Source organism: Arthrobacter halodurans (assembly GCF_041877255.1).
Classification (GTDB): Bacteria; Actinomycetota; Actinomycetes; order Actinomycetales; family Micrococcaceae; genus Arthrobacter_N; species Arthrobacter_N halodurans.
The window spans coordinates 172,314-229,815 of the sequence record NZ_JBHDLJ010000001.1 but is presented as its reverse complement, the minus strand read 5'-3'; the positions used below and the strand labels follow the sequence as shown (position 1 = coordinate 229,815).

Annotated in this window: 49 protein-coding genes and 3 tRNA genes (2 of these 52 only partly in view); 41 read left to right on the top strand and 11 right to left on the bottom strand. The window is 72.7% G+C overall.

All coding sequences use genetic code 11. The annotated features are described in order from the left end of the window. From ilvD to metG, 6 genes are all read left to right on the top strand, one after another. Window positions 1–557: the end of a dihydroxy-acid dehydratase gene (ilvD, locus tag ACETWP_RS01055; protein WP_373970332.1), read on the top strand. 1,147 nt of this gene lie to the left of the window's left edge; only the last 557 of its 1,704 coding nucleotides appear in the window; its start codon lies beyond the left edge, outside the window; the stop codon is at window positions 555–557. 255 nt (window positions 558–812) lie between these two features. Then, window positions 813–2,693, top strand: coding sequence for an acetolactate synthase large subunit (locus ACETWP_RS01050; protein ID WP_373970331.1), 1,881 nt, complete (start codon window positions 813–815; stop codon window positions 2,691–2,693). A 3-nt stretch (window positions 2,694–2,696) separates the two neighbouring features. Next, window positions 2,697–3,215 (top strand): acetolactate synthase small subunit, encoded by a 519-nt coding sequence (ilvN, locus tag ACETWP_RS01045; protein ID WP_373970330.1) that lies wholly within the window; start codon window positions 2,697–2,699, stop codon window positions 3,213–3,215. 29 nt (window positions 3,216–3,244) lie between these two features. Then, on the top strand, window positions 3,245–4,270 hold the full coding sequence (ilvC, locus tag ACETWP_RS01040) for a ketol-acid reductoisomerase (protein ID WP_373970329.1): 1,026 nt from the start codon (window positions 3,245–3,247) through the stop codon (window positions 4,268–4,270). A 246-nt stretch (window positions 4,271–4,516) separates the two neighbouring features. Next, window positions 4,517–6,112, top strand: coding sequence for a phosphoglycerate dehydrogenase (gene serA / locus ACETWP_RS01035; protein ID WP_373970328.1), 1,596 nt, complete (start codon window positions 4,517–4,519; stop codon window positions 6,110–6,112). A gap of 75 nt (window positions 6,113–6,187) precedes the next feature. Further along, window positions 6,188–7,759, top strand: coding sequence for a methionine--tRNA ligase (gene metG / locus ACETWP_RS01030; protein WP_373970327.1), 1,572 nt, complete (start codon window positions 6,188–6,190; stop codon window positions 7,757–7,759). A 34-nt stretch (window positions 7,760–7,793) separates the two neighbouring features. On the opposite strand, the gene ACETWP_RS01025 is transcribed toward metG, so the two are convergent. Next, window positions 7,794–9,542, bottom strand: a complete 1,749-nt coding sequence (locus ACETWP_RS01025; protein WP_373970326.1) for a BCCT family transporter — start codon at window positions 9,540–9,542, stop codon at window positions 7,794–7,796. Window positions 9,543–9,640: 98 nt separating this feature from the next. Here ACETWP_RS01025 and ACETWP_RS01020 point away from each other — a divergent pair, with 98 nt between their 5' ends. Further along, window positions 9,641–10,249 carry an ATP:cob(I)alamin adenosyltransferase gene (locus ACETWP_RS01020; protein ID WP_373970325.1) on the top strand — a complete coding sequence of 203 codons (609 nt, stop codon included), beginning with the start codon at window positions 9,641–9,643 and terminating at the stop codon, window positions 10,247–10,249. 34 nt (window positions 10,250–10,283) lie between these two features. On the opposite strand, the gene ACETWP_RS01015 is transcribed toward ACETWP_RS01020, so the two are convergent. From ACETWP_RS01015 to ACETWP_RS01000, 4 genes are all read right to left on the bottom strand, one after another. Then, window positions 10,284–12,875 (bottom strand): FtsX-like permease family protein, encoded by a 2,592-nt coding sequence (locus ACETWP_RS01015; protein ID WP_373970324.1) that lies wholly within the window; start codon window positions 12,873–12,875, stop codon window positions 10,284–10,286. A 2-nt stretch (window positions 12,876–12,877) separates the two neighbouring features. Then, entirely contained in the window at window positions 12,878–13,630 is a 753-nt protein-coding gene (locus ACETWP_RS01010) for an ABC transporter ATP-binding protein (protein ID WP_373970323.1), read from the bottom strand. Between the two features lie 110 nt (window positions 13,631–13,740). Then, window positions 13,741–14,436, bottom strand: coding sequence for a response regulator (locus ACETWP_RS01005; protein WP_373970322.1), 696 nt, complete (start codon window positions 14,434–14,436; stop codon window positions 13,741–13,743). Further along, complete coding sequence (locus ACETWP_RS01000) at window positions 14,436–15,674, bottom strand: sensor histidine kinase (protein WP_373970321.1); 1,239 nt, start codon at window positions 15,672–15,674, stop codon at window positions 14,436–14,438. Before ACETWP_RS01000 ends, ACETWP_RS01005 begins: the two co-directional genes overlap by 1 nt. 217 nt (window positions 15,675–15,891) lie before the next feature. On the opposite strand from ACETWP_RS01000, the gene ACETWP_RS00995 reads away from it, so the two are divergent. From ACETWP_RS00995 to thiL, 13 genes are all read left to right on the top strand, one after another. Further along, a complete protein-coding gene (locus tag ACETWP_RS00995) occupies window positions 15,892–16,950 on the top strand; it encodes a 3-isopropylmalate dehydrogenase (RefSeq protein ID WP_373970320.1) in 1,059 nt (352 codons plus the stop codon). An 84-nt stretch (window positions 16,951–17,034) separates the two neighbouring features. Beyond that, window positions 17,035–18,126, top strand: a complete 1,092-nt coding sequence (locus ACETWP_RS00990) for a branched-chain amino acid aminotransferase (protein ID WP_373970319.1) — start codon at window positions 17,035–17,037, stop codon at window positions 18,124–18,126. A 56-nt stretch (window positions 18,127–18,182) separates the two neighbouring features. After that, a complete protein-coding gene (gene galE, locus ACETWP_RS00985; RefSeq protein WP_373970318.1) occupies window positions 18,183–19,238 on the top strand; it encodes a UDP-glucose 4-epimerase GalE in 1,056 nt (351 codons plus the stop codon). A 3-nt stretch (window positions 19,239–19,241) separates the two neighbouring features. Further along, the gene (locus ACETWP_RS00980; RefSeq protein WP_373970317.1) at window positions 19,242–20,003 is read left to right on the top strand and encodes a fumarylacetoacetate hydrolase family protein; all 762 of its coding nucleotides are present in this window, start codon (window positions 19,242–19,244) and stop codon (window positions 20,001–20,003) included. A gap of 55 nt (window positions 20,004–20,058) precedes the next feature. Then, a complete protein-coding gene (locus tag ACETWP_RS00975; protein WP_373970316.1) occupies window positions 20,059–20,238 on the top strand; it encodes a hypothetical protein in 180 nt (59 codons plus the stop codon). 36 nt (window positions 20,239–20,274) lie between these two features. Continuing rightward, window positions 20,275–21,789 carry a glutamate--tRNA ligase gene (gene gltX, locus ACETWP_RS00970; RefSeq protein ID WP_373970315.1) on the top strand — a complete coding sequence of 505 codons (1,515 nt, stop codon included), beginning with the start codon at window positions 20,275–20,277 and terminating at the stop codon, window positions 21,787–21,789. Then, the gene (locus ACETWP_RS00965; protein WP_373970314.1) at window positions 21,786–22,574 is read left to right on the top strand and encodes an HAD family hydrolase; all 789 of its coding nucleotides are present in this window, start codon (window positions 21,786–21,788) and stop codon (window positions 22,572–22,574) included. The genes gltX and ACETWP_RS00965 overlap by 4 nt, the downstream gene beginning before the upstream one ends. A 50-nt stretch (window positions 22,575–22,624) precedes the next feature. Then, window positions 22,625–22,696: transfer RNA gene (locus ACETWP_RS00960), tRNA-Gln, on the top strand. 65 nt (window positions 22,697–22,761) lie between these two features. After that, window positions 22,762–22,834: transfer RNA gene (locus ACETWP_RS00955), tRNA-Glu, on the top strand. A gap of 50 nt (window positions 22,835–22,884) precedes the next feature. After that, window positions 22,885–22,960 (top strand) — tRNA-Glu (locus ACETWP_RS00950). A 140-nt stretch (window positions 22,961–23,100) separates the two neighbouring features. Further along, the gene (locus ACETWP_RS00945) at window positions 23,101–24,876 is read left to right on the top strand and encodes a dynamin family protein (protein WP_373970313.1); all 1,776 of its coding nucleotides are present in this window, start codon (window positions 23,101–23,103) and stop codon (window positions 24,874–24,876) included. Continuing rightward, window positions 24,873–26,519 carry a GTPase family protein gene (locus tag ACETWP_RS00940; RefSeq protein ID WP_373970312.1) on the top strand — a complete coding sequence of 549 codons (1,647 nt, stop codon included), beginning with the start codon at window positions 24,873–24,875 and terminating at the stop codon, window positions 26,517–26,519. Before ACETWP_RS00945 ends, ACETWP_RS00940 begins: the two co-directional genes overlap by 4 nt. Next, window positions 26,512–27,600, top strand: a complete 1,089-nt coding sequence (gene thiL, locus ACETWP_RS00935; RefSeq protein ID WP_373970311.1) for a thiamine-phosphate kinase — start codon at window positions 26,512–26,514, stop codon at window positions 27,598–27,600. Before ACETWP_RS00940 ends, thiL begins: the two co-directional genes overlap by 8 nt. 41 nt (window positions 27,601–27,641) lie before the next feature. Here thiL and ACETWP_RS00930 read toward each other — a convergent pair whose 3' ends face one another. Beyond that, entirely contained in the window at window positions 27,642–28,361 is a 720-nt protein-coding gene (locus ACETWP_RS00930; protein ID WP_373970310.1) for an IclR family transcriptional regulator, read from the bottom strand. Window positions 28,362–28,473: 112 nt separating this feature from the next. On the opposite strand from ACETWP_RS00930, the gene leuC reads away from it, so the two are divergent. From leuC to ACETWP_RS00900, 6 genes are all read left to right on the top strand, one after another. Beyond that, the gene (gene leuC, locus ACETWP_RS00925) at window positions 28,474–29,946 is read left to right on the top strand and encodes a 3-isopropylmalate dehydratase large subunit (RefSeq protein WP_373970309.1); all 1,473 of its coding nucleotides are present in this window, start codon (window positions 28,474–28,476) and stop codon (window positions 29,944–29,946) included. An 11-nt stretch (window positions 29,947–29,957) separates the two neighbouring features. Further along, complete coding sequence (gene leuD, locus ACETWP_RS00920) at window positions 29,958–30,557, top strand: 3-isopropylmalate dehydratase small subunit (protein WP_373970308.1); 600 nt, start codon at window positions 29,958–29,960, stop codon at window positions 30,555–30,557. 116 nt (window positions 30,558–30,673) lie between these two features. Beyond that, complete coding sequence (gene murA, locus ACETWP_RS00915; RefSeq protein WP_373970307.1) at window positions 30,674–32,011, top strand: UDP-N-acetylglucosamine 1-carboxyvinyltransferase; 1,338 nt, start codon at window positions 30,674–30,676, stop codon at window positions 32,009–32,011. Next, window positions 32,008–32,769 (top strand): lysophospholipid acyltransferase family protein, encoded by a 762-nt coding sequence (locus tag ACETWP_RS00910; protein WP_373970306.1) that lies wholly within the window; start codon window positions 32,008–32,010, stop codon window positions 32,767–32,769. Before murA ends, ACETWP_RS00910 begins: the two co-directional genes overlap by 4 nt. 26 nt (window positions 32,770–32,795) lie before the next feature. Continuing rightward, the gene (locus tag ACETWP_RS00905; RefSeq protein WP_373970305.1) at window positions 32,796–33,797 is read left to right on the top strand and encodes an NAD(P)H-dependent glycerol-3-phosphate dehydrogenase; all 1,002 of its coding nucleotides are present in this window, start codon (window positions 32,796–32,798) and stop codon (window positions 33,795–33,797) included. Next, window positions 33,794–34,921 carry a D-alanine--D-alanine ligase family protein gene (locus tag ACETWP_RS00900; RefSeq protein WP_373970304.1) on the top strand — a complete coding sequence of 376 codons (1,128 nt, stop codon included), beginning with the start codon at window positions 33,794–33,796 and terminating at the stop codon, window positions 34,919–34,921. The genes ACETWP_RS00905 and ACETWP_RS00900 overlap by 4 nt, the downstream gene beginning before the upstream one ends. Window positions 34,922–34,939: 18 nt before the next feature. On the opposite strand, the gene ACETWP_RS00895 is transcribed toward ACETWP_RS00900, so the two are convergent. Then, window positions 34,940–35,437 carry a DUF3515 domain-containing protein gene (locus ACETWP_RS00895; protein ID WP_373970303.1) on the bottom strand — a complete coding sequence of 166 codons (498 nt, stop codon included), beginning with the start codon at window positions 35,435–35,437 and terminating at the stop codon, window positions 34,940–34,942. A gap of 75 nt (window positions 35,438–35,512) precedes the next feature. Here ACETWP_RS00895 and ACETWP_RS00890 point away from each other — a divergent pair, with 75 nt between their 5' ends. From ACETWP_RS00890 to rsmD, 3 genes are read left to right on the top strand one after another with little or no spacing between them, the layout of a single operon-like run. Continuing rightward, window positions 35,513–36,475 (top strand): DAK2 domain-containing protein, encoded by a 963-nt coding sequence (locus ACETWP_RS00890; protein ID WP_373970302.1) that lies wholly within the window; start codon window positions 35,513–35,515, stop codon window positions 36,473–36,475. Then, the gene (locus ACETWP_RS00885) at window positions 36,465–38,735 is read left to right on the top strand and encodes an ATP-dependent DNA helicase RecG (protein ID WP_373970301.1); all 2,271 of its coding nucleotides are present in this window, start codon (window positions 36,465–36,467) and stop codon (window positions 38,733–38,735) included. Before ACETWP_RS00890 ends, ACETWP_RS00885 begins: the two co-directional genes overlap by 11 nt. A gap of 2 nt (window positions 38,736–38,737) precedes the next feature. Further along, a complete protein-coding gene (rsmD, locus tag ACETWP_RS00880) occupies window positions 38,738–39,319 on the top strand; it encodes a 16S rRNA (guanine(966)-N(2))-methyltransferase RsmD (RefSeq protein ID WP_373970300.1) in 582 nt (193 codons plus the stop codon). On the opposite strand, the gene ACETWP_RS00875 is transcribed toward rsmD, so the two are convergent. Together ACETWP_RS00875 and ACETWP_RS00870 are read right to left on the bottom strand one after the other, a co-directional pair. Continuing rightward, window positions 39,284–40,063 carry a spermidine synthase gene (locus ACETWP_RS00875; protein WP_373970299.1) on the bottom strand — a complete coding sequence of 260 codons (780 nt, stop codon included), beginning with the start codon at window positions 40,061–40,063 and terminating at the stop codon, window positions 39,284–39,286. The genes rsmD and ACETWP_RS00875 overlap by 36 nt on opposite strands. Then, window positions 40,060–41,310: an aminotransferase class I/II-fold pyridoxal phosphate-dependent enzyme gene (locus ACETWP_RS00870; RefSeq protein WP_373970298.1), complete on the bottom strand. Its 1,251-nt coding sequence runs from the start codon at window positions 41,308–41,310 to the stop codon at window positions 40,060–40,062. Before ACETWP_RS00870 ends, ACETWP_RS00875 begins: the two co-directional genes overlap by 4 nt. Before the next feature lie 78 nt (window positions 41,311–41,388). Here ACETWP_RS00870 and coaD point away from each other — a divergent pair, with 78 nt between their 5' ends. The 12 genes from coaD (at window position 41,389) to wecC (ending at window position 55,236) form a co-directional block, all read left to right on the top strand. Further along, a complete protein-coding gene (gene coaD, locus ACETWP_RS00865; protein WP_373970297.1) occupies window positions 41,389–41,862 on the top strand; it encodes a pantetheine-phosphate adenylyltransferase in 474 nt (157 codons plus the stop codon). Window positions 41,863–41,935: 73 nt separating this feature from the next. Next, entirely contained in the window at window positions 41,936–42,832 is an 897-nt protein-coding gene (galU, locus tag ACETWP_RS00860) for a UTP--glucose-1-phosphate uridylyltransferase GalU (RefSeq protein WP_373970296.1), read from the top strand. 138 nt (window positions 42,833–42,970) lie between these two features. Then, window positions 42,971–43,531 (top strand): YceD family protein, encoded by a 561-nt coding sequence (locus ACETWP_RS00855; protein WP_373970295.1) that lies wholly within the window; start codon window positions 42,971–42,973, stop codon window positions 43,529–43,531. A 2-nt stretch (window positions 43,532–43,533) separates the two neighbouring features. Then, entirely contained in the window at window positions 43,534–43,737 is a 204-nt protein-coding gene (gene rpmF / locus ACETWP_RS00850; protein WP_373970294.1) for a 50S ribosomal protein L32, read from the top strand. A gap of 9 nt (window positions 43,738–43,746) precedes the next feature. After that, window positions 43,747–44,457: a ribonuclease III gene (gene rnc, locus ACETWP_RS00845; protein WP_373970293.1), complete on the top strand. Its 711-nt coding sequence runs from the start codon at window positions 43,747–43,749 to the stop codon at window positions 44,455–44,457. 5 nt (window positions 44,458–44,462) lie between these two features. After that, window positions 44,463–45,413 (top strand): bifunctional DNA-formamidopyrimidine glycosylase/DNA-(apurinic or apyrimidinic site) lyase, encoded by a 951-nt coding sequence (mutM, locus tag ACETWP_RS00840; RefSeq protein ID WP_373970292.1) that lies wholly within the window; start codon window positions 44,463–44,465, stop codon window positions 45,411–45,413. Between the two features lie 66 nt (window positions 45,414–45,479). Next, a complete protein-coding gene (locus ACETWP_RS00835) occupies window positions 45,480–46,652 on the top strand; it encodes an LCP family protein (protein WP_373970291.1) in 1,173 nt (390 codons plus the stop codon). 6 nt (window positions 46,653–46,658) lie between these two features. Beyond that, the gene (locus tag ACETWP_RS00830) at window positions 46,659–47,870 is read left to right on the top strand and encodes a glycosyltransferase family 4 protein (RefSeq protein WP_373970290.1); all 1,212 of its coding nucleotides are present in this window, start codon (window positions 46,659–46,661) and stop codon (window positions 47,868–47,870) included. After that, window positions 47,854–49,968: an acyltransferase family protein gene (locus tag ACETWP_RS00825; protein ID WP_373970289.1), complete on the top strand. Its 2,115-nt coding sequence runs from the start codon at window positions 47,854–47,856 to the stop codon at window positions 49,966–49,968. The genes ACETWP_RS00830 and ACETWP_RS00825 overlap by 17 nt, the downstream gene beginning before the upstream one ends. Beyond that, the gene (locus ACETWP_RS00820; protein WP_373970288.1) at window positions 49,965–51,737 is read left to right on the top strand and encodes a glycosyltransferase family 4 protein; all 1,773 of its coding nucleotides are present in this window, start codon (window positions 49,965–49,967) and stop codon (window positions 51,735–51,737) included. Before ACETWP_RS00825 ends, ACETWP_RS00820 begins: the two co-directional genes overlap by 4 nt. 59 nt (window positions 51,738–51,796) lie before the next feature. Beyond that, window positions 51,797–53,911, top strand: a complete 2,115-nt coding sequence (locus tag ACETWP_RS00815) for an acyltransferase family protein (RefSeq protein WP_373970287.1) — start codon at window positions 51,797–51,799, stop codon at window positions 53,909–53,911. A gap of 77 nt (window positions 53,912–53,988) precedes the next feature. Next, on the top strand, window positions 53,989–55,236 hold the full coding sequence (gene wecC, locus ACETWP_RS00810) for a UDP-N-acetyl-D-mannosamine dehydrogenase (RefSeq protein ID WP_373970286.1): 1,248 nt from the start codon (window positions 53,989–53,991) through the stop codon (window positions 55,234–55,236). A 111-nt stretch (window positions 55,237–55,347) separates the two neighbouring features. On the opposite strand, the gene ACETWP_RS00805 is transcribed toward wecC, so the two are convergent. Both ACETWP_RS00805 and wecB read right to left on the bottom strand, forming a co-directional pair. Continuing rightward, complete coding sequence (locus ACETWP_RS00805) at window positions 55,348–56,667, bottom strand: UDP-glucose dehydrogenase family protein (protein WP_373970285.1); 1,320 nt, start codon at window positions 56,665–56,667, stop codon at window positions 55,348–55,350. Between the two features lie 46 nt (window positions 56,668–56,713). Then, a protein-coding gene (gene wecB, locus ACETWP_RS00800) for a non-hydrolyzing UDP-N-acetylglucosamine 2-epimerase (protein WP_373970284.1) crosses the window boundary here: on the bottom strand, window positions 56,714–57,502 show its 3' portion. The gene runs 372 nt beyond the window's last position; 789 of the gene's 1,161 nt are visible here — the last part of the coding sequence; its start codon lies beyond the right edge, outside the window; it ends in the stop codon at window positions 56,714–56,716.

Here is a 57,502-nt window from a genome sequence, read left to right as displayed (position 1 = left end):
CGATCCACAAGACCGGCGGCATCACCGTGCTCCACGGCTCCCTGGCGCCCGAGGGCGCCGTCGTGAAGAGCGCGGGGTTCGACGCCGACGTCTTCGAGGGCTCGGCCCGCGTGTTCGAGCGCGAACAGGGCGCCCTCGACGCGCTGGACCGCGGCGAGATCCACGCGGGCGACGTCGTGGTCATCCGCTACGAGGGGCCCAAGGGCGGCCCCGGCATGCGGGAGATGCTGGCCATCACCGGGGCCATCAAGGGCGCCGGTCTGGGCCGGGACGTGCTGCTGCTCACCGACGGCCGCTTCTCCGGCGGCACCACGGGGCTGTGCATCGGCCACGTCGCCCCGGAAGCGGTCGACGGCGGTCCGATCGCGTTCGTCCGGGACGGCGACCGGATCCGCGTGGACATCGCGGCCCGCACCTTCGACCTGCTGGTCGACGCCGGGGAGCTCGAGGAGCGCAAGGCCGGCTGGTCCCCGCTCCCGGGCAAGTTCACCACGGGCGTGCTGGGCAAGTACGCGAAGCTGGTCCACTCGGCCAGCACCGGCGCGTACTGCGGCTAGGGGCGCGTCCGGTGGGGGCCTGTCCACCCACCGGACACCCCGTCCACCATATGAGACAGGCAGTGGGTTTGTTGACAGTGATCGCGGACACCGTGGAGACTGACAGCATGCAGATTCGCACCGACGTCCTACGAGTTACCAAGCGCGTGGCCTAGTCCATCGTTGGTAGGACAGGTGACGCGCAAACCCCACTGACGCCGCAAGGCCGGAGGGGTTTTTTTATGCGCCGAACACCAGAAGAGAAGGAAGAATCCTATGAGTAACGGAACACCCATCAGCCCTTCGCTGGTGGCCAAGGCCGCTGGCCGTGCCAAGGATGCAGCCCCCGTCTCTTCGGCCGTGGACGCATCGAGCCGGGTCCAGGGCCCGAACAACATCGTTCCACCCACGGAGATGACCGGCTCGCAGGCCATCGTCCGCGCGCTGGAGGAACTGGGCGTCACGGACGTCTTCGGGCTTCCGGGCGGGGCCATCCTCCCCACCTACGACCCGCTCATGGACTCCACGAAGATCAAGCACGTCCTGGTGCGCCACGAGCAGGGAGCCGGCCACGCGGCCCAGGGGTACGCCATGGTGACCGGGCAGGTCGGCGTGTGCATCGCGACCTCCGGCCCGGGCGCCACCAACCTCGTCACCGCCATCGCGGACGCCCACATGGACTCGGTCCCGATGGTCGCCATCACGGGCCAGGTCAACAGCGCGTTCATCGGAACCGACGCGTTCCAGGAGGCGGACATCGTCGGCATCACCATGCCGATCACCAAGCACTCCTTCCTGGTCACGGACGCCGCGGACATCCCGCGGGTCATGGCCGAGGCCTTCCACATCGCCGGAACCGGCCGGCCCGGTCCGGTCCTGGTGGACATCACCAAGGACGCCCAGACGTCCACCGCGCCGTTCTCCTGGCCGCCGCGGATCGACCTGCCCGGCTACCGCACGGTCGTCCGCGGCCACGCCAAGCAGGTCCGCGAGGCCGCGAAGCTGATCGCCGCGTCGTCGCGTCCCGTCTTCTACGTCGGCGGCGGCGTCATCAAGGGGCATGCCTCGCGCGAGCTGCTCGAGCTGGCCGAGTACGTCGGCGCCCCCGTGGTGACCACCCTCCAGGCCCGCGGGGCGTTCCCCGACTCCCACCGGCAGCACGTGGGCATGCCGGGCATGCACGGGTCCGTCTCGGCGGTCACCGCGCTGCAGCAGTCGGACCTGCTGATCACGCTCGGCGCCCGGTTCGACGACCGTGTCACCGGCGTCCTCAGCTCCTTCGCCCCGAACGCGCTCGTCATCCACGCGGACATCGACCCGGCGGAGATCTCCAAGAACCGCACGGCGGACGTCCCGATCGTCGGGTCCGTCAAGGAGATCATCCCGGAGCTGCTCGACGCCTGCCGCGCGCGTTTCGCGGAGGAGGGCGCCCCGGGCCTCGAGGCCTGGTGGTCCACCCTGAACCGGCTCCGCGACACCTACCCGATCGGCTACACGGACACCGCCGACGGGCTCACCGCGCCGCAGAAGGTGATCCAGCGCATCGGAGAGCTGACCGGCCCGGAGGGCGTCTACGTCGCCGGCGTCGGCCAGCACCAGATGTGGGCGGCGCAGTTCGTCAAGTACGAGCGGCCCCACCAGTGGCTGAACTCCGGCGGGCTGGGCACCATGGGCTACTCGGTGCCGGCGGCCATGGGTGCGAAGGTCGGCAACCCCGACCGCGTGGTCTGGTCGATCGACGGCGACGGCTGCTTCCAGATGACCAACCAGGAACTGGCGACCTGCGTCATCAACAAGATCCCCATCAAGGTGGCGGTGATCAACAACTCCTCGCTCGGCATGGTGCGCCAGTGGCAGACGCTGTTCTACGAGTCCCGCTACTCCAACACGGACCTGAACACCGGCCACGGCTCGGTCCGCGTGCCGGACTTCGTGAAGCTCGCGGACGCCTACGGCTGCGTCGGGTTGCGCTGCGAACGCGACGAGGACATCGACGCGACCATCGCCGAAGCACTGGCCATCAACGACCGGCCCGTGGTCATCGACTTCGTGGTCAGCGCCGACGCCATGGTGTGGCCGATGGTGCCCTCCGGCGTCGGCAACGACGCCATCCAGATCGCCCGGGGCATGACCCCGGATTGGGAAGAGGAGGACTAGGACATGGCACGCCACACCCTTTCCGTGCTCGTGGAGGACGTCCCCGGCGTCCTGACGCGCGTTGCCGGGCTCTTCGCCCGGCGCGCGTTCAACATCCACTCGCTCGCGGTGGGTCCGACGGAGGTGCCCGGCATGTCCCGGGTCACCGTCGTCGTCGACGCCGAGGGCCACCTGCTGGAACAGGTGACCAAGCAGCTGAACAAGCTGATCAACGTCATCAAGATCGTCGAACTCACCCCCGAATCGTCAGTGCAGCGCGACCACATCCTGGTCAAGGTGCGCGCGGACGCCGCAACCAGGCTGCAGGTAACCCAGGCAGCCGACCTCTTCCGTGCCTCGGTGGTGGACGTCTCCACCGAATCCGTCATCATCGAGGCCACCGGAACCGCCGAGAAGCTCAACGCCCTCCTGGCGGTCCTCGAGCCCTTCGGCGTCCGGGAAATCGTCCAGTCCGGAACCCTGGCCGTCGGCCGCGGCTCCAAATCGATGTCGGACCGCGCCCTGCGGTCCGTCTCCGCCTGACCCACAGCCCCACCCAAGGAGTAACCACAGTGACCGACATGTACTACGACGACGACGCCGACCTGTCCATCATCCAGGGCCGCACCGTCGCCATCATCGGCTACGGGTCCCAGGGCCACGCCCACGCGCTGAGCCTGCGCGATTCCGGCGTCGACGTCCGCGTCGGCCTCAAGGACGGCTCCGCCTCCCGCGCGAAGGCCGAGTCCGAGGGCCTGCGCGTCCTCTCCGTCTCCGCGGCGGCGGCCGAGGCGGACGTCATCATGATCCTGACCCCGGACCAGGTCCAGGCCGAGGTCTACAAGAACGAGATCGCGCAGAACCTGCAGGCCGGCGACGCGCTGTTCTTCGGGCACGGCTTCAACATCCGCTACGGCTTCATCCAGCCGCCGGCGGACGTCGACGTGGCGCTCGTCGCCCCCAAGGGGCCGGGCCACATCGTGCGCCGCGAGTTCGAGGCCGGCCGCGGCGTGCCGGACCTGATTGCCGTCGAGCAGAACGCGTCCGGCAAGGCCAAGGAGCTGGCCCTGTCCTACGCCAAGGCCATCGGCGGCACCCGCGCGGGCGTCATCGAGACCACGTTCAAGGAAGAGACCGAGACGGACCTCTTCGGCGAGCAGGCCGTCCTCTGCGGCGGCGCCTCCCAGCTGGTGCAGTACGGCTTCGAGGTGCTCACCGAAGCCGGCTACAAGCCGGAGATCGCGTACTTCGAGGTCCTGCACGAGCTGAAGCTGATCGTGGACCTCATGGTCGAGGGCGGGATCGCCAAGCAGCGCTGGTCGGTCTCCGACACCGCGGAGTACGGCGACTACGTCTCCGGCCCGCGCGTGATCACCCCGGTCGTGAAGGAGAACATGAAGGCCGTGCTCGCCGACATCCAGGACGGGACCTTCGCCCAGCGCTTCATGGACGACCAGGCCAACGGCGCGCCCGAGTTCCTCGAGCTGCGCCGGAAGGGCGAGGACCACCCCATCGAGGCCACCGGCCGCGAGCTGCGCAAGCTGTTCTCCTGGATCAAGTCCGAGGACGACTACACCGAGGGCGTCGCGGCGCGCTAGGCGCCCGCCCATTCGCCGAGGCCGCGCGGCTTCCGCGGAACACCACGACGGCGGCGCCCGTCCGGCAGACACCGGACGGGCGCCGCCGTCGCGTCGCGGGCCCGGGGCATGCCGCACCTCACACGTGATCCGTCCGTAACATGGGCGCCCCGACGCCGCGCGGGGGAGGCGCGGCCGATAATCTGGGGGCAGGCCGGGTCCGCCCGGAGCAGCATCAGCCCCCTCCACAGCAAAGGTGCCACACCCGTGTCAGACACGAAACCCGTCGTCCTGCTCGCCGAAGAGCTCTCGCCCGCCACCGTCGCGGCACTCGGCCCCGACTTCGAGATCCGGCAGACCGACGGGGCGGACCGGGCGCAGCTGCTGGCGGCCATCGCCGACGTCGACGCGATCCTGGTCCGCTCGGCCACGAAGGTCGACGCCGAGGCGATCGCCGCCGCCACGCGGCTGAAGGTCATCGCCCGCGCCGGCGTCGGGCTGGACAACGTCGACATCAAGGCGGCCACGCAGGCCGGGGTCATGGTCGTCAACGCCCCGACCTCCAACATCGTCTCCGCGGCCGAGCTGACCGTCGGGCACATCGTCTCGCTGGCCCGCCGCATCCCCGCCGCCAGCGCCTCGCTCAAGGCGGGGGAGTGGAAGCGCTCCAAGTACACCGGCGTCGAGCTGTACGAGAAGACGGCCGGCATCATCGGCCTCGGACGGATCGGCGCCCTCGTCGCCGCCCGCCTGCAGGGCTTCGGCATGGACGTGGCCGCCTACGACCCCTACGTCACGTCGGCGCGCGCGCAGCAGCTGGGGGTCCGCCTCCTGGAGCTCGACGAGCTGCTCGCCGAGTCCGACTTCATCACCATCCACATGCCCAAGACGCCGGAGACGGTGGGCATGCTCGGGGCCGAGGCCTTCGCCAAGATGAAGGACACCGCCTACGTCGTCAACGTCGCCCGCGGCGGCCTCGTCGACGAGGAGGCGCTCCACGACGCCCTCGTCTCCGGCGCGATCGCCGGCGCCGGGATCGACGTCTTCGTCAGCGAGCCCAGCACCGACCTGCCGTTCTTCGGCCTGGAGAACGTCGTGGTCACCCCGCACCTCGGTGCGTCCACGGACGAGGCCCAGGAGAAGGCCGGGGTCTCGGTCGCCAAGTCCGTGCGGCTGGCGCTGGCCGGGGACCTCGTCCCCGACGCCGTAAACGTCGCCGGCGGCGTGATCGACCCGAGCGTCCGCCCGGGCATCCCGCTGATGGAGAAGCTCGGCCGCATCTTCACCGCCCTGGCGGAGGACTCGGTCACGGCCCTTGAGATCGAGGTCGCCGGCGAGATCGCGTCGCTGGACGTCAAGGCGCTGGAGCTGGCCGCCCTCAAGGGCGTGTTCATGGACGTCGTCTCCGAGCAGGTCTCCTACGTGAACGCCCCGGTCCTGGCCGAGCAGCGCGGCGTGGGCACCCGGCTCGTCACGACCTCCGAGTCCGAGGAGTACCGCAACGTCCTGACGATCCGTGGCGCGCTGTCCGACGGCCGCCAGCTCTCCGTCGCGGGCACGTTGACCGGCCCGAAGCAGATCGAGAAGCTCGTCGCCGTCAACGGCTACGAGCTGGAGATCCCCATCAACGACCACCTGCTGGTGCTGATCTACCACGACCGCCCGGGCGTGATCGGTTCGCTCGGCAGCTCGCTGGGGCAGCACGGCGTCAACATCGCCGCCATGCAGGTGGCGCGCGACGAGGCGGCCGGCGACGCGCTGGCCGTCCTCGCGATCGACTCCGCGCTCCCGGCGGGCGTGCTGGACGAGGTCCGCGACACCGTCGGGGCAACGATCGCCCGCGAGGTGAACCTGGCCGAGTAGGGCCCGCGGACGACGGCGGCGGCGGGCGGCTTCACATCGAAGCCGCCCGCCGCCGTCGTACGGTAGATTTCTCAGGTGACTTCGACCCAGGACCAGACCCCGTTCTACATCACCACCGCGATCTCCTACCCCAACGGCGTGCCGCACATCGGGCACGCGTACGAGGTGATCGCGACGGACGCGATGGCGCGCTTCAAGCGCCTGGACGGCTACGACGTGTTCTTCCTCACCGGCACCGACGAGCACGGGCAGAAGATGCTCCAGACCGCCGAGAAGGAGGGCATCACGCCCCGCGAGCTGGCGCAGCGCAACTCGGACGCGTTCCAGGAGATGAACGACGAGCTGGGCATCAGCTACGACCGCTTCATCCGCACCACCGACGCCGACCACTACGAGGCCGCCCAGGCCATCTGGCGGCGCATGGAGCGCAACGGCGACATCTACCTGGACAAGTACTCCGGCTGGTACTCGGTGCGCGACGAGTCCTACTACCCGGAGGAGGACACCGAGGTCCGCGGGGACGGCGTGCGGTACTCCAAGGAGACCGACACAGAGGTCGTGTGGACCGAGGAGGAGTCGTACTTCTTCCGCCTGTCCGCCTACCAGGACAAGCTCCTGGAGCTCTACCGCGAACGCCCGGCGTTCGGCGCGCCGCAGTCCCGCTTCAACGAGGTGATCCGCTTCGTGGAGCGCGGCCTGGAGGACCTGTCCATCTCCCGCACCACGTTCGACTGGGGCGTCCCCGTGCCCGGCAACCCGAAGCACGTGATGTACGTGTGGGTGGACGCGCTGACGAACTACCTCACGGCGGCGGGATTCCCCGACACCGAGTCGGCCGCCTTCCGGAAGTACTGGCCGGCGGACGTCCACGTGATCGGCAAGGACATCTCCCGCTTCCACGCGATCTACTGGCCGGCGTTCCTGATGTCGGCCCGGCTGGAGCTGCCGCGCCGGGTCATGATCCACGGACACCTGCACAACCAGGGCGTGAAGATGTCCAAGTCGCTGGGCAACGTCGTCGCACCCACCGACTGGATCCGGACCTACGGGCTGGACCAGGTGCGCTTCTTCCTTCTGCGGGAGGTCCCCTTCGGCGCCGATGGCAACTACAGCCACGACGCGATCGTGGGGCGGATGAACTCCGACCTCGCCAACAACCTGGGCAACCTGGCCCAGCGCTCGCTGTCGATGGTCGGCAAGAACTGCGGCGCGGCGGTGCCCGCGCCGGGGGAGCTCACCCGCGAGGACGCCGAGCTGCTGGACGCCGCCGACGCGCTGCTCGGATCCTCGCGCGACGCGTACTCGCGGCAGGAGTTCAGCCGGTCCCTGGAATCCCTCTGGACCGTCCTCGGCGACACCAACGCCTACTTCGCCGAGCAGCAGCCGTGGGTCCTGCGCAAGACGGACCCCGCCCGCATGGAGACTGTCCTCTACGTGACGCTGGAGGTGCTGCGCAAGGTCGCGCTGCTCGCCCAGCCGGTCATGCCGACCTCCGCCGGCGCGCTGCTGGACGCCCTGGGCCAGCACGACGGCGCGGCGCGCACGTTCGCGGCGTTCGGTACGCCGATCGCGCCGGGCACCGCGCTGCCGGCCCCCGCGCCGATCTTCCCGAAGTACGAGGAGCCGGCCGAGGAACCGGTCCGGTAGCCGGCGGGGCCCAGCGTCCCGGCGGGCCTAGCTGTCAGGGACCCGCCGCGGGCGGGACGCCGCGCGGCCCGGCCGCGCCGGTGCCGGGTCCCGGCGGGCTCGCGTGCGATCCGGCCGCGTCGGTGTCCGGCTCCGGTGCGCCGGGCGGCCGAACGGCCGCGAAGGGCGCGGTGTCCGGGACCGCCACGGCGCCGCGGACCGGCCCCATCCTGCGCTGGCGCAGGGGGTCCCGCCGCAGATCGGCGTAGAGCGAGACGCACAGCCCGATGATGATCACCACGAACGGCGTGGAGGCGAGGATCGTGAAGGTCTGCAGCGCCGGCAGCCCGCCGACGTAGAGCAGGACGGCGGCGACGGCGCCCGTCAGCACCGCCCACAGGATCACCAGCGGCGTCCAGGGGTCCTGCCTGCCGCGCGAGGACAGGGTGCCGAGGACCAGGGCGCCGGCGTCGGCGCCGCTGACGAAGAAGACCGCGGTGAGCACCATGACCACCAGCGCGGCCCCGAGGAAGAACGGGTACTGCTGCAGGACGGCGAAGAATCCGGCTGCCTCGTCGCCCGTCCCCGCGATGTCGTTGCCGCCGAGCTGCTGCTCGATGCCGGCGCCGCCGAACACCGTGAACCAGACCACGCTGACCGCCGTGGGCACCAGCAGGACGCTGAGCACGAACTCCCGGATGGTGCGTCCGCGCGAGATCTTCGCGATGAAGGTGCCCACGAAAGGCGTCCACGAGATCCACCACGCCCAGTAGAAGATGGTCCAGCTGGCGAGCCACTCGGAGCCGCCGAAGACGGCCGAGTTGAAGCTCATGTGCACCAGTTCGCCGAAGTACGCGCCGATCGAGGACGGGACGAGGTCGAGGATGAAGACGGTCGGTCCCACGACGAACACGAAGAGGAGCAGGACCGACGCGAGGACCATGTTGGTGTTGCTCAGCCACTTGATGCCCCGCGAGACCCCGCTGGCCGCGGACACCACCACGCCGACGGTGAGCACGCAGATGATGACGATCGGTGCCGCGGTGCCGGGGTCCTCGGCGAACTCGCCCGTTCTCAGCAGCGCCAGCCCGGCCGCGATCTGCAACGCACCGAGGCCCAGCGACGTCGCCGAGCCGAACTTGGTGCAGATGATCGCCAGGATGTCGATGGGCTTTCCCCACCCGCGGTCCTCGATGCGCTCCTTGCCGAAGAGCGCCTGGAACGGCGAGCTCATCAGGTTGCCGCGGCCCATCCGGTAGGTGGAGTAGGCCAGGGCCAGGCCCACGACGGAGTAGATGGCCCAGGGGTGGAGCCCCCAGTGGAAGAGGGTATACGCCATCGCCGTGCTGGCGGCGTCCGGGGAGCCGGGCTCCACGTCGACGAACGGCGGCGGCGACGCGAGGTGCGTGACCGGCTCGTAGACGCCGAAGAACATCAGGCCGATCCCCATGCCGGCGCTGAACATCATGGCCACCCAGGAGACCGTGGAGAACTCGGCGGGCTCGCCCTCCCGGGAGAGCGGGATGTTCCCGTAGCGGCCGAAGGCCAGCACCAGGGAGAAGACGACGAAGCCGCTGGCGCCCAGGATGAACAGCCAGCCGAACGTCCCGGTGACCCACCCGAGGGCGGCCGCCGCGGCGTCGCCGACCGGTTCGGTGTAGAGGACCCCGGCCACGCAGACCAGGACGATGATGCCGAAGGAGACCCCGAACACCGTCCGGTCCACGGTCGCCCAGCCCCGCGCGGGCGGGTCCGCGGAAGGTCGGCGGGTCGGGGAGGTGCTGCCGGGGTCTCGACGGTCCATGGTTTCCACGCTGCTCGCTCGGTGCGGTGCCGGGATCCGGGGCGTCTGCGGCACGCCCTTCGCCCGCCGGGAATGTTGGGTTCAGTATAGTTTGGGCCATGACGGACAACACCGGAACGGCCAGCGGAAATCAGCCGGCGGACCAGGGGGGCGGCGCTGGCCGGATCGCCCTCGGCGGACACGGCGACGTCTCCAAGAACGACGTCAGGGCGGTGGCGGTCGAGGAGTGCGACGCCGCCAACGCCGCCATCGCCGTGGCCATGGCGGGCGGCGGGCTGCCCGCGGACATCCTGTCGATGCTCCTGAGCACGCAGAACGACCTCTTCGACCTCAACGCCGACCTGTCGGTCCCGACATCCGGGCCGGGCGGGCCGCCTGCCCGGATCCTGCCCGGACACACCGAGCGCTTGGACCGGGCGATCGGGCACTACCGGGAGCAGGCGAACGCCCCCGAGGGCCTCGTGCTGCCCGGCGGCACGATCGCGGCCGCGCTGCTCTACCAGGCCCGGGCCGCGGTGCGCCGCGCCGAGCGGGCGGCCTGGGCCGCGGTCGAACGGCATCCGGACGCCGTCAATCCCGAGACGGCCCGCTACCTGAACCGGCTGTCCACCCTCCTCTTCACGCTCGCCCGCGGCGCCAACGCCGAGCACGGCGACGTGGTGTGGGTCCCGGGGTCCTCCGTCCGCGCACTGCCGGACGACCAGTAGCGGCGGCGGCTCCGGGCCGCCGCCGCCCGGCGGGCTACTCCGCGGCCAAACCCTCCACGGGGGAGAGGCGCGCCGCCCGGCGGGCCGGCATGACCGACGCCGCCAGGGCCGCCAGGACGGCGACCAGCACGACGCCGGCCAACTGCGCCCAGGGCAGCGACACGGCCAGCGCGGCGAAGGAACCCAACGCGGACTGCGCGCCGAGGATCCCGTAGGCCGCGCCGAGCACGCAGCCGAGCAGCGCGGCGACCCCGGCGACCAGCGTCGCCTCCAGCGCGAGCATGCCCCGCAACTGGCGGCGCGTCAGCCCGAGCGCCCGCAGCAGGGACGACTCGCGGGTGCGCTCCAGCACCGACAGACTCAGCGTGTTGGCCACCCCGATCAGCGCGATCAGCACCGCGACGGCGAGCAGGCCGGTCACCACCAGCAGCAGGGTGTCGATGACCTCGCCGTACAGCTGCTTCTCCAGCAGGCCCCCGCCCACGGCGTACTCCTGCGTGCCCAACGCGGCCGCGAGCCCGCGTCCGAGGTCGCGGGCGGCCGCCGCGCCCAGATTCGCGTCCGCCTTGATCCAGAGCACCGGTGAGGTCTCCGGCGCGTCCTCCGGACCACCCCGCACTGCGCCGACCGAGCCGTCCGCGGGGGCCGGCGACGCCGGGGCGTCCGGCATCAGCGCGGCGGCGGTGCCGGTCGTGGTCACCGTGCGGAGCGTGTTGCTGCCGGTCCGCACCGCGGACCAGGTCGCCGAACCGTTCGGGCCCTCGACGTCGACCTCCGCCCCGTCGTGGTCCTGGGCGACGAGCGCCTGGCCGGGTCCCGGCAGGCGGGACGCGTCGTTCAGCACCGCGGCGAGGTCGCCGGAGCCGGCGGCGTACACCGGCAGCCCCCCGGCGTCGGTGCCGACGGGGGTCAGCAGGGCGGCCGCGGCCACGCCGTCGACCCGCAGGACCTCCTCGGCGTCGCCGGAGTCCAGCGGCGTGTCCCGGCCGTAGCCCTCCACCGTCACGTCGACCAGGTACTCCGAGGCCAGCGCGCCGTCCAGGCTGGCCTTCGCAGTCTGGGCGCCGACCATCATCATCGAGACCAGCGTGACCCCGATCAGCAGGGCCGAGGCGGTCGCGGTGGTGCGGCCCGGGTTGCGGACGGCGTTGAGTGCCGCGAGGCGGCCCGGTACGCCCGCCGGCCGGGCCAGCCTGCCCGCGGCCGACACGGCCGGCGGAAGGAACAGCGACCCGAGCAGCAGGACGCCGGGGAAGGACAGCGCGCCGCCGGCGAAGGCGATGAGCAGGTTCGCGCCTGCCGCCCCGATCCCCAGCAGCGCGGCGCCGACGACTGTGAGGAGGGCGCCGGCCGCCAGCCGCACCCGGCCGCGGCGGTTGCCCGCGCCGGCGGGGTCCGCGGGGCGCAGGGCCGCCAGCGGTGCCACGCGGGTGGCGTTGCGGGCCGGAACCCAGGCGGCGACGAGCGTCATCGCCGTTCCGGCGGCCATGCCGGCGGCGACGGCGCCGCCCGGCACCGCCAGCACGGCGAAGCCGCTGCCGGGCAGCGTGGCGACGACGGCGACGAGGGCGGCCATGACGCCCGTGGCCAGCAGCACGCCCAACGCCGAGGACGCCAGGCCGACCAGCAGCGCCTCGGCGAGCACGGCCCGGCGCAGCTGCGCGCGCCGGGCGCCGATGGCGCGCAGCAGCGCCAGTTCCCGGGTGCGCTGCGCCACGAGGACGGAGAACGTGTTGGTGACGACCAGCCCGGTGACCACCAGGGCGACCAGCGCGAAGACCAGCAGCACCACGGTCAGCTGGTCCTGCCCGCCGGAGAGCGAGGCGACGTCCTCGAGGGTCTGCTCCCGGGCGGTCCGCACGGCCGGATGGGCGACGCCGGCCGCGGTGAGGGCGTCGGCCACGGCCGGCACCACGATGGCGGGGTCGGCGCCGTCGTCGAGCAGGAGCTGCAGCTGGCCGTAGTCGGGGAAGCCGCCGAGGATGCGCTCGAGGAGCGGATCCGCGGCCGTGACCTGCATGTAGGTGCCCGCTCCGGGATCGTCGCTCGGGGCGGTCAGGCCCGTGATGCGCACCGGGAGCCCGACCTCCCCGTCCGCGGTCGGGGCGGCGAGGGTCACGGAGTCCCCGAGCCCGAGGCCGCTGGCCGCCGCGTGCCGCGTATCGAGGGCGATGCCCCGCGCGTCGTCGGGCAGGACGCCTGCGGTCACCACGACCGAGCGCAGGGCCTCCGCCGCGGCGTAGCCGCCCACCAGCGCCGTCTCGCCGTCATCGCCGGAGAGTACGCGCGCGCTGGTCTGGATCCTGCCGTAGCCCGCCGCGACGCCGGGCACCGCGGACGCGGCCTCCAGGGCCCGCGCGCCGAGCACGGTGGCGTCGGCGGACGGTCCGTCGCCGTCGGCCGTGGTGTCCCCGGTCGCCGCCGCGTCGGCGGCGGCCCAGTCCACCGTGGCCACGAGGTCGGCGTTCTGGTAGGAGGCCCCGACGCTGCGCTGCAGCGACGCCGTCGCGCTGGCCCCGACCATCAGGGTGGCGGAGAGGAAGGCGGTGCCGATCATCACGGCGAGGCAGACGGCGACGAAGCGCCGCCCGTAGGTCCGGAGGTTGGCCAGGGCCAGGGACAGCATCGCTACGCCCCCAGACCGGTCAGCGCGGCCGCGACCGATTCGACGGTCGGGTCGGTGAGGGCCCCGACGAGCGCGCCGTCGCTCATGAGGAGCACCTCGTCCGCGTACGTCGCGGCGACGGGATCGTGGGTGACCATGATGATGGTCTGGCCCATCTCGCGGCAGGAGCGGCGGAGGAGGGACAGGACCTCGGCGCCCGTCCGCGAGTCCAGGTTGCCCGTGGGCTCGTCGCCGAAGACGACGTCGGGGCGGGTCAGGAGGGCGCGGGCTACCGCCACGCGCTGTTGCTGTCCGCCGGAGAGCTCGTGCGGCTTGTGCCGGAGCCGGTCCCCGAGGCCCAGCACGTCGACGACGTGCCCCATCCAGGCGGCTTCGGGCGTGCGGCCGGCCAGCTGGAGCGGCAGCACGATGTTCTGTTCGGCGGTCAGGGTGGGGACGAGGTTGAAGGACTGGAAGACGAAGCCGATCTGGTCCCGGCGCAGGCGGGTCAGCTCGTTGTCGTCGAGCGTGGTGATCTCGCGGCCGCCGACCCGGATGGAGCCCGCGGTGGCGGTATCGAGTCCCGCGAGGCAGTGCATCAGCGTCGACTTGCCGGAGCCGGAGGGGCCCATGATGGCGGTGAAGCGCCCGGCCTCGAACCCGACGTCGACCCCGCGGAGGGCCTCCACGCGGGTGCCCCCGCTTCCGTAGGTCTTGGTCAGGCCGGCGGCCGCGACGGCGAGCGTGCGCGTGGAAGGGTGTTGGGTGATGGTCATGGGCACCACGCTACGGACGGCACCCGCGCGCGGGCATCAGCCGAACGGGGGCTCTTCCGCCGCGCGGGGTCATCCCGCGGTATGACCCCGCGGTATGGCCCCGCTCGGCGTCAGGGCGCGACGACGCCGGTGGAATAGGCGATCAGCACGGCCTGGACGCGGTCGCGCGCCCCGAGCTTGGACAGGATCCGCCCGACGTGCGTCTTGACGGTCGCCTCGGACAGGTACAGGCCCGCGGCGATCTCCGGGTTGGACCGGCCGCGGGCGATCAGCTCAAACACCTCGCGCTCGCGCGGCGTGAGCGAGGCGACGCGAACGGCGTGGACGGAGGACTCGGGCGTCGGGCGGCGCAGCATCGGCGCCACGTGCTCCAGCAGCCGCCGCGTCGTGGACGGGGCGATCACGGCGTCTCCGCGGTGCACCGTGCGGATCGCCTCGAGGAGCTCGTCCGGCGGCGCATCCTTGAGCAGGAAGCCGCTGGCGCCGGCCTGGATCGCGGACAGCGCGTACTCGTCGAGGTCGAAGGTCGTGAGCACGATGACGCGCGGGCCCGCCGGGCCCGCGCCGAGCAGGCGCTCGGTGGTGGCGATGCCGTCGAGTTCGGGCATGCGCACGTCCATCAGCACGACGTCGGCCCCCCGCAGCGCGGCCGATCCCAAGGCCTCCCGGCCGTTGGCGGCCTCGGCGACGACCTCGAGGTCCGCCTGCGAGTTCACCAGCATGCGGAAGCCGCTGCGCACGAGCAGCTGGTCGTCGACGAGGCCGACGCGGATCGGGGCGGGGGCGGGAGCGCCGGTGGTGTCCATTAGTCCTCCGTGTAGGGGATGAAGATGCGTGCGGCGAAGCCCCCGCCAGCGAGGGGTCCGCTGCTGGCGGCGCCGTCGTACAGCGCCACCCGCTCCGCCATGCCGCGCAGCCCCTGGCCGCCGGCGTGGGCGGAGGGGGGTCCGCCGTCGTACGCGCCGGGGCGTCCGGCAGCCCGGCCCCGCGGGCCGTCGGCGGCCGCCCCGCGCCCGTCGTCGGTGACGGAGGCCTCGAGGCCCGCCCCGGTCCAATTGAGGGCGACGGTGGCGCGCGCCGCGGGGCCCGCGTGCTTGACGACGTTCGTGAGGCCCTCCTGCACCGCCCGGTAGGCGGTGAGCTCCGCGCCGGCGGGCAGCGGACGGCGGGGCCGCCCGCCCAGCGTGGCGCGCACGTCGAGCCCGGTGCGTCGCGTGGACTCCAGCAGGTCCGGCAGGTCGGCGAGCGTGGGCAGGGGCCGGGTGGACGCGGCCTCGTCGCCGCGGAGGACCCCGAGCAGCCGCCGCATCTCGCGCAGCGACCCCCGCCCGGCCTCGGAGATGGTGGCCAAGGTGTGCCGGGCCACCTCGGGGTCACGGGCGCTGGCGTAGCGCGCGCCGTCGGCCTGGGTGATGATGACGGACAGGGAGTGCGCCACGATGTCGTGCATCTCGCGGGCGATGTGGCTGCGCTCGTCGGCCGCGGCGAGGTCGCGCTCCTGCTGGCGTTCCACCTCGAGCCGGCGCGCGCGGTCCTCGAGGGCCCGCAGGGCCAGGCGGCGGGTGCGCGCCAGATCGCCGAGGGTCCAGGCCACCACGACGATCAGGCTGAGGCCCAGGAAGCTGAGCGCGAGCGATTGCGCGGTGGCCGAGCCGCCGACCGTGCCGTAGCGGGCCGTGGCCAGGACGGCCCCCGCCAGTCCCAGGCCGAGGCCCGCGAAGGACTCGCGGCGCCGCCCGTGGGTGGCCAGCGCGTGGACCACGAGCGGCACCGCCACCTGCGACGGGAGGTACGTGTCCACCACGGCCAGCTGCCCCAGGGAGCCGGCCGCGACGAGGGCCGCCGCGAGCGCCGGGCGCGACCGGCGCCAGGCGAGCGGGAGCGTCTGCAGCGAGGTCACCAGCAGGAACGCCGCGGGGTGGGGAAACAGGCCGACGACGAAGGGGACGAGCGCCGCGACGACGAAAAGCGCACCGGCGACCGCGCGGTCGACCGCCGCCGGGTTCGCCCGCAGCCAACGGTCCAGGTCGCGGTGCGGGGTCATGCGCTCCATCGTACGTTCGCCCGCCCGCCGGACGCGTCATGCCGTGGGATGACCGCGTGCGGCGACGCCGAGCGCGATGTTCCGCCGCCGCGTCTCGTCGGTGGACCGGCCTCGTTGGGCGCCACCGGGCGCTCGCACAACACCTGCCCCTCCGGAAACCCTTCTCATATGGTGAGACGGTTTGTTCATGATGTGGACGGCGGCCTACCGTGGAGGCATGAGCGCAACCATCGACCTCGCCATCATCCCCGGAGACGGAATCGGACCGGAGGTGATCGCCGAGGCCGTCAAGGTCCTCAAGCGCGCCACCGAGGACGAGGACGTGCGCCTGATCCTCACGGAGTACCGGCTCGGCGCGGCGCACTGGCTCGAGACGGGGGAGACGCTGCCCGACGAGACGCTGGCGGCGCTGCGCCGGCACGACGCCATCCTCTTCGGAGCCGTCGGGGCCGCGCCCGGGGACACCCGCGTGCCGTCGGGGCTCATCGAGCGCGAGATGCTGCTCAAACTGCGCTTCGCGCTCGACCACTTCGTGAACCTGCGTCCCTCGCGGCTCTTCCCGGGCGTCCCGAGCCCGCTCGCCGCGCCGGGGGAGGTCGACTTCGTCGTCGTCCGCGAGGGGACCGAGGGTCCCTACGTCGGCAACGGGGGGGCGCTGCGCGTGGGCACGGTCCACGAGATCGCGACGGAGGTCTCCGTGAACACGGCGCACGGTGTCGAGCGCGTGGTGCGCGACGCGTTCGCGCGGGCCGCCGCGCGGCCGCGCCGGAAGCTGACGCTGGTCCACAAGCACAACGTGCTGGTCCACGCCGGACACCTCTGGCGCCGCACCGTCGAGGCGGTGGCCGCCGAGTTCCCGGGCGTCGAGCACGACTACATGCACGTGGACGCGGCGACGATCCACCTGGTGACCGACCCGTCGCGCTTCGACGTGATCGTCACGGACAACCTCTTCGGCGACATCCTCACCGACCTGGCCGGCGCCGTCACCGGCGGAATCGGGCTGGCGGCCTCCGGCAACCTCAACATGGACCGCACCGCGCCGTCGATGTTCGAACCGGTGCACGGCTCGGCCCCGGACATCGCCGGCCAGCAGAAGGCCGACCCGACGGCCGCCATCCTCTCCGCGGCGCTGCTGCTGGAGCACGTGGGGCTCCCCGCGGCCGCGCGCCGCATCGAGGCCGCGGTCGAGGCCGATCTGGCCTCCCGCGCGGAACTGACCGACGCCCGCGCCACCGCCGAGATCGGCGATGCAATAGCGTTGGGCGTGTCATAAGCTGAACTGGCCCCGCGGGGCCGCCTCGGGGGCGCGCACACGGCGCGCCACCGCCGTACGTCGAAGAGGAAGTGCGCCGGCACCATGGAATTCTCCCAGCAGCTCTCCACCCACCCCAAGAGCGCGGAACAGCGCGCCGAGATCCTGGCGAACCCGGGATTCGGCGACCATTTCACCGACCACACCGCCGTCATCGACTGGACGCAGGACGCCGAGGGGAAGGGCGGCTGGCACGACGCCCGCGTCGAGCCCTACGGGCCGATCGCCATGGACCCCGCCTCCGCCGTCCTGCACTACGGCCAGGAGATCTTCGAGGGACTCAAGGCCTACCGCCACGCCGACGGATCCGTGTGGACGTTCCGTCCGGAGGCCAACGCGGAGCGCTTCAACAAGTCCGCCGTCCGCCTGGCCCTGCCCGAGCTGCCCGAGGCGGACTTCATCGAGTCTCTGCGCCGGCTGGTCTCCGTCGACAAGGCATGGGTGCCGTCCGGCGACGGCGAGGCGCTGTACCTGCGTCCCTTCATGATCGCCACCGAGGCCTTCCTCGGCGTGCGGCCCTCCCGGGAGGTCTCCTACCGCGTCATCGCGTCCCCGGCCGGCAACTACTTCGGCGGCGAGCTCAAGCCGGTCTCGATCTGGCTCTCCACGACGTACGCCCGCGCGGGCCGCGGCGGCACCGGCGAGGCGAAGTGCGGCGGCAACTACGCGGCCTCGCTGGCCGCGCAGATCGAGGCGGAGTCCCACGGCTGCAAGCAGGTCCTCTTCCTGGACCCCTTCAACGACAACGCCGTCGAGGAGCTCGGCGGCATGAACGTCTTCTTCGTCTTCGCCGACGGCACCCTGGTCACGCCCGCCCTGAACGGCACCATCCTGCATGGTGTGACCCGGTCCTCCGTCCTGCAGCTGGCCCGGGACCGCGGGCTGACGGTGCAGGAACGCAAGATCACCATCGACGAGTGGCGCGACGCGGCGGCCGACGGCACGCTCACCGAGGTGTTCGCCTGCGGCACCGCCGCCGTCATCACCCCGATCGGCGAGCTGAAGACCGCCGAGGGTTCCATCGCGTGCCCCGCCCCGGGACCGGACTCCGTCGCCATGGGCATCCGCGCCGAGCTCTTGGGCATCCAGACCGGCACGGTCGAGGACACTCACGGCTGGCTCACCCGCCTGGCCTAGCACCGCGCGCACCGGCATCCGCGGCGCATGGCCCCCCGTCTCCTAGACTGGGGGCCATGCGCATTCTCGTCACCGGCGGCGCCGGCTACATCGGGTCCCACACCGTCCTCCAGCTGCTGGAGGAGGGGCACGACGTCCACGTGCTGGACAACCTCAGCAACTCGTCGCCCGAGGCGCTGCGCCGGGTGGCGGAGCTGGCCGGGCGGTCCGCGACGCTGCACGAGGCCGACCTCCTGGACACCGACGCACTCCGCGGCGTCGTGGAGCTGAGCGCCCCCGACGCGGTGATCCACTTCGCCGGCCTCAAGGCGGTCGGGGAGTCCTCCGCCGAACCGCTGCGGTACTACCGCAACAACGTGGTCGGCACACTGAACCTCTTGGAGGCCATGGGGGTCGCGGACGTGCGCACGATCGTGTTCAGCTCCTCCGCGACGGTCTACGGGGAGGCCGGCGGGGTCGTGGAGTACACCGAGGATCTCCCGCTGGACGCCGTCAATCCCTACGGCCGGACGAAGATGCACATCGAGCACATGCTCGACGACCTCGCCGCCGCCGACCCCCGCTGGTCCATCGCCAAGCTCCGCTACTTCAACCCGGTCGGTGCCCACGCCTCCGGCAGGATCGGCGAGGATCCCCGGGGCGTCCCCAACAACCTGATGCCGTTCGTCGCGCAGGTGGCCGTCGGGCGCCGGGAGCGCCTCACCGTCTACGGCGACGACTACCCGACGGCGGACGGGACCGGCGTGCGGGACTACATCCACGTCGTCGACCTCGCCGCCGGCCACCTCGCCGCGCTCGAGTACCTCGCGGGCCACGGGGGACTGCACGCGTGGAACCTCGGCAGCGGCACCGGATCGTCCGTGCTGGACGTCGTCCGGGCGTTCGGACGCGCCGCCGGGCGGGAGATCCCCTACGAGGTCGCCGCGCGCCGGCCGGGGGACCTGCCCGCCTACTGGGCCGACCCCACGCTGGCCCGCGAGGAGCTGGGCTGGAAGTCGGAGCGCGGACTGGAGGACATGGTCGTGGACGTCTGGCGCTGGCAGTCCGAGAACCCCGAGGGCTATCCCCGACCGCGCGGCGACGCCGGGGGGCCCGCCTCCACTAGGCTGTAGACCATGCGTATTGCTCGGTTTGTTCTTGACGGTGACCCCCTGTACGGCGTGGTGGAGGGCGACGAGGTGGCGGTGATCGCCGGCGACCCGTTCTTCCAGGGCGTCAAGCCCACGGGTGCGCGCCATCCGCTGGAGGACGTGCGGCTGCTGGCGCCGATCATCCCGCGCTCGAAGGTCGTCGGCTTCGGCCGCACGTACGCCGAGCACGCCCGCGAGCTGGGCAACGAGGTCCCGGCCTCCCCGCTGATGTTCCTCAAGCCCAACACCTCGGTGGTCGGGCCCGGCGACCCCGTCACCCTGCCGGCGTTCTCCGACGAGGTCTCCTACGAGGCCGAGCTGGCGGTGGTCATCGGCCGCATCTGCAAGGACGTCCCCGCGGACAAGGCGGCCGAGGTGATCTTCGGCTACACCTGCGCGAACGACCTCACGGCGCGCGACGCGCAGCGGACGGACGGGCAGTGGGCGCGCGCCAAGGGCTGGGACGGGTCCTGCCCGATCGGCCCGTGGATCGAGACCGACCTCGACGTCGAGGACCTGCGGATCACCGGACGGCTCGACGGCGCCACAGTCCAGGACGGGAGCACCGACCTGATGATCTGGAGCGTCGCGGACCTCGTGGCCTACGCGTCGCAGGCCTTCACGCTGCTGCCGGGCGACGTCCTCCTGACCGGGACCCCCGCCGGCGTCGGCCTGGTCCGCGAGGGCCAGCGCTTCGAGGTCGAGATAGAGGGCATCGGGACGCTCTCCAACACGTTCCGGTCCTAGGCCCGCGATGCGGCGCCCGGGGGGACCGCCCGGCCCCCGGGTGCGCCGCCGTGCCGTGGGACTGGTTCTCGCGACCGTCGTCCTGGCCGCGGCCGCGCGAATCTCCGGGCGCGCGGACTGGCCGGCCCCGGTGACGGCCGTGCTGCTGGCCGCGGCCATCGCCTGCGCCCTCGCGCTCTTCGTGCGCCTCGTCCTGGCGGCCTCACGCGGACGCCGCGGCACCGGCCGCGGGTGAGGCGGCCCGCGCGCCCCGTACTAGAATCGGGGCATCATGACTGACGCATCCCAGATCCCCACTGTCACCGCCGAGACGCCCGTCCGCGTGCGCTTCTGCCCGTCGCCGACCGGCACCCCGCACGTCGGCCTCGTCCGCACGGCCCTCTTCAACTGGGCCTACGCCCGGCACACCGGGGGCAAGCTGGTGTTCCGCATCGAGGACACGGACGCCGCGCGCGACAGCGAGGAAAGCTACCACCAGCTCCTGGAGGCCCTCGGCTGGCTCGGCATCGACTGGGACGAGGGCATCAACGTCGGCGGACCCCACGAGCCCTACCGGCAGTCGCAGCGCGCGGACCTGTACCAGGACGCGATCGACCGGCTGAAGGGCGCGGGACACCTCTACGAGTCGTTCTCCACGCCCGAGGAGGTCGAGGCCCGCCACCGGGCCGCCGGCCGGGACCCGAAGCTGGGTTACGACAACCACGACCGCGGGCTCTCCGCGGAGGAGGCCGCCGCGTTCCGCTCGGAGGGCCGCGAGCCCGTCCTGCGCCTGCGCATGCCCGACGAGGACATCGCCTTCACGGACCTGGTCCGCGGGGAGATCACGTTCCGCGCCGGGTCGGTCCCCGACTTCGCGGTGGTCCGCGCCAACGGCAAGCCGCTGTACACGCTGGTGAATCCGGTCGACGACGCCCTCATGGGCATCACGCACGTCCTGCGCGGCGAGGACCTGCTGTCCTCGACACCGCGCCAGATCGCGCTGTACCGCGCGCTGATCGACGTCGGGGTCGCGGCCCACATGCCGCTGTTCGGGCACCTGCCGTACGTCATGGGGCAGGGCAACAAGAAGCTCTCCAAGCGCGACCCGGAGTCCAGCCTCTTCCTCCACCGCGACCGCGGGTTCATCCCCGAGGGCCTGCTGAACTACCTGTCCCTGCTGGGGTGGAGCCTCTCCGCCGACGAGGACGTCTTCACCCGGGAGCAGCTCGTCGAGGCGTTCGACGTGCGGCACGTCCTGTCCAATCCGGCGCGCTTCGACCTCAAGAAGGCCGAGGCCATCAACGGATCCCACGTGCGCATGCTGGACCCGGCGGACTTCCGCGACCGTCTGGTCCCGTACCTGCGCCACGCGCACCTGGTGGGGGAGACCCTCACGCCGGAGCAGGAGCGCATCCTGACCGAGGCCGCCCCGCTGGTCCACGAGCGGATCACGCTGCTCGGCGAGGCGCCGGACATGCTCGAGTTCCTGTTCCGCCCCGACGCCGACATCGTCGTCCAGCAGGACGCGCTCAAGGGACTGCCGGGCAACACCGACGAGGTCCTGGACGCCTCCATCGCCGTCCTGACGGAACTCGGGCAGTGGGACGCGGAGGCGATCCAGGCCGCGCTGCGGGCGGCGCTGATCGAGGGCATGGGCATCAAGCCGCGCCTCGCCTTCGGTCCCCTCCGCACGGGGATCTCCGGGAAGCGCATCTCCCCGCCGCTCTTCGAATCGATGGTCATCCTGGGCCGCGAGTCCACGCTGGCCCGCCTGAAGGCCTTCCGGCTCGACATCGACACGCTGTGACCGCCGGCGGGCGTGGGCCGGTCGCGGGTGTCCTCTTCGACATCGACGACACGCTGATCGACCTGGCGACCGCCGCGCGCAACGGGTTCCTGCGGCTCGCGGGCGGGCACTTGGCGGGAGTTCCCGACGCCGACCGGCGGCGCGCCGCGGACGGCTTCGCCGAGGACGCCCCGGGCCTCTACGAGCGGTACATGACCGGCGAACTTTCGTTCCGCGAGCAGCGGCTCGGCAGGCTCCGGCACGCGTACGCCCAGGTCGGTGGTCCTGTGCTGGACGAGGCGGAACTCGCCGCGTGGAACGACGGCTACGAGTCGGCCATGCGGGCCGCGTGGAGGCCGTTCGACGACGTCCACCCCTGTCTCGACGAGCTGGACCGCATCGGCTTGCCCTACGGGGCCGTGACGAACAACGTCCACGACTACCAGCGGGCCAAGCTGGACCTCTCCGGCTTGGGGCGCATCGCAGTGCTGGTCGGCTCCGACACCGCGGGGGCGCCCAAGCCGGACCCGCGGCCGTTCCGGGCGGGCGCGCGGATGCTGGGCACGAAGCCCGAGCACACGGCCTACGTGGGCGACAACCCGGTCAACGACGTCCGCGGGGCGCGCGACGCCGGCCTGATCGCCGTGCTCCTGGACCGGAGGGCGGCGCACCCGTCCCCCACCGCCGCGGAGGCCCACCACGCAATCTCGACGCTGGCCGAGCTGTCCGGAATCGTGCGGGGTCCCGCGCGAACCGCCGATTTTGGAATTGCGCGGGGGGTCGGGTACAGTAATTACTCGTGCTGAGGCGCCGGGAAGCGGTCCGCAAGGATTCCGACCGGGACGCCGAAGACCATTGGGATATGGTGTAATTGGCAACACAACGGTTTCTGGTACCGTCATTCTAGGTTCGAGTCCTGGTATCCCAGCGCTACGGTTGACGCGGAATCCGCGGAAACCGGCATTGCCGTCGGAGCCATCCGCGGCAAGCTACGGCCCCATCGTATAGCGGCCTAGTACGCTGCCCTCTCACGGCGGTAACGCGGGTTCGAATCCCGCTGGGGTCACTGTTCGCGAGAACGAGGCGGCATCAGCCTGAAAACGGTGCAAGCTATGCGGCCCCATCGTATAGCGGCCTAGTACGCTGCCCTCTCACGGCGGTAACGCGGGTTCGAATCCCGCTGGGGTCACCACGTGCGAATGGCCCCGGACTTCGGTCCGGGGCCTTTTCCGCATTAACCCGCGGCCTTGCGCCAATGCCCCGGCACCGCGCCAACCCCGCGTTCCGTGCGCGGCGCCGGTCCGGCGTGTCTTCTTTGGCATGATGGAGGGGATGAGACACCACGACGAGAACCCGCCGCCGGAATCCGCACCCGCCGCCGTCGGCGTGTTGGAGGACGCCCGGGCGGCCCTGCTGGGGACCGCACTGCCGCTCGAGGTCCCGGGCGCGGCCGAGGGGCGGGAGGCCGTCCGCGCGGCCGCCGCCCAGCTCGACGACTATGTCCTGCCGCGATACCGCAGCCTCGAGGCCCCCCTGCTCGCCGTCGTCGGAGGGTCCACCGGCGCGGGCAAGTCCACGCTCGTGAACGCCCTGGTCGGCCACCCCGTCACGCGGGCCGGCGCGATCCGCCCCACCACGCGCCAGCCGATCCTGCTGCACCACCCCTCGGAGGCCGGATGGTTCGCCGACCAGCGGATCCTCCCGGGCATGACCCGCGTCACCGGTCGCCGGGCCGATCCCGCCCGGACCCCCGCCAACGCGGGGGGCACCGAGCCGGAGGCCGGGGCCGTGACCTCGCTGGTCATGCTCGCCGAGGACGCGGTCCCGCCCGGAATCTCGCTGCTCGACGCGCCGGACATCGACTCCGTCTCGGACGACAACCGGCGCCTCGCGCGGCAGCTGCTCGCCGCCGCCGACCTGTGGCTGTTCGTCACCACGGCGAACCGCTACGCCGACGCCGTGCCGTGGAAGCTGCTCCGCGAGGCGGCCGCCCGGGAGATCACGGTGGCCGTGGTGCTGGACCGCGTCCCCGCCGGCGTCGAGGACGAGGTCTCGGCGGACCTCCGGTCCATGCTCGGGCGCCAGGGACTCGGCGGGGCCGAGCTCTTCGTCGTCCCGGAGACGGGACTGGACGCCGCCGGGATGCTGCCGCCCGCCGCCGTCGAACCCCTGCGCGGGTGGCTCGAGCGGCTGGCCGGCGACGCGGCGGCGCGCGCGGCCCTGGCCCGCCGCACGCTCCACGGCGTGGTGCGCCAGCTCGGTGCGACGATCGAGCGCGTCGCCGACGCCGAGGAGGACCAGCACGACGCCGGCGACCGGTTGCGCGGCGACGTCGCCGCGGCGTATGCCCAGGCCGCGGAGCGCATCGGCTCCGCGACGCGCGATGGGACGCTGCTGCGCGGCGAGGTGCTGGCCCGATGGCAGGACTTCGTGGGCACCGGCGAGTTCTTCCGGTCCCTCGAGTCCGGGATCGGGCGGCTGCGCGACCGGGTCGGCGCCTTCTTCTCCGGCCGACCGCAGCCCGTGGAGACGGTCGAGGAGGCCATCGAGACCGGGCTCCACGCCGTCGTCGTGGACGAGACCGCGCGCGCGGCCGAGGAGTCGGATGCCCGCTGGCGCGCCGATCCCGCGGGCCGCGGGCTTCTGGCGACGGACGATCTCGCCGCCCCCGGGGAGGGCTTCTCCGAGCGCGCCGCGTCCGAGATCCGCGCCTGGCAGGGGGACCTCATGGAGCTGATCCGCACCGAGGGCGAGGGCAAGCGCTTCACCGCGCGCATGGTGTCCTTCGGGGTCAACGGCGTGGCCGTCGCGCTGATGGTGGTGGTGTTCGCGTCGACCGCCGGGCTCACGGGGCTCGAGGTCGGCATCGCCGGCGGATCGGCGATCGTGGGCCAGAAGGTCCTGGAGGCGATCTTCGGCGAGGACGCGGTGCGCCGGCTGGCCCAGCGGGCCCGGGAGCTGCTGGACGAGCGGTGCCGCGACCTGCTGGCGGAGGACAGCCGCAGGTATCTGGACCGGCTCGGGGGACCCGGCGACCGCGCGCACCCGGACCTCCTGCGCCGCCACGCCCGCGACCTCGCCCGGCTCGCCGCCGGGGACGCCGCGTGAGCCGGCGCGCCGCGGCCACGGCGGCCTCGCCGATCGTCGCCCGGTTGGAGGCGCTGGAGAGGGCGCGCGAATTGGGCGAGGGGCGGGTCCCCGAGGCGGCCCACGCGCGTGCGCTGGCCGTGCTCGAGCGCGCCTCGGCCCGCCGCTCGCTGAGCGCCGAGCACACCGTCGTCGGCTTCTTCGGGGCGACCGGCAGCGGCAAGTCGACCCTTTTCAACGCCGTCACCGGGGAGCGGTGGGCCCGCGCGGCGGCGACCCGCCCCACGACGGCCGCGCCGCTCGCCGCGGTGTGGGGCCCGGCGGGCAGCGCGGAGCTGCTCGACTGGCTCGAGGTCGCCGAGCGCCACGAGCTCGGAGGCCCCCTGTCCGCGGGGCGCAAGACCGGGTGGCTGCGCGGCGGCCGCGAGGAGCCCGGCGGCCTGATCCTCCTGGATCTCCCCGACTTCGACTCCACCGCGCTGGAGCACCGCGACATCGTCCGGCGCCTCTCCGGGCAGGTCGACGTCCTGGTATGGGTCCTGGATCCCCAAAAGTACGCCGACGCCGCCGTGCACGACGACTTCATCCGGCCGTTGTCCTCCCACGGCGCCGTCACCCTGGTGGTCCTCAACCAGATCGACCGGTTGCCCGCCGACAGCGTGGAGCCGGTGGTGGACTCCCTGCGCCGGATCCTCGCGGACGACGGGCTGGGGGAGGTCCGCATCCTGCCCGCCTCCGCCGCGACCGGCAGCGGCGTGGACGAGGTGCGGGCGGCCATCGCCGGCATCGCCGGGGAGCGTTCGGCCGCCACCCGGCGGCTCGCCGCCGACGTCGCCGACGCGGCCGGGCAGCTGGCCGCGGGCACGGGCACGACGGCGCTGGCGCCCCCCGGGCGCGACGCCGAACGGAGGCTCGCGACACACCTCGCCCAGGCGGCGGGGGTGGACACGGTGGCCTCCGCCGTCGAACGGTCCTACCGGATCGGCGCCCGCGGTCGCACGGGCTGGCCCGTGACGCGCTGGCTCGGACGCCTGCGCCCCGACCCGCTGCGGCGGCTCAACCTGCGCAGCCGCGACGTGAACCCGGCGGTCAACCGGACGTCGCTGCCGCCCCCGGGGGCGGCGCAACGGGCGCAGTCCGACGGCGCCGTGCGGGCCTTCGCCGACGAGGCGAGCGCGGGTGCACCCGAGGCGTGGCGCGGGTCCATCCGCCGCGCGGCCCGGGGTTCCGCGGACACGCTCCCGGACGACCTGGACCAGGCCATCGCCCGGACGGACATCGGCGCGGGCCGGGGCTCGTGGTGGTGGCCCGTCGTCGGCGTGGTCCAGTGGATCGCCCTGGCATGCGCGCTGGTCGGCGCCGGCTGGCTGGGCTTCCTCTTCGTCCTGGGCTACCTCCAGCTGGGCGTCCCGGCGGTTCCCCTCGTCGAGGGTGTGCCGGTGCCGACCCTCATGCTGGCCGGGGGCGTCCTGCTGGGAATGGTGCTGGGGCTGGCGACGGGGCTCCTCGCCCGGCTGGCGGCGAAGGCACGCGCGGCGGCGGCCCGGCGGCGGCTGACGTCGGCGGTGGCTGCCGTGGCGCGCCGGCGGATCGTCGAACCCGTCGCCGCCGAGATCGGGCGCCACAACGACTTCGTCCGCGCGCTGGCCGCCGCCCGTGGCTGAGGCCGGGCGCGGACCGGGCTCGCCCCGGGGGAACGGTGGTCCCACCGTCGGCGCCCTCGGCGAGGCCGGCGTGCTGGCGCGGATCCTGCCGCGCCTCGCCGGGGCCCCCGCGCTGCTGGGACCGGGGGACGATGCCGCCCTCGTGGCGGCGCCGGACGGGTGCTTCGCGATCACGGTGGACACGCTGGTCCAGGACCAGGATTTCCGCCTCGAGTGGGCGAGCGGCCACCCGGCGTCGGGATTCGACGTCGGCTGGAAGGCCGCCGCCCAGAACCTGTCCGACGTCAACGCCATGGGCGCGGTCGCGACGTCCGCCGTCATCAGCCTGACGCTGCCCGCCGCGACGCCGGTGAGTTGGGTCGAGGACTTCGCCGACGGTTTCGCCGCGGCGGTCCGCGGCCTCGGCGCGCACCGTTGCGCGGTGGCCGGCGGCGACCTCGGGCGCGGACGGGAGATCTCGGCCACGACGGCCGTGACCGGCGACCTCGAGGGGCGGGCGCCGGTCCTGCGTTCCGGCGCCCGGCCGGGGGACGCCGTCGCCGTCTGCGGCCGCCTGGGCGCCGCGGCGGCCGGGCTCGCGCTGCTGGAGTCGTCCGTCGCGCTGGACGGGCCGGACCTGCCGGACGGGCTGGACCTGCCGGACGGGCCGGATCTGCCGGTCGGGCCGGACGCGGCGCTGCGGGAACTGGTGCGGGCGCAGTGCCGCCCGCATCCGCCGCTCGACGCCGGCCCGCGGGCGGCCGCCGCGGGGGCCACGGCGATGATGGACCTCTCGGACGGGCTCGCGCGGGACGTGCCGCGCCTGGCCCGCGCCAGCGGCGTCGACGTGGAACTGGACCCCGCCGCGCTGGAGACGGCGGCGCGGCGGCTGGCTCCCGCGGCCGAGGCGCTCGGCGCGGATCCGCTGGAGTGGGTCGTGACCGGGGGAGAGGATTTCGGCCTGCTGGCCTGCTTCGACGCCGCGGCGACCGTGCCCGACGGCTTCGCGGTCATCGGGTCGTGCGTCGCGGGCACGGGGACGCTGCGGCTCGGTGGCCGCCCCGTCCTCGAGGCCGGCTGGGACCACTTCGAAGAATCCTGAGCCGGCGGTCCCGAAGGCGCGGGTCCCGGCCCGGCCGGGTTCTAGTCGCCGCCCTTCTTCAGCGCCTCGGTCAGCGCGGCGGCGGTGCGGCAGACGACCTCCGAGTGCACGCGGCCCGGCTGGCGCGTCAGGCGCTCGATCGGCCCGGAGATGGACACGGCGGCGATGACGCGTCCGGAGGGCCCGCGGACGGGCGCCGAGACCGACGCCACCCCGGGCTCGCGCTCGCCCAGGCTCTGCGCCCAGCCCCGGCGGCGCACGCCCGCCAGGATGGTCGGGGTGAAGCGCGCGTTGCCCAGGCCCTCCAGCAGTCGTTCGTGGTCCTCCCAGGCGAGCAGGACCTGCGCCGCCGAGCCGGCCTTCATGGACAGCTGGGTCCCCACGGGGATCGTGTCGCGCAGTCCCACGGGCCGCTCGGCCGAGGCGACGCAGACCCGGAAGTCGCCCTGGCGCCGGAACACCTGGGAGCTTTCGCCGGTCGCGTCCCGCAACTGGAGCAGCAGCGGACCCGCGGCCGCGATCATCCGGTCCTCCCCGGCCGCGGACGCGAGTTCCACCAGGCGGCTGCCCAGCACGAAGCGTCCGTGCATGTCCTTGCCCACCAGCCGGTGGTGGACCAGCGCCTGCGCCAGCCGGTGCACCGTGGGGCGCGACAGCCCCGTGGCCGCGACGAGCTGGGCCAGGGTGGTGGGGCCGGCCTCGAGGGAATCGAGCACCATGGCCGCCTTGTCGATGACGCCGACGCCGCTAGAAGTGTCCATAGGATGATACTGCCGTCTCATTATATGAGATGCAAGTCGGGAAGCTGGCGGTGGCCGCCCACGCGGTGGTTCAGTGGATGAACCGAGGTTTCGTCGAGGGAGGGAGCCGGACATGTCCGCTCACAAGGCAGCGCAGACGCTGGCCGAGAAGGTCTGGAACGCGCACGTCGTGCGCGAGGGGGAGGGCGAGGGTTCGGCGCGCCAGCCCGATCTGATCTACATCGACCTCCACCTCATCCACGAGGTGACCTCCCCGCAGGCCTTCGAGGGACTGCGGCTGGCCGGGAGGCCGCTGCGCCGCCCGGACCTGACGATCGCCACCGAGGACCACAACACGCCCACGCTGGACATCGACCAGCCGATCGCGGACCTCGTCAGCCGCACGCAGATCGAGACGCTCCGCGCCAACTGCCGGGAGTTCGGGGTCCGCCTCCATCCGCTGGGGGACAAGGAACAGGGCATCGTCCACGTGGTCGGTCCGCAGCTGGGCCTCACCCAGCCCGGGACGACCGTGGTGTGCGGGGACTCCCACACGTCGACCCACGGCGCGTTCGGCGCGCTGGCCTTCGGCATCGGCACGTCCGAGGTCGAGCACGTGATGGCCACGCAGACGCTGTCCCTGAAGCCGTTCAAGACCATGGCCATCAACGTCGAGGGCACGCTGCGCCCCGGCGTCACGTCGAAGGACGTCATCCTGGCCGTGATCGCCAAGATCGGGACCGGCGGCGGGCAGGGCTACGTGCTCGAGTACCGCGGCTCCGCGATCCGCGCGCTGTCCATGGAGGCGCGCATGACCATCTGCAACATGTCGATCGAGGCCGGTGCCCGCGCCGGCATGGTGGCGCCGGACGAGACGACCTTCGAGTACCTGCGCGAGCGTCCGCACGCGCCGCGCGGGGCGGACTGGGACGACGCCGTCGCCTACTGGCGGACGCTGCGCACCGACGACGGCGCGCGGTTCGACGCCGAGGTCTTCATCGACGCCGACGGGCTGGAGCCCTTCGTCACCTGGGGTACCAACCCGGGACAGGGCGTCTCGCTCTCGGAGGCCGTGCCGTCGCCCGAGGACTTCGAGGACGAGAACGCGCGCGCCGCCTGCGAACGGGCGCTGGACTACATGGGCCTCGCGGCCGGCACGCCGATGCGCGAGATCAGGGTGGACACGGTGTTCCTCGGCTCCTGCACCAACAGCCGCATGGAGGACCTGCGGACCGCCGCGGCGGTCGTGCGCGGGCGGGCCAAGGACCCCGACGTGCGCATGATCGTGGTGCCCGGGTCCGCCCGCGTCCGGCTGGAGGCCGAGGCCGAGGGCCTGGACCGGGTGTTCAAGGACTTCGGCGCCGAGTGGCGCTTCGCGGGGTGCTCCATGTGCCTGGGCATGAACCCGGACCAGCTCGCCGAGGGGGAGCGCTGCGCCTCGACGTCGAACCGCAACTTCGAGGGGAGGCAGGGCAAGGGGGGACGGACCCACCTCGTGTCCCCGCTGGTGGCCGCCGCCACCGCCGTGCGCGGCACGCTCAGCTCGCCCTCCGACCTCCCCCCGGCCGAACCGGCCGCCGCCACCGATCCCGCCACCGCGGCCTGAGGAGCCTTCCCATGGAGAAGCTGACCACCCACACGGGCATCGGCGTGCCGCTGCGCCAGAGCAACATCGACACCGACCAGATCATCCCGGCCGTCTACCTCAAGCGGATCACGCGGACCGGCTTCGAGGACGCGCTCTTTGCCGGCTGGCGCAAGGACCCGTCCTTCGTCCTGAACCGCGAGCCGTTCTCGGCCGGCTCCGTGCTGGTCGCCGGGCCCGACTTCGGCACCGGCTCCTCCCGGGAACACGCGGTGTGGGCGCTGAAGGACTACGGCTTCCGGGCGGTGCTGTCCTCCCGCTTCGCGGACATCTTCCGCGGCAACGCCGGCAAGCAGGGCCTGGTCGCGGCAGAGGTCGCGCAGCCGGACATCGAGCTCATCTGGAAGGAGCTCGAGAACCACCCCGGCACCGAGGTGACCGTGGACCTGGTGTCCCGCACCGTGACGTGCGGCTCGTTCAGCGCGCCGTTCGGCATCGACGACTACACGCGCTGGCGGCTCCTGGAGGGGCTGGACGACATCGGCCTGACCCTGCAGCACGAGCCCGAGATCACGGCCTTCGAGGCCCGTCGGCCGGGCTGGAAGCCGAAGACCCTGCCCGCCCGATCCTGACACGCCCACGGGGCCCCGCGGGGTGCCGGATACCGGCTGTCGCCGGCGGGGGGCCTGTATGCTTACGGGGAACCTCCGGCGTTCCGGGGACCAATCAAACGTGAGGTATTTCTTTCATGGGCACAGTCCTGACTATCCACGGCGGCGTGCCGCTTCAGGGGAAAGTAACAGTCAGGGGCGCCAAGAACCTGGTGCCGAAAGCCATGGTCGCGGCCCTGCTCGCGGACAGTCCGTCGGTGCTGCGCAACGTCCCGGAGATCCGGGACGTCGAGATCGTCCGCAGCCTGCTGACCATCCACGGCGTCACCGTGGCCAAGGACGAGGCGACCGGCGACCTGACCCTGGACCCGAAGGGCGCGACCAGCGCCCCGTCCCGTGAAATCGACGCCCACGCGGGCGACTCCCGGATCCCGATCCTCTTCTGCGGCCCGCTCATCCACAGCATCGGCGAGGCCTTCATCCCGGACCTCGGCGGCTGCCGCATCGGCGACCGGCCGATCGACTACCACCTGAACGTCCTGCGCACCTTCGGCGCGGTCGTGGACAAGCGCCCGGGCGGTATCGCCATCTCCGCGCCCCACGGGCTCAAGGGCGCCAAGCTCGAGCTGCCCTACCCGAGCGTCGGGGCCACGGAGCAGGTGCTGCTGACGGCCGTCAAGGCCGAGGGCATCACCGAGCTGAAGAACGCCGCCGTCGAGCCGGAGATCATGGACCTGATCGCGATCCTGCAGAAGATGGGCGCCATCATCTCCGTGCAGACCGACCGGGTGATCCGGATCGAGGGCGTAAGCCACCTCTCCGGCTACAACCACAAGGCCCTCCCGGACCGCAACGAGGCCGCGTCCTGGGCCTCCGCGGCGCTGGTCACCCGCGGCGACATCTACGTCGAGGGCGCCCACCAGAGCGACCTGACCGCGTTCCTCAACATCTACCGCAAGGTCGGGGGGGCGTTCGAGGTCGAGGACGAGGGCATCCGCTTCTACCACCCGGGCGGCGCCCTCAAGCCGCTGGTCCTCGAGACCGACGTGCACCCCGGGTTCATGACCGACTGGCAGCAGCCGCTCGTGGTCGCGCTGACCCAGGCGGAGGGCGTGTCGATCGTGCACGAGACCGTCTACGAGAACCGGTTCGGCTTCACGGACGCGCTGGTGCGCATGGGCGCGACCATCCAGCTGCACCGCGAGTGCCTCGGAGCGGTCCCGTGCCGCTTCGGGCAGCGCAACTTCCGCCACTCGGCCGTGATCACGGGTCCCGCCAAGCTGCACGGCGCAGACATCGACGTTCCCGACCTGCGCGGCGGCTTCTCCCACCTCATCGCGGCGCTCGCGGCCGAGGGCACGAGCCGCGTGACGGGGATCGAGTTGATCAACCGCGGCTACGAGAAGTTCATGGAGAAGCTCCAGGGCCTCGGCGCGCGCGTGGAACTCGCCGAGACCGCGTCGGTCAGCGGATGAGCGAGACGCGCGGCGCGAGGATGATCTTCGCGGGGTTGTCGGTCATCGTCCGGCCCGGGATGAACCTCCTCATGGGCAAGAAGTGGGAGCGCTTCGAGACGCTGCCGGCCGGCGGCTTCATCGCCTGCCCCAACCACGTCACCGAGATCGACCCGCTGGTGGTCGGGCACGTGCTGTACAACCACGGCCACCTCCCGCGCTACATGGCGAAGGGTTCGCTGTTCCAGGTGCCCGGCCTCGGCGCCATCCTGCGCGCGAGCCGGCAGATCCCGGTGGAGCGGTCCTCCGCGGGGGCCAGCCGCTCGCTGCAGCTGGCCCGCGAGCTGATCGCCGAGGGCGGGGCGGTCATCGTGTATCCGGAGGGCACGCTCACGCGCGATCCCGACCAGTGGCCGATGCGCGGGCGTACCGGCGCGGCCCGGCTGGCGCTGCAGACCGGCGCGCCCGTGGTTCCGATCGCCCACTGGGGCGCCCAGGAGGTCTTTCCGCGCTACGGGAAGGGCTTCAAGATCTTCCCCCGGAAGACCGTGCGCGTCCGCGCCTGCGATCCCGTGGACCTCTCCGACCTCGCCGACAAGCCGATGACCCGGACGGTGCTGGACGAGGCGACGGCGCGCATCATGGCCTCGCTGACCGCGGGCGTCGCCGAGCTCCGGGGCGAGACCCCGCCGCCGGCGCCGTGGGACCCCGCCGAGCACGGCCAACCCCTGACCGGCCGCGACGTCGAACGGGGCTCCGGCCCGGGAGACCGGCGTTGAGGAGGCCCCCGGCCAAGATCGCGGTGATGGGAGCGGGAAGCTGGGGCACGACGTTCGCCAAGGTGCTCGCCGACTCCGGGGCGGACGAGGGCACGGCCGTGCAGCTGTGGGCGCGCCGCCGCGAGGCGGCCGACGAGATCAACGGACTCCACCGCAACGCGCGGTACCTCGGCGACGTCCCGCTGCCGCCGAACGTCACGGCCACCACCGATCCCGCCGAGGCCCTGGCCGGCGCGGCGCTGGTCGTCATGGCGGTCCCGGCGCAGACGCTGCGCGAACAGCTTCCGCTGTTCCGGGGGCACATCGAGCCCGGGGCCGTGATCGTGTCCCTGATGAAGGGACTGGAGCGCGGGACCGACGCGCGCATGAGCCAGGTGATCCGCGAGGAGCTGGGCTGGGCCGAGGACGCGGTCGCCGTCGTCTCGGGACCGAACCTGGCCATGGAGATCGCCCGCGAGGAGCCCACGGCCTCGGTCGTGGCCTGCCCCGACCGGGAGACCGCCGCATGGATCGCGGAGGCGTGCACGCCCGACTACTTCCGCCCCTACACGAACACCGACCTGGTCGGCGCCGAGATCGGCGGGATTGTGAAGAACGTGATCGCCCTCGCCGTCGGCATCTGCGACGGCCGTGGCATGGGCGACAACACCAAGGCCTCCGTCATCACGCGCGGCCTGGCCGAGACGACGCGCCTCGCCCTGGCCCTCGGCGGCCAGCTGGAGACCATGTCCGGCCTTGCCGGACTGGGCGACCTCGTCGCGACGTGCTCGTCGCCGCTCTCGCGGAACCGCACCGCGGGCCGCCTCCTGGGACAGGGCCTGACCCTGGCCGAGGTGACCGCCGCAACGACGCAGACGGCCGAAGGCATCAAGTCGGGGCCCGCGGTCCTGGACCTCGCCCGCCGGCTGGGCGTCGACATGCCCATCACCGAGGCCGTCGTCCACGTGCTGGACGGCGAGCTGACGGTCGACGACATGGCGGCCCGGTTGCTGGGCCGCGAACTGAAATCCGAGGGAGAAAAGGCATGAGCGAACCAACGGACCGCAGCAAGCCGCGGATCGCGCTGCTCTTCGGCGGCAGGTCCTCCGAGCACTCGGTGAGCTGCGTGACGGCCGCCGGCGTGCTGCACGCGATCAACCGGGACAAGTACGACGTCGTGCCCATCGGCATCGCGCGGGACGGCCGGTGGTCCCTCCTCGAGGGCGATCCCGAGGCATGGTCCCTCGCCTCGGGCAGCGCCCCCGAGGTCGTGGTCGGCCCCGAGACCATCCGGCTCGCGGCGGACGGGGCGGGGCGCGAGCTCATCGCCCAGCGCGCCGACCGCAGCGTGCACAGCCTGGGCGAGGTCGACCTGGTCTTCCCGCTGCTGCACGGACCCTTCGGCGAGGACGGCACGCTGCAGGGCCTGCTCGAGCTCGCCGACGTCCCCTACGTCGGCTCGGGCGTCGCGGCCAGCGCGATCGGGATGGACAAGCACTTCATGAAGGTCGTCTTCGCCGCCGCGGGATTCCGCGTGGGGCCCTACGTGGTCGTGACGGACAAGCAGTGGGCCCGCGACGAGGACGCCGCGCTCGCTTCGGCCGGGCACCTCGAGTACCCGCTCTTCGTCAAGCCCTCCCGCGCCGGCTCCTCGGTCGGGATCACCCGCGTGGACGTGCCCGACCAGTTGCGCGACGCCGTCGTCGCCGCCCGCGTGCACGACCCCAAGGTCGTGATCGAACAGGGCATCGCCGGCCGCGAGATCGAGTGCGCCGTCCTCGAGGGCCGCGGCTGCGGGACGCCGCGGACCTCGCTGCCCGGCGAGGTCGCGGTGGCGGAGGGGGACCACGCCTTCTACGACTTCGAGGCGAAGTACGTCGAGGGCGGCGCCGCGCGGCTCAGCTGCCCTGCCGACCTCCCCGGGGACGCGATCGCCGAGGTGCGGCGGCTTGCGGCCGAGGCGTTCGACGCCGTCGGCGCCGAGGGGCTCTCGCGCGTCGACTTCTTCTACACCCCCGCGGGGGAGTGGATCGTCAACGAGATCAACACGATGCCCGGCTTCACGCCGATCAGCATGTATCCGCAGATGTGGTCCGCCACGGGCCTGGACTACCCCGACCTGATCGACGAGCTGATCTGGCTGGCGCTCGACCGCCGCATCGGCCTGCGCTAGCGCGCCGCACGGGCGGCCCTACGGGGCGGGCAGCTCGATGGACCGGTCCAGCGTGCTGCACTCGCCCGACGCCGGGATGCGCGCGGCGGCGGACGCGATCTCCGCCAGGACCGTGCTGGACGGGACGGCGTTGGGGTCGAAGAGCAGCTCGGTGGCGGGTTCGCGTCCGTAGGTGGTCAGCGTCCACGCGGGCTCGCCCTCCTTCGCCAGCCAATCGACGCCGTTCGCCCCGACGCACGGATCGGTGGACGGCGGCGGGACGGTCACGCCGCAGCGCAGCACAACCTGTGCCGGATCCCCCCAGGCCGCCGTGGCCTGGCTGTTCGTCGGCCGCAGCGCGTGTCCGGCCAGCTCCTGCGGCAGCGCCACCATCATCTCCGCGCACAGGGGATTGGCGGCGTCGTCGGCCGCCTGCACGGCGACGGGCGGAGCGCACGCGGACAGCGCGAGGGCGGCGGCCGCCGCGACGGCGGCGCCCGCGCGGCGGGGGAAGCGGCGGCGGGTGGGTGAAAGCACGCCTCCACCCTATCGCGGGCCGCCGCGGCTAGGATGGGACGGCAAGGGAGGCGGCCTCGAGAGGGAAACACCGGAATGTCTGTCAAGATCACCACGGGTACGCCCGCCGTCGCCGCCTGGCTCGACGGCATGGTGCGCGGCCTGGCGAACCACAGCGACCGGCTCAACGCCATCAACATCTTCCCCGTGGCCGACGGCGACACGGGCAGCAACCTGTACATGACGGCGCGCACCGCCGCGGACGCCGTCTCGGTCCTGGACACGGACGACCTCGGCGAGCTGCTCGCGGCGGCGGGGCGGGCGGGGATGGAGTCCGCTCGCGGGAACTCCGGCACGCTGCTCGCGGTCTTCCTGCTGGGCTTCTCCGAACCCCTGCGCGGACACTCCCGCCTCACGGGCCGGCTGCTGGCGGCCGGGCTGGAGAGCGGACGGGTCCGCGCGTGGTCCGCGCTCAGCGACCCGGTGCCCGGGACGATGCTCTCCGTCATCGCCGCCGCGGCGGACGCGGCCGCCGACTCCGTGGGCGCCTCGACGGCGGAGCCGTCAAGCCGCGCGGCGGTCGTCGAGGTCCTGCAGGCGGTTTCCGCCGCCGTCCTGGGCGCCGTCGTGAGCACCGAGGAGCAGCTCGGGGCGCTGCGGACCGCGCAGATCGTGGACGCCGGGGCGGTTGGCATGATGCTGGTCCTGGACCAGCTGCGGTCCTCCGTGCTTGGGGAGCCGCTGGACGACGCCCGGTACGCGCCGCTGCACGGGTACGGCATCCAGGATCCCCACGTCTACGTGGGACGCGAGGCCGAGGCCGGCGTCGAGGTGATGTGCACCATCGCGCTCGAGCCGCTCGAGGCCGCGACGCTGCGCGCGAAGCTCGATGCGCTGGGGGACTCGGTCATCATGAGCGCCGCCGGCGAGGCCGGCGACGCGTACCGCTGGCGCGTCCACGTGCACGTCCCCGAGCCGGACGAGGCCCTCGCGGCGCTGCACGGGGCCGGTGAGCCCGTGAACATCACGGTGACGGACCTGTGCACCCATGACGGCTGACCCCACGGCGTTCGGCCCGGAGACGGGGCTCCGCGACGCGGTCGGCGGGACGACCGCGGCGGCGATGAAGAAGGCCTTCGGCTACGAACACTGCGGCGCGATGGTCAGGCACTTCCCCCGGCGCTACCTCGAGGTCGGGGAGCTGACCCGGATCTCCACGCTGCCGGTGGGCGAGGACGTGACGATCGTCGCCGAGGTGGAGTCCGTCGCGCAGCGGCGCATGCAGACACGCAAGGGCGTGCTCGTCGAGGTGGTGGTGCGGGACGCCCTGGGGCCGGAGCAGAGCCTGTTGCGCATGACCTTCTTCAACGGCTACCAGGCCCTGAAGGAGCTCAAGCCGGACACGGTGGCGATGTTCAGCGGCCGCGTGGGCGTCTACCGCAACCACCTGGAGCTGACGCACCCGGACTACTCCCTGCTCGAGGACGCGCAGGACGCCGAGCCGCGGCCCATCCCCGTGTATCCGACGAGCGGCAAGCTGGCCAACCCGAAGATCCGCAAGACCATCGAGACGGTCCTGGCCGGCGTGACCGAGGGATCCTTCCCGGATCCCGTCCCGCCCGCGCTGCTCCGGCGGAGGCGCCTCCCCGGGCTCGTCGCCGCGCTCGAGTCGATTCACCGGCCGCACGAGGTCCCCGAGGCCATGCGGGCCCGCCACCGCTTCCGGTACGACGAGGCGCTGCTGCTCCAGCTGGCCCTCGCCGAGCGGCGGGTGCACCGGCGCGGGTTGGAGGCGGTGTCCCGGCCCGGGGCCGCGGACGGGCTGCTCGCGCGGTTCGACGCGGGCCTGCCGTTCGAGCTGACCGAGGGCCAGCTCGGAACGGGCCGCGAGATCGCCGCGGACCTGGCCGGGAGCAGCCCGATGAACCGGCTGCTGCAGGGAGAGGTCGGCTCGGGCAAGACGCTGGTCGCCCTGCGCGCCATGCTGCAGGTGATCGACTCCGGGGGCCAGGCGGCGCTGCTGGCCCCGACCGAGGTGCTGGCGCAGCAGCACTACCACTCGATCCGGCGCGCCCTGGGTCCGCTGGCCGAGGCCGGCCTCCTCGGCGGCGCGGAGGACGGAACCCGCGTGGACCTGCTGACGGGGTCGATGCCGACGTCGGCGCGCAAGGCGGTCCTGCTGCGCATGGCCTCGGGGGAGGCCGGGATCGTCGTCGGAACGCACGCGCTGCTCTCCGACCACGTGGTCTTCGCGGAGCTCGGCCTGGTGGTGGTGGACGAGCAGCACCGCTTCGGCGTCGAGCAGCGGGACACGCTGCGCGCCAAGGCCGGGAGCATGCCCCACATGCTCGTCATGACCGCCACGCCCATCCCGCGCACGGTCGCCATGACCGTCTTCGGCGACTTGGAGACCAGCGTCCTGCGGGGCCTGCCCGCCGGCAGGGCGCCGATCTCCACGCACGTCGTCCCGCTCGGCGAGGAGCGCTTCCGCTCGCGGATGTTCTCGCTGATGCGCGAGGAGGTGGACCGGGGGCACCAGGTGTACGTGGTCTGCCCGCGCATCACGGAGACGCAGCCCGAGGACGACGACGCGGCCTCCGCCGGCGCCGACGGCCACCCCGACGCGGACAGGACCCCGGACGGGACCCCGGACGGCGCTCCCGGCGGGTCGGGGGGCCCGGCGCCGTCCGGCCCGCCGCGCCCGGCGAAGATGACCGTGGAGAAGATGGTCGCCCTGCTGGCGTCCCTGCCCGAGCTGCGGGGCGTGAGCGTGGGCATGCTGCACGGCCGCATGGCCACCGAGGACAAGGCGCGGTCCATGTCCGACTTCGAGGCCGGCCGCACCGGCATCCTGGTTTCCACGACGGTGATCGAGGTCGGCGTGGACGTGCCGAACGCGACGCTGATGGCGATCGTCGACGCCGACTCGTTCGGCATCTCGCAGCTGCACCAGTTGCGGGGCCGCGTGGGCCGCGGGGGCCTTCCCGGCACCTGCCTCCTGGCCACGTGGCTTCCGCCGGACCACCCGTCGCGGCAGCGGCTCGCGGCCGTCGCCGCGACGACCGACGGGTTCGCCCTGGCGGAGGAGGACCTCAAGGAGCGCCGGGAGGGCGACATCCTGGGGGCGAGCCAGTCGGGGCGGCGGTCGACCCTGAAGCTCCTGCGGGTCATCCAGGACGCCGAGCTCATCGCCCGGGCCCGGGAGGACGCCGAGGAGATCGTGGACGGGCCCGGCGGGCTGGCGGCGCATCCGGCCCTGCAGCGGGCCGTGGGCGACTGGCTGGACGAGGACATGCAGGCGTTTTTGGAGAGGGGCTGACCATGGGGCGGATTATCGCCGGCGTCGCGGGGGGGCTCGCGCTGAAGTCCGTGCCCGGGGACGCGACGCGGCCGACGACGGACCGCGTCAAGGAGGCCCTGTTCTCCCGGCTGGAGACCTACGGCGTCCTCGACGGCGGCCGCGTCCTGGACCTGTACGCCGGCTCCGGCGCGCTGGGCGTCGAGGCGGCGAGCCGCGGAGCCCGCGCCGCCGTGCTGGTGGAGCAGGCGCCGAAGGCCGTCGCGGCCTGCCAGGCCAACGCGGGCCTGGTCAACCGGAAGCTCGGGCGCGACGCCGTGGCGGTGCGGCGCGGAAGCGTCGACGCCTTCCTCGAGGCGGAGGCGGCCACCGGCCGCGGGTGGGACCTGGTCCTCATGGACCCGCCCTACCCGCTGGGAGAGGCCGCGCTCGCGCAGACGCTCGCCCGGCTGGTGCCCGTCTTGGACGCGGGTGCCGTCGTGGTGCTGGAGCGCTCGACGCGTTCGCCCGAGCCGGCCTGGCCCGCGGGCGTGGTCCGCTTCGCCGAGCGCAAGTACGGCGAGACCACCCTATGGTTTGCGGAACCCGTCGAGCCCGGTCCCTGACAGGACGGCGGCCGGATGCGGGCCGGCCGCCCGCAGGGCGTCGAGCCGGGGTGCGTCCCACGCGGCGTCGGTGCCCATCAGGATCATGTTGCCCGGATACCGCCCGCCGAACAGGTCCGCCGGCGCGCTCGCCGAGACGAACCCGAACACGGACTCCATGGCGGCGAGCTGCGACTTCGCGAACGTCAGCGGCGGATCGTCTCCGACGTTGATGAGTGCCGCGCCCCCCGGGGCCAGGTGCGCCGCGAGCTCGCCGTAGAAGTCCGGCCCGGTCAGGTGCGCCGGCGCGTCGGCCCCGCTGAAGACGTCGAGCACGATCGCGTCGTACTCCTGCCCGGCCAGCTCCGCGGAGAGGACGGCGCGGGCGTCCCCCGGGAGGGTCCGCAGCGCGGCGCCCGCGGGCATCGGCAGCGCGTCCAGCACGAAGGCCAGGAGCTCGCGCTCCGAGTCGACGGCCACCTGCGCGCTGCCGGGGCGCGTCGCGTGGACGTAGCGCGCGAGCGTGAGGGCCCCCGCGCCGAGGTGCAGCACGCGCAGCGGAACGCCGGGCTCCCGCAGCAGGTCGAGGTGGTTGGCCAGCCGCCGCAGGTATTCGTAGAAGATCTCGCCGGGGTGCCCCACGTCGACGTGCGACTGCTCGGCCCCGCCGATCGAGAGCACCCACGCCCCGTCCACCCACGTGTCCGGTTCGAGCACCGCGTGCTCGCCGATGCCGGAGAGCCAGCGCCGGCGGGGGGCGGTCACGGATGGCCCCCGTCCCCGGGCCTCCGTGGCCCCGGAACGGGACCGTCCGCCATCCGGGCTATGCCGGCCAGCCGCCGCGACGCCTCGGCCAGCACGTCCCGGCGCTTGCAGAAGGCGAACCTCAGCAGGCTGCGCGTGGCCCGCGCGCCGTCCGCGTGGCAGAACGCGGACACGGGGATGGCGGCGACGCCGAGCTCCGCGGGCATCCGGCGCGCCAGCTCCGCGGCGTCCGCCAGGCCCAGCGGCGCGACGTCGGCGAGGATGAAGTAGGTGCCCGCCGGGCGGTACACGTCAAGCCCGGCCTCCTCGAGGCCCCCGGCGAGGAGGTCCCGCTTCGTCTCCAGGTCCCGGGCCAGCCCCGCGAAGCTCTCCAGCGGCAGGGCCAGCGCCTCGGCCACGGCCGGCTGGAAGGCCGGACCCGAGCTGTAGCTGAGGAACTGCTTCACGGTCCGCAGCGCGGCGACCAGGGGCGCCGGCCCCGAGGCCCAGCCGATCTTCCAGCCCGTGTAGGAGAAGGTCTTGCCCGCCGAGGAGATGGTCAGCGTGCGGTCCCACGCGCCGGGAAGGGACGCCACGGGGACGTGGCGCACCCCGAACGTGAGGTGCTCGTAGACCTCGTCGGAGACGATGATGCAGTCGTGCCGGATGGCCAGTTCGACGATCCGGGCCAGGACCTCCGGTCCGAAGACCGCGCCGGTCGGGTTGTGGGGCGTGTTGAGGATGATCATCCGGGTGCGGTCCGTGACGGCGGCGGCCACCCGGTCCGGATCGGGCTGGAAGTCCGGCGCGCGCAGCGGCACGGTGCGGTGCACGCCACCGGCGAGGGCGATCGTGGCCCCGTAGGAGTCGTAGAACGGCTCGAAGGTCAGGACCTCGTCGCCGGGGGAAACGAACGCGAGCACCGCGGCGGCGATCGCCTCGGTCGCACCGGTGGAGACCACCACCTCCGTCTCCGGGTCCGGTTCCAGTCCGTAGTGGAGGCGCTGGTGCCCGGCGACGGCCTCGCGCAGCTCGGGGATGCCCGCCCCCGGCGCGTACTGGTTCCTGCCCTCGAGGATGGCCCGCCGTGCCGCCTCGGCCATGAACGCCGGCCCGTCGTCGTCGGGGTATCCCTGTCCGAGGTTGATGGCGCCGGTGCGCGCGGCCAGCGCCGTGACCTCCTCGAAGATGGTCGCCGCGAGCCGGCCGTCGTCGCCGAGGAGGTTCGCGCCGGAGGCGACGCGCTGCCAGGGAAAGATGTGGGACATGCCGCCCAGTATGGCAAGGCGCGCCGGGCCGGGGCCACTCGGAGCCCCGGCCGCCCGGCGCTTGGTAGATTGCACGGTATGCGCCGCGCCGTCTGCCCCGGATCGTTCGACCCCATCCATAAGGGCCACATCGAGATCATCGCCCGTGCCAGCAGCCTGTTCGACGAGGTGGTGGTGGCCGTGTCGACGAACTACTCCAAGCGCCACCGCTTCTCCGAGGAGGAGCGGATCGCCATGATCACCGAGACGCTGACCGGGCTGCGCGGCATCAGCGTGCTGCCCATGGGCGACGGGCTGCTGGCGGACTTCTGCCGCGACGCCGGCGCCGACGCCATCGTCAAGGGCCTCCGCTCCACGGCCGACTACCAGTACGAGGTCCCGATGGCCGCCATGAACCGACACCTCACCGGGGTCGAGACGGTGTTCCTCCTGGCCGACAACAAGTACACCCACCTGTCCTCGAGCCTGCTGCGCGAGGTGCAGGCCCTCGGGGGCGACGTGGAGGACTACCTGCCCCGCGCCGTGCTCAACCGCTTCCGCGACGAACCCTGATCGGTGCGGGCGGCGCGCCGTGGTGCCGGTGCCGGGGCCGGAGCGGGGTCGCCCGTCCAGTAAAGTCGGGTTCATGAGCCATTCGAAGCGCGTCACGAAAGCCGTCATCCCCGCCGCCGGCCTGGGCACCAGGTTCCTGCCCGCCACCAAGGCGATGCCCAAGGAAATGCTGCCGGTGGTGGACGAGCCCGCCATCCAGTACGTCGTCGCCGAGGCGGCCCGGGCCGGCCTCAGCGACGTGCTGATGGTGACCGGACGCAGCAAGCGGGCCCTCGAGGACCACTTCGACCGCGTGCCCTCGCTGGAGGCCATGCTGGAGGAGAAGGGCGACTTCGAGAAGCTCCGCCGGATCCGCGAGGCCACGGCCCTCGGCGACATCCACTACATCCGCCAGGGCGATCCCAAGGGCCTGGGCCACGCGGTCCTGTGCGCCCGCCACCACGTGGGCAACGAGCCCTTCGCCGTGCTGCTGGGCGACGACCTGATCGACGAGCGCGACGAGCTGCTCGCGACCATGATCGACGTGCAGGAGAAGACCGGCGGGTCCGTCATCGCGGTCATGGAGGTGGACCCGCAGCAGATCGGCGCCTACGGGTGCGCGGACGTCACCGCCGTGGACGGCGAGGAGTACGTCCGGGTCAACCGCCTGGTGGAGAAGCCCTCCCCGGAGGAGGCCCCGTCCAACCTCGCCGTCATCGGCCGCTACGTGCTGCACCCGGCGGTCTTCGACGTCCTCGAGCACACCGCGCCCGGGCGCGGCGACGAGATCCAGCTCACCGACGCGCTGCAGGAGCTGGCGGCCTCCGACCGGGAGGGCGGCGGCGTCTTCGCCGTGGTCTTCCGCGGCCGCCGCTACGACACGGGCGACAAGCTCAGCTACATCAAGGCCGTCGTGAGCCTGGCCTGCGACCGCGAGGACCTGGGCCCGGAGCTCAAGCCGTGGCTGCGGGAGTACGTCGCGTCGCTCTGACCCGTCCGCGGCCCCCGGTTTGGGTGCGCCGGATGTTCGGGCTAGGATGTACTGTCGGTCTATTGTTCTACAGGAGTTCTCATCAGCGATAAGCGTGCAGATCGTTCGTCGTCACACGGCATCGATCGCAAATCGCCCTTGGCCATCTCGGTCAAGGAACTCGGGCGCAGCCCGGGAAACATGATCACCCTGGAAGAGCGGATCGCGGCCCCGGCCGAGCTGGGCGTCGCGTTGATCGGAGTTCAGGAGGGGTCGCCCGTCGACCTCGACCTGAGGTTCGAGGCCGTGCACGAGGGGATCCTGGTGTCGGGCACCGCGTTCGCCGAGGTAACGGGCGAGTGCGGCCGCTGTCTGGGTCCCATCGCGAACGACCTCGATGTCGAGATCCAGGAGCTTTACTACTACGAGGGCATGGGAATGCCCGAGGACGAGGAAGCTGAGCAGTACCGCGTTGTGGACGACTACGTCGATCTGGAACCGGTGCTGCGGGACGCAGTGGTGACCGCGCTGCCGTTCCAGCCGGTGTGCCGGGAGGACTGCGAAGGCCTCTGTTCCGAATGCGGGATCCGCCTCGAAGAGGATCCGGGGCACCACCACGAGTTGCTAGACCCCCGTTGGGCGGCCCTGACCGGGCTGGCCGACACCGCCGCCGATCCGGCGGCACAACGTACAGATTCAGTCGAGAGAGAAGAGAGTTAGCCGTGGCTGTTCCCAAGCGGAAGATGTCCCGCTCGAATACCCGCGCACGCCGGTCCCAGTGGAAGGCGACTGCGCCCAACCTGGTGAAGACCGTGGAGAACGGCCGCGTCAGCTACAGCCTGCCGCACCAGGCCAAGCTTGTCACCGACTCCGCCGGCACCGCGCTGTTCCTTGAGTACAAGGGTCGCAAGGTAGCAGACGCCTAACAACGTCCAATGCCTTCACACGAAGAGCTTCAGAAGCGTCTCGGGGTCGACATCGACCCCGAGACGCTTCGTCTTGCCCTGACGCACCGTTCCTACGCCTACGAACAGGGCGGCGTCCCCACGAACGAACGCCTCGAGTTCCTCGGCGACTCCGTGCTCGGCTTCTCCGTGACGGACCACCTGTACCGGAACTATCCGGACCTCCCGGAGGGCGACCTCGCGAAGCGGCGCTCCGCCGTCGTGAGCACGCGCGCCCTGGCCGGCATCGCGCGCACGCTGGGGCTCGGGGAGTTCATCCTGCTGGGCCAGGGCGAGATCCTCACCCGCGGCTCCGACAAGTCCTCGATCCTGGCCGACACGATGGAGGCCGTCATCGGGGCGGCCTACCTGAGCCACGGCGTGGAGACCGCGCGCCGGCTGGTCATGCGCCTGGTCGACCCCCTGCTCGCGGAGGTGGACGTGCTCGGCGCCGGCACCGACTGGAAGACCGCCATCCAGGAGATCGCCGCCGCCCGCAAGCTCGGGTCCATCGACTACCTCATCCACGGCTCCGGCCCGGACCACGCGCGCCGCTTCGAGGCGACGCTCACCATCGGCGGAACGCCCTACGGCTCCGGGCGCGGTCCCTCCAAGAAAGAGGCCGAGCAGGAGGCCGCCGCAGCGTCGTGGAAGCTGCTCCACGGCACCGGCGCGGGGTCCGACGCCGCGGCCGCGCGGTAGGCGCGTTGCCTGAACTGCCCGAGGTCGAGGTGGTGCGCCGCGGCCTGGCGTCCTGGGTCGCCGGGCGCTCCGTCGCCTCGGTCCACGTGCACGACCCGCGCTCGGTCCGGCGCCACGCCGAGGGTGCGGAACACTTCGCCGGGACCCTGGCCGGCGCCATCCTCGGGCCGGCGGTGCGCCGCGGCAAGTTCCTCTGGATGCCGCTGGACGGCCCGCCGCGGCCCACCGCCCTCGTGGCGCACCTGGGCATGAGCGGCCAGCTCCTCGTGGAGGAGGAGGACGCCCCGCGCGAGAAGCACCTCAAGGTCCGGTTCGGGCTCTCCCCGGCCGCCGGGATGCCGGGCGAACTGCGGTTCGTCGACCAGCGCATCTTCGGGGGGCTGCACCTGTCGCCGCTGTGTCCGACCCCCGACGGGGGGCCGGGCGGCCGCGGCGACGAGGCGCCCCTGATGCCGGCCTCCGCGCTGCACATCGCGCGCGACGTGCTGGACCCCGCCTTCGGCCCGGCGGAGTTCCACGCCGCGTTGCGGCGCCGGACCACGGGCATCAAGCGCGCGCTCCTGGACCAGGGCGTGGTGTCGGGCGTGGGCAACATCTACGCCGACGAGGCCCTCTGGGCCGCCCGTCTGCACTTCGAGCGGCCGACAGCCGGCATCCGCCGCGCCGAGAGCCTGCGGCTGCACGGTGCCCTGCGCGCGGTCATGGAGAGCGCCCTGCTCGCCGGCGGGACGAGCTTCGACTCGCTGTACGTCAATGTGAACGGGGCCTCGGGCTACTTCGACCGCTCGCTGAACGCCTACGGCAGGGAGGGGCTTCCGTGCGCGCGGTGCCTCGCCGAGGGCCGGGAGGGGACCATCCGCCGCGACCCGTTCATGGGCCGGTCCTCGTTCACCTGTCCGCTGTGCCAGCGCAGGCCGCGCGGTCCGGGCCGACGGGCCGCCGCCCGGCCCGGCTGAGGGTATTCACAGCATCAACGCGTATTATCGAACGGTTATCCGGAAGTGACCCCAAGGAGTCCGAAAGTGCCACGTCCCGACACCGCGACGACTTACGTGCCGCGGCGTCAGACCGCGCCCAAACGCCGCTGGGCCCGGACGGCACTGATCGCGGGCCTCTGCGTCGTGCTGGTCGCGGCGGTCGTCGCGGGCGGCTACATCGCCAACCTGGCCGCCCTCTACAACGACCGCTCCACCACCATCGCCGGGGTCTTCCCCGCGGACGAGGGCCGGCCCGCCAAGCCTGTGGACGACGGCTCGCGGAACATCCTGCTCCTCGGATCGGACTCGCGGGGCGAGGGCCTGGACACGGCCGAGAACAAGGGGGAGTCCGGCGAACGCTCCGACACCATGATGCTGGTGCACATCCCCGAGGACCGCCAGAACATCTACGTCATGTCGATCGTCCGCGACCTCTGGGTCGAGATCCCCGGCCACGGCGAGCGGAAGATCAACGCCGCCCTCAACCTCGGGGGCTACCCGCTCGTGGTGGGCACTGTCGAGCAGCTGCTGGACACGCAGATCGACAACGTCGTGTCCATCGACTTCGAGGGCTTCGGCGCCCTCACGGAGTCCCTGGGCGGCGTCACCGTCGACAACCCCGTGGCCTTCTGTTCCGGGCAGGCCGCGCCGTCCTGCTTCGACGTCGGACCCGTCAACCTCAACGGGACGGCGGCGCTGCGGTACGTGCGCGAACGGAAGGCGTTCGCCGAGGGGGATTTCCAGCGGGTCCAGAACCAGCAGCGGTTCGTCAAGGCCGTCCTGAACCGCTTCCTCACGCCCGAGACCCTCGGCAACCCCGCTCGGCTGCAGCAGGTCATCGCCGACTTCTCGCAGTACGTCAGCGTCGACGAGACCCTGGACGCGGGAACCGCCGCCGGCCTGGCGCTGCAGCTGAGCGGGATCCGCGGCGACGACGTCGAGATGTTCACCCTCCCGACGGGACCCGCGGGAACCGGCCCCGGGGGAGCCTCGATCATCACGCGCGACGAGGAGGCGCTGAGGGCCCTGCGCCTGGCGCTGAAGGATGATTCGCTGCGCGACTTCCTGGCGAACGAGGACCACGGCTCCAACGCCTTCGGCGGATCCATCACCGACGACGAGGCCGCCGGCGAACCCGCCGACGAGTCGACCGCCGGCGAGTCGACCACCGATCCGGGCGCCGCCCCGGCCGTGTCCCCCCGCGGTGCGGGGGAGTAGGGGCGCATGCGAGTCCTGCTTGTCACGCATTCGTACTGGCCCGAGACCACACCGCCGCAGCGGCGCTGGGACGCGTTCGTCAAGGCCTTCCGCCGCGCGGGCTGCGAGGTCGACGTCGTCGCGCCCTCCCCGGATCCCGCCGTTACCCCGGCCCACGCCGGTGCCTCGCCGGCACCGCGGGCCTTCGGCGCCCAGGAGGGACCCCACGGCGAGACCGTCCACCGGCTGCCGGGCCTGCGCCTGAACGAAACGCGGCTGGGCCGCCTCGTCCGACACAGCGGAACCGCGGCACTGACCGTCCCGCGCGCACTGGCCGCGCCGCGGCCCGACGTCGTCATCGTCACCGTCCCCAGCCTGCCCAACATCGTCGCCGGGTGGATGGTGGCCCGGCTGCGCCGGCGCCCCCTGGTCGTCGAGATGCGCGACGCCTGGCCCGACCTCGCCCGGGAATCCGCCGCCGCACCGCGCCGTCGCGTGCGCGCCTTCGAAGCCGTCATGAGCTCACTGCAGCGCCGCGCGGACCTCGTGGTCACGGTCACGGCGGGCTTCCGCGACCTGCTGGTGTCCCGCGGCGTGCGCCGCGCCGCCACGATACCCAACGGCGTGGTGCCGGCGCTGCTGCCCCGCGTGCCGCCGCGGGCCGCGCACGGCGGCCCCCTGCGGGTGCTCTATCTGGGCAACCACGGCGAGAGCCAGGGACTGGAGACCGTGGTCCGCGCGGCCGCGCTGGCCCGCGGCGCCGTCCAGGTCCGTTTTGTGGGCACCGGGACGATGAAGCCGTCGCTGCGCGCCCTGTCCGAGCGGTGCGGAGCGGGGATCGAATTCCTCGACCCCGTGCACGGGCGCGGCGTGGACGAGCAGTACGCGTGGGCGGACACCTGCGTCGTGTCGCTCAGGCCCGACTGGCCCAGCTTCGAGTGGACGGTCCCGTCGAAGTCCTACGAGCTCATGTCGACCGGCCGGCACCTGACCGCGGTCCTGCGCGGGGAGGCGGCGCGCCTGCTCAACGAGTCCGGGAGCGCGGACGTCGTCGCGGCGGAGCCCGAGGCCATCGCGCGGCTCTGGCGCGAGCTTTCCGCCGCCCCGGAGCGACTCACGCGCAACTCGCGGGCGCGGGACTGGGTGACCGAACACGCCAGCCTCGACAACCTGGGCCGCGAGTACGTGCGCCTCGTGGCCGAACTAGTGGAGGAGAAGACCCATGTCCACGGTCGCTGAGGAAACGCGTCCCGGCACGGCGCGCGGCGGCGTCCGCACCGGCGGCTTCCAGGCCGAGATCCAGGGCTTGCGCGCGGTCGCGGTCCTGGTGGTGGTGGTCTACCACCTGTGGCCGAACCGCCTCGGGGGAGGCTACGTCGGGGTCGACGTCTTCTTCGTCGTCTCCGGTTTCCTCATCACGTCGCACCTCTACCGCGACGTGCTCCGGAACGGCCGCATCGACCTGCTGAGGTTCTGGGCCCGCCGCATCCGCCGCCTGCTGCCGCTGTCCTTCGTGGTGCTCGGCGCCAGCCTGGCCCTGACACTGGCGGTCGTGCCCCGGACGCTCTGGGCGGACACCGGGCGCCAGATCATCGCCAGCGCCCTCTACGTCCAGAACTGGGCCCTGGCCGGCGACTCGGTGGCCTACTCGGCGGAGGGCAACCGGCCCACCGTGGCCCAGCACTTCTGGTCGCTGTCCGTCGAGGAACAGTTCTATGTCGTCTGGCCCCTGCTCCTGGCGGGTCTGCTGCTGCTCGCCGGCCGCCGGGCATCCGGCGCCCGCGGGACACGGCGCGTCTTCGTGGTGGGCCTCGTCGTCGTCGGCGTGCTGTCTTTCGCAACGTCGATCCTGATGACGCGGTACAGTCCCGCCGAGGCCTACTTCGCGACGCCCACGCGCATGTGGGAGTTCGTGGCCGGCGCGCTGGTCGCGGTGGGCCTGGCGGACCGCAGGCTCCGGGGCCTCCCCGCGCAGATGGCAGGCTGGGCGGGACTGGCGGCGATTCTCGCCTCCGCCTGGCTGTACGACGAGACGACGGCGTTCCCCGGCCACGCGGCGCTTCTTCCCGTCGCAGGGACCGCGCTGCTGCTGGCCAGCAACGCGGCCGGCGGCCGCGCGGGAAGCCACCACTGGCTGTCCCGCCGGCCGATGATCGTCCTCGGCGACCTGTCCTACGGCATCTACCTGTGGCACTGGCCGCTCATCGTGGCCGCCCCGTTCGTCCTCGGCGACGGCTGGGGGTGGGAGGCCAAGATCGGCGTGTTGCTGCTGAGCGTCGCGCTGGCGTGGGTCTCGAAGATCGCCGTCGAGGACCCGTTCCGGCGCGGGCCCGGCATCGGCACCAATCGCCGCGCCTACGGCTTCATGGCCGCCGGCATCGTGCTGCTCATCGTCGCCGTCGCGCTGGCCCCCCGCCTGTACCGCGCGGCCGACGACCGTCCCGCCGTCGGCGCGGCGGACGCCTGCTACGGCCCCGCCGCCCTCGCCAACCCCGCTGAGTGCGGCGGCGCGACCGGCACGGGCGCCCCGGACCCGGCGCCCGAGGAGCTCGTGTCCGAGGCGGCCGACCACCCGAACATCGAGTGCCAGACACCGGTCACCGAGGAGTCCAACCGGCCGTGTGAGTTGGGCGCGGCAGGCGGCGGGGCCACGGTCGGCCTGATCGGCGACTCCTACGCCACGCGGTGGATCCCCACCCTCGAAGGCGTCGCCAGCGAGCGCGGATGGCGGCTGGAGACCAGCATCCGGGCTCGTTGCACGCCGTCAGTCGCCGAGGTGGCCCCCACGCAGGACGCGAAGCGCAACGAGGAGAACGCGCTCTGCGCGCGGTCCGTGCGCAACACGGTCGACGCGTGGGTCGCGGACGAGGATCTGGAGACGGTGTTCGTCGCGGCCAGCCAGACCAACCGCGACTTCACCGCCGACCCGGGCCGCGGCGTCGTGGACCCCGGAGTGGACGGATTCGCCGTCTGGTGGGAACGGTTGACCGCGGCGGGCAAGCGCGTCGTCGTGATCGCGGAGACGCCGCGGATGGCGGAGGAGGCCCCGACCTGCCTGTCCGTCAACGCGGACGACCCCGCGGCGTGTTCCGTGGCGCGCGCCGACGCCTGGCCCCGTGCGCGAAACCTGACCGAGGCCTACCGCGCCGCCGACCTGGAGGGCGTGTCCTACCTGGATCTCACCGACGAGTTCTGCGACGAGAGCCGGTGCCACGCGCAGATCGGTTCCGTGATCGTCTACTCCGACGCCGGACACGTCAGCGCGGCGTATGCCGAGGCGCTGGCGCCGGCCTTCGGCCGGGCGTGGGACGCGCTGAGCCCGGAGCCACGGCCGTGACCGCGGCCGGGACGGGGGTCCACGTCGCGCGGAACCTCCGTCTCACCGTCTCCACCGCGCTCCAGCACCTCACCGAGGACCCGACGACGTTCGCGCTGCAGACAGCGCGGCGCCTGCCCCGGGGCCTGCGCGACGGGGCCGTGGCCGTCGTCGGCCGCGCGGTCCGCCGCGACGACTCGGTGGCGGGCGCCGTGGCGCGCATCGTGGGCGGCGACTCCGACGCCGCGGCGCAGGCCCTCGAACGGGCCGCGGCGGGCGGCATCGCGCCCCGGCGCGCCGCACGGCTCGCCGACGTGGCCACCGCCGCGGGCGCCGTCGACACGGCCGAGGCCCTGCTGCGACGTGCGCCGGCCGGAGACCCCCGTGCCGACATCGCGCGCGCCCGCCTCGCCTGGCACCTGGGGGACATGAGCGGGGCGCTGCGGTGCCTCGAAGGACACGGCGGCGCCGCCGCGCGGCTGAGGCGGCGGTGGGAGAGCGAGGCCAGGGTCTTCCGCGGCGCGGTTCCCCGCGTGGACCCCCGTCCGGACTACCGTGCCGAGCCGGGGCGGGTTCTCCACTTCGTGACCAATTCCCTTCCGCACACCGGGAGCGGCTACGCGCAGCGCACGCATTCCATTCTGGTCGCGCTCCGCGCGGCGGGGCGCGCGCCGCTGGCGGTCACTCGCCTCGGCTACCCGGTGCAGGTGGGCAAGCCCTTCGCCGCCGCCGAGGACGTGGTGGACGGCATCCGCTACCTGCGGCTGCTGCCGCCGCGGCTGGACGCGGGTTTCGAGTCCGGGCTGCAGCAGCAAACCGCGTTGCTCGCCGCCGCCGTCCTGGAGCACCGTCCGGCCGTCCTGCACACCACCACCCATTTCGTCAACGCCGTGGCGGTCCGCGCCGTCGCCGAGGCCTACGGGATTCCGTGGGTCTACGAGGTGCGCGGCCAGCTGGCGGACACCTGGGCGTCGACCCGCCCCGACGCCGTCCGGGGCAGCGAGCGCTACCGCCTGTTCCGCGAACGCGAGGCGGAGAGCGCCCGCGCCGCCGACGCGGTCGTGACGCTGGGCGAAGCCATGCGGGACCAGCTGGTGGCCCAGGGCGTCGAGGCCGGAAGAATCGTGCTGTGCCCCAACGCGGTCGGCGAGGACTTCCTGAAGGAGCCGCGCGGCGCCGCGGACGCCCGTAAGCTGGCTGGCCTGGACGCGGGCCACCGCTACGTGGGCACGGTGAGCAGCATCGTCGCCTACGAGGGACTCGACGACCTGGTGGCGGCCTTCGCGCTGCTCGCGCCGCGCCACGCGGACCTGCGGCTGCTGCTGGCGGGGGACGGGGTCGCCCTGCCCGCGCTCCGGCGGCAGGCCGAGCGCCTCGGCGTGGCCGACCGCGTCGTTTTCGCCGGACGCGTGCCGCGCGAGCGGGCCAGCATCTACCACCAGGCCCTCGAGGTGTTCGTCGTCCCCCGCAAGGACCTCGACGTCACGAGGTCCGTGACGCCGCTGAAGCCCGTGGAGGCAGCGGCCTCCGGGCGACCCGTGGTCGCCAGCGACCTCCCGGCCCTCGCGGAACTGGTGCGCGACGGGGAGAACGGGCTGCTGGTCGCCCCGGGGGACCCCGCGGCCCTCGCCGCCGGCATCGAGCGGCTGATCTCCGATTCCGCGCTCGCGCGGCGGCTCGGGGCCGCCGGGCGGGCCTGGGCGGTGGCGGAGCGGACCTGGGCTGCCAACGCGCGGAAATACTCCGCACTGTACGATCGTATAGCGGCAGCGAAGGCCCCGCCCCGGTGAAAACGCCTCGCACATCAGGCCCGAACGCACACCTTGAGAAATCCGAGGACCTTGTTTCCGTGTCACAAGCAACGACCAGCCGACCGTCCGCCCCGGCCAAGAACTCCTATCAGCCGGAGATCCAGGGCCTGCGCGCCCTCGCCGTCCTCCTGGTGGTCGTGTACCACTTCTGGCCGCACCGGCTGACCGGCGGATTCGTCGGCGTCGACATCTTCTTCGTCATCTCGGGCTACCTCATCACCGCCCACATCTACCGCGACATCGTCAATAACGGACGGCTGGACCTCGGCGCGTTCTGGGCGCGGAGGATCAGGCGACTCCTGCCGCTCAGCTTCCTCGTGCTGGGCGTGACGGCGGTCGCCGCCGTCGCGGTCCTTCCGTCGACGCAGTGGGCCACCACGTCCCGGCAGATCGTCGCCTCCGCCCTGTATGTGGAGAACTGGGTGCTGGCGGGGGACGCCGTGGACTACTCGGCGATGGACGACGCGGCCACGGCCGTGCAGCACTTCTGGTCGCTGTCGGTCGAGGAGCAGTTCTACGTCGTCTGGCCCCTCTTCCTCTTCGCGGTCGTCTGGCTGGCCGCCCGCCGCGGGGTGCCCACGGCCGGCCGCCTGCGACGGCTGATGATCACGTTCCTCCTGCTCATCGGCGCCGCCTCGCTGGCGTACTCGCTGTGGTTCACCGCCTACGACCAGGCGCAGGCCTACTTCGTGACCCCGACGCGCATCTGGGAGTTCGCGGCCGGCGCCTTGGCCGCGCTGGTGCTCCAGGGCCGGCAGTTCACCGGCCGCGCCGGCAACGTGCTCGGCTGGGCCGGCCTGGCCGCCGTCCTCGCCTCCGCCGTCCTCTACTCCTCGGCGACCCCCTTCCCGGGCTATGCCGCCCTCCTCCCGATCGCCGGCACCGTCGCGCTGCTCGTGGCCGGAGGCCGGTCCCCGGTGTCCGGGGTCTACTGGTGGTTCTCACTCAAGCCGTCGACCGTCCTCGGCGACCTGTCCTATGCGGTCTACCTCTGGCACTGGCCCGTGGTGGTCCTGGCCCCGTTCGTCTGGGTCGGCGCCGAGACCGCGGCCGGGAAGCTGCTCCTGATCGCGATGATCATCCTGCTGTCCTGGCTCTCCAAGATCCATATCGAGGACCGCTACCGCCGCAGCCAGTTCCTCAAGCCGACGCGCCGGTCCCTGGCGATGGCCGGGACCGGCATGGCGGCCGTGGCGGCCCTCGCCGTGGCGCTTCCCTGGTCCGTGGCCCTGGCCACCCAGGGGCCGACCGTGTCCCAGGACGACGACTGCTACGGCTACGCGGCGCTGGCCAACCCCGAGGGGTGCCAGCCCGTGGCGGGATCCGGGGCACCCTCCCCGAGTGTGGCCGAGGTCGCCGAGCAGTCGAAGGACCCGCTGTTCCCGGACTGCCAGGCCGAGTTCGACACCACCGGGGTGCGCGAGTGCCTGCTCGGTGCCCCCGAGGAGTCCTCGGACGGCGCGATCGCGGTCTTCGGCGACTCCCACGCCACGGCCTGGCTGCCCGCCCTCGAGCCGCTGGCGCAGCGCAACAACCTCACCCTGAAGGTCTACTCGCGCAGCGGCTGCACGCCCACGGTCGCCGAGCTCGAGAACCCCGGGACCGGCAGGGACCTGGAGATGAACACGCTGTGCACGGAGGCGAACCGCGAGATCGTCCAGCGCGTGGCGGCCGACGACTCCGTCGGCACCGTGGTGGTCGCGGCCAACCAGGCGGACTCCGACTTCGTTTCCTCGGAGGGTTTCACCTCGGACGACCCCCAGATCGAGGGCTTCACCAGCCCGTGGAGGGACTGGCTGGACAGCGGAAAACGCGTGGTGGCCATGGGCGAGATCCCGCGCCTGCAGTCCGGCGACGGCCCGGACGCGCCGACGTGCCTCGCCGAGCACCCCCGCGACCCTCTGGCGTGCGCGGTGCCCGAGAGCAAGGCCTTCCCGTGGGGACAGAACATCCGGGACGCCGCCGACACGATGGACGACGAGGGTTTCACGTACGTCGAGACCACGGACTTCTTCTGCCGGGACGGCCGCTGCCACGCGCAGATCGGCGGCATCGTCACCTACTATGACAAGAGCCATGTTTCGCACACGTATGCGGCGAACCTCAGCCCCGTGATCGAGGACAGCCTCCGCAAGGCGGGCGCCATCGACTGACGCGTGTAGCTCGGAGCCGTTGCTGGGGCTCGTTCGTGGCAAGTTTCTCGACCAATACTTAGTTAGGTGTCTTCAGAATGACGGAATTCAAGAATGTTGCCGTGATCGGCCTGGGCTACATCGGCCTCCCCACCGCCGCGATCCTCGCGGCGCAGGGCGTGCGCGTGCACGGTGTCGACGTCAGCGACCGGACGGTCGACGCGGTCAACGCCGGAACGGTGCCCTTCGTCGAGCCCGACCTGGCCGGGTTCGTTTCCGAGGCCGTCTCCCGCGGAATGCTCTCGGCGTCCAAGGAGACCCCGGAGGCCGACGCGTTCATCGTGGCCGTCCCCACCCCCTTCCAGGAGGACCACTCGGCGGACCTCAGCTACATCGAGTCGGCCGCGAAGGCGCTGGCGCCCCGCCTGAAGGGCCACGAGCTCGTTGTCCTGGAGTCGACGTCGCCCCCGCACACCACCCGGCACATGGCCGACGTCATCCTCGCCGCGCGCCCCGACCTGCGCGAGGACACCGAGGGAGCCCCGGGCCTGCTCTTCGCCCACTGCCCGGAGCGCGTGCTCCCGGGCCGCGTGATGGTCGAGCTCGTGACCAACGACCGCATCGTCGGCGGGTCCACGCCGCGCGCCGCCGAGGCCGCGCGGTCCCTGTACCAGACCTTCTGCCAGGGCGAGATCCTGCTGACCGACGACGCGACGGCGGAGATGGCCAAGCTGGTCGAGAACTCCTTCCGCGACGTCAACATCGCCTTCGCCAACGAGCTGTCCGTGATCTGCGACCGCCTCGGGATCAACGTGTGGGAGCTCATCAAGCTCGCGAACCACCACCCGCGCGTCAACATCCTGCAGCCCGGTCCGGGCGTGGGCGGGCACTGCATCGCGGTGGACCCGTGGTTCATCGTCGCCAGCGCGCCGGAGGAGTCCCAGCTGATCCGCCAGGCCCGCCTGACCAACGACGCCAAGCCGTCGTGGGTCATGGACAAGGTCGGCGAGACCGTCGCCTCCGCCGCCGCGGACGCCCCGATCGCGGCCCTGGGCCTGGCGTTCAAGGCGAACATCGACGACCTGCGCGAGTCGCCGGCCGTGGACATCGTCGCGCGCCTGGCCGCGCGGTACCCGGACCGCCGGATCCTCACGGTCGAGCCCCACGTGGACGAGCTCCCGAAGCAGCTGGCCGGCCTGGAGAACGTGGTGCTCTCCACGATGGACGAGGCGCTGGAGGCCGCGCCAGTGGTTGTGCTGCTGGTGGATCACCAGCAGTTCCGCGCCGTGGACCGGGATCGGCTGTCCGGCAAGGGCATCGTCGACACCCGCGGCATCTGGAACTAGGGTCCCGTCGCCCCCCGGTGGGGGCAGACCACGAAGGGCGTTGCCGCAGTCGCGGCAACGCCCTTTTCGGTCCTGCGGCTGCGCCGGCGGGATCCCGCCGGCGCCGAGGGGCTACGGGTAGCGCTGCCCCAGGGCCGCGAAGTCCCACCCGGCGTCCCGGAACCGGTCGCCGTCCACCACGTTGCGCGCGTCGATGAGGCGGCGGTGCGCGACCAGGGGAGCCAGATCCTCCGGGGTGAGCGCCTTGAACTCGTCCCACTCCGTCAGCAGCAGCACGAGGTCGGCATCCGCGGCCGCCTCGGTGAGCGAGCCGACGTAGTTGAGCCGCGGGAAGCGGCGGGCGGCGTTGGCGTTGGCCTCCGGGTCGTAGACGTTGACCGCCGCGCCCATCTCGTACAGGCGCGCCGCGACGTCGAGCGCGGGCGAATCGCGCACGTCGTCGCTCTCCGGCTTGAACGCGACGCCGAGGACGCAGATGCGCAGGTCGGCGACCTCGCCGCCCAGCATGCTGCTCGCCAGGTACACGGCCCGTTCGCGGCGGCGCAGGTTGATCTCGTCCACCTCGGAGAGGAAGCGCATGCTCCGGTCCAGGCCCAGCTCGGAGACGCGCGCCTGCAGGGCGCGGATGTCCTTGGGCAGGCAGCCGCCGCCGAAGCCGATGCCCGCGTTCAGGAAGCGGCGCCCGATGCGCGTGTCGTGCCCGATGGCGTCGGCGAGCGTGCGGATGTCGCCACCCACCGCCTCGGTGACCTCGGAGAAGGCGTTGATGAACGAGATCTTGGTGGCGAGGAACGCGTTGGCGGCCACCTTGACCAGTTCGGCGGTCTCGAAGTCGGTGACGATCAGCGGGGTGCCGGTCGCGAGGATCTTGGCGTAGACCGCCCGCAACGTCGGCTCGGCGTCGGGGCTGTTGACGCCGAAGACCAGGCGGTCCGGCTCCAGCGTGTCCTTGACGGCGAAGCCCTCGCGGAGGAACTCCGGGTTCCAGGCCAGCGAGATGTCGACGCCGTCGCGGGCCTTCTCGCGCAGCAGGCCCTGCAGCCGGCGGGCCGTGCCGACGGGAACCGTCGACTTGCCGACGACCAGCGCGTCGCGGGTGATGTGCTCGGCCAGGGACAGGACCGCGGCGTCGACGTACTTCATGTCGGCGGCGTGCTGGCCCGGCATCTGCGGGGTGCCCACGCCGACGAAGTGCACGTCGGCCCACGCGCCGACCTCGGCGTAGTCGGTCGTGAAGCGCAGCCGTCCGGAGTCCACGTGCTTGCGGATGATCTCGGGCAGGCCGGGTTCGTGGAAGGGCAGCTCGCCCCGCGAGAGGCGTTCGATTTTGGTCGGGTCGACGTCGACGCCGACGACGTCGAAGCCGAGTTCGGCCATTCCGGCGGCATGCGTCGCGCCGAGATAGCCCGTACCGATCACAGAGATCTTCACTGGGTATGTCGCTTTCGTTGGTTGGTGGGTGCGTGCCGGCGGCGGGTCAGGAGGCGGGGGAACCGAAGTCCGGCAGGCGCGTCCCGATGCCGAGGAGCTGGGCGATCGCGGCCACGGTGCGCACGGCGGCCCGCCCGTCACCGTACGGGTTGACGGCGTTGGCCATCGACGCGTAGTAGTCCGGGTCCTCCAGCAGGCGCGTGACCTCGTCGACGATCCGCTGCTCGTCGGTGCCGATCAGGCGCACCGTCCCGGCGTCGACGGCCTCCGGCCGTTCGGTGTTGTCGCGCATCACCAGGACGGGCTTGCCCAGGGACGGGGCCTCTTCCTGCACGCCGCCCGAGTCGGTGAGGACGACGTTGGACAGGGCCAGCGCCCGCGTGAACTCGCCGTAGGGCAGCGGCTCGGTGACGGTGACGTTCTCCAGGCCCTCGAGCGCCGGGAGGATTGCTTCGCGCACCACCGGGTTGCGGTGGGCCGGCAGCAGGATGTGGATGTCCGGGTGGGCCGCGGCGAGGCGCGCGAGGGCCCGCCCGACGCCCTGCATGGCCTCGCCCTGGTTCTCGCGCCGGTGCGTGGTGACCAGCAGGATCTTCTTGCCGGACGCGGCGAGCTCCTCGAGCCGCGGGTCGCTGAACGGCAGCTTCTCCTCGGCCACGCTGAGCAGGGCGTCGATCACGCTGTTGCCGGTCACGGCGATGTCCGCGGGATCGACGGCCTCGCGGACGAGGTTGGCCCGGCTCTGGGAGGTCGGGGCCAGGTGCAGCGCGGCGACCTGGGAGGTGATCTTCCGGTTCGCCTCCTCCGGGAAGGGCGAGTGGATGTTGAACGAGCG

Coding starts and splice junctions, on each gene's coding strand:
- ACETWP_RS01050 (WP_373970331.1), top strand. CDS start 813: ATGAGTAACGGAACACCCATCAGCCCTTCGCTGGTGGCCAAGGCCGCT.
- ilvN (WP_373970330.1), top strand. CDS start 2,697: ATGGCACGCCACACCCTTTCCGTGCTCGTGGAGGACGTCCCCGGCGTC.
- ACETWP_RS01025 (WP_373970326.1), bottom strand. CDS start 9,542: ATGGACCGTCGAGACCCCGGCAGCACCTCCCCGACCCGCCGACCTTCC.
- ACETWP_RS01020 (WP_373970325.1), top strand. CDS start 9,641: ATGACGGACAACACCGGAACGGCCAGCGGAAATCAGCCGGCGGACCAG.
- ACETWP_RS01015 (WP_373970324.1), bottom strand. CDS start 12,875: ATGCTGTCCCTGGCCCTGGCCAACCTCCGGACCTACGGGCGGCGCTTC.
- ACETWP_RS01010 (WP_373970323.1), bottom strand. CDS start 13,630: ATGACCATCACCCAACACCCTTCCACGCGCACGCTCGCCGTCGCGGCC.
- ACETWP_RS01005 (WP_373970322.1), bottom strand. CDS start 14,436: ATGGACACCACCGGCGCTCCCGCCCCCGCCCCGATCCGCGTCGGCCTC.
- ACETWP_RS01000 (WP_373970321.1), bottom strand. CDS start 15,674: ATGACCCCGCACCGCGACCTGGACCGTTGGCTGCGGGCGAACCCGGCG.
- ACETWP_RS00995 (WP_373970320.1), top strand. CDS start 15,892: ATGAGCGCAACCATCGACCTCGCCATCATCCCCGGAGACGGAATCGGA.
- ACETWP_RS00990 (WP_373970319.1), top strand. CDS start 17,035: ATGGAATTCTCCCAGCAGCTCTCCACCCACCCCAAGAGCGCGGAACAG.
- galE (WP_373970318.1), top strand. CDS start 18,183: ATGCGCATTCTCGTCACCGGCGGCGCCGGCTACATCGGGTCCCACACC.
- ACETWP_RS00980 (WP_373970317.1), top strand. CDS start 19,242: ATGCGTATTGCTCGGTTTGTTCTTGACGGTGACCCCCTGTACGGCGTG.
- gltX (WP_373970315.1), top strand. CDS start 20,275: ATGACTGACGCATCCCAGATCCCCACTGTCACCGCCGAGACGCCCGTC.
- ACETWP_RS00945 (WP_373970313.1), top strand. CDS start 23,101: ATGAGACACCACGACGAGAACCCGCCGCCGGAATCCGCACCCGCCGCC.
- ACETWP_RS00930 (WP_373970310.1), bottom strand. CDS start 28,361: ATGGACACTTCTAGCGGCGTCGGCGTCATCGACAAGGCGGCCATGGTG.
- leuC (WP_373970309.1), top strand. CDS start 28,474: ATGTCCGCTCACAAGGCAGCGCAGACGCTGGCCGAGAAGGTCTGGAAC.
- leuD (WP_373970308.1), top strand. CDS start 29,958: ATGGAGAAGCTGACCACCCACACGGGCATCGGCGTGCCGCTGCGCCAG.
- murA (WP_373970307.1), top strand. CDS start 30,674: ATGGGCACAGTCCTGACTATCCACGGCGGCGTGCCGCTTCAGGGGAAA.
- ACETWP_RS00910 (WP_373970306.1), top strand. CDS start 32,008: ATGAGCGAGACGCGCGGCGCGAGGATGATCTTCGCGGGGTTGTCGGTC.
- ACETWP_RS00905 (WP_373970305.1), top strand. CDS start 32,796: ATGGGAGCGGGAAGCTGGGGCACGACGTTCGCCAAGGTGCTCGCCGAC.
- ACETWP_RS00900 (WP_373970304.1), top strand. CDS start 33,794: ATGAGCGAACCAACGGACCGCAGCAAGCCGCGGATCGCGCTGCTCTTC.
- ACETWP_RS00890 (WP_373970302.1), top strand. CDS start 35,513: ATGTCTGTCAAGATCACCACGGGTACGCCCGCCGTCGCCGCCTGGCTC.
- ACETWP_RS00885 (WP_373970301.1), top strand. CDS start 36,465: ATGACGGCTGACCCCACGGCGTTCGGCCCGGAGACGGGGCTCCGCGAC.
- rsmD (WP_373970300.1), top strand. CDS start 38,738: ATGGGGCGGATTATCGCCGGCGTCGCGGGGGGGCTCGCGCTGAAGTCC.
- ACETWP_RS00870 (WP_373970298.1), bottom strand. CDS start 41,310: ATGTCCCACATCTTTCCCTGGCAGCGCGTCGCCTCCGGCGCGAACCTC.
- coaD (WP_373970297.1), top strand. CDS start 41,389: ATGCGCCGCGCCGTCTGCCCCGGATCGTTCGACCCCATCCATAAGGGC.
- galU (WP_373970296.1), top strand. CDS start 41,936: ATGAGCCATTCGAAGCGCGTCACGAAAGCCGTCATCCCCGCCGCCGGC.
- rnc (WP_373970293.1), top strand. CDS start 43,747: ATGCCTTCACACGAAGAGCTTCAGAAGCGTCTCGGGGTCGACATCGAC.
- ACETWP_RS00830 (WP_373970290.1), top strand. CDS start 46,659: ATGCGAGTCCTGCTTGTCACGCATTCGTACTGGCCCGAGACCACACCG.
- ACETWP_RS00825 (WP_373970289.1), top strand. CDS start 47,854: ATGTCCACGGTCGCTGAGGAAACGCGTCCCGGCACGGCGCGCGGCGGC.
- wecC (WP_373970286.1), top strand. CDS start 53,989: ATGACGGAATTCAAGAATGTTGCCGTGATCGGCCTGGGCTACATCGGC.